This window comes from Sporosarcina sp. NCCP-2716 (assembly GCF_023707985.1).
In the GTDB taxonomy this organism is placed as follows: domain Bacteria; phylum Bacillota; class Bacilli; order Bacillales_A; family Planococcaceae; genus Sporosarcina.
Genome location: NZ_BRCF01000013.1, coordinates 1 through 52,777, shown reverse-complemented (window position 1 = coordinate 52,777; position 52,777 = coordinate 1). Strand labels below are relative to the sequence as shown.

Below are 52,777 nucleotides of genomic sequence, written 5' to 3'. Positions count from 1 at the left end.
CCACAACTTATTAACAATTGTGGATAACGAGTATTGTATGGAATTATATGCACAGCAAAATCCTTCTCATTGTATCAGGAAATCTCTTGCATCGCAAGGGATGGCTTAGGTTATTCACATGGCCCGCAAATGTGGATAGAAACGTTATCCACAAGGCGGGGTATGTGAAAAAGTTGTCGACAAACCATGAAACTTGAAAAATCCGGCTGGCGAAAAATGCACAGCAGGGTTTTTCAGGCTGCGGATGATGTGTGGATAACTATTTGTGCTTCCAAAAGCGGGGATAAGCCGGCGGATCCGACGTGATGAGAAACTTGGCTGAAAAACCGTTTGACAAGGAAGCAGATGACAGCTATACTTGTCAAGACTGTTATATGCAGGTGCAAGAGAGTCAGTAAAGCAGGAGGTGTCTTCTACTATGAAACGTACGTATCAACCAAATAAACGTAAACGCAGCAAAGTCCACGGCTTCCGTGCACGGATGAGCTCGAAAAACGGACGCAGAGTCCTTGCAGCCCGTCGCAGAAAAGGAAGAAAAGTTCTTTCAGCGTAAGCCACTGAACATTCAGTGGTTTTTTTTTATGTCCACGGCCGACTATATAGTATGGATATGGCGGATTAACGAGCAACCGTTGATCTCCGTTCCAGGCGGACGCTTTCCGGGGGGCTCGATCTCAGCCTCCTCGGTCGCTTCGCTCCCTCCGGGGTCTCAATTAGCTCGCTGATCCCGGGCCTCCAGGACGGAGGTCATGCAGCCTTTGCCGCAGGACGCGGCGTACTTAGGCTGCCCAGGAGTCGCCGCCTTGCACTCCGACCAACTAAGCGTATATATAAAACAACGCGGTCAATCCGCCATAACCAGAAAACCAACCACGCGATGAAGCAGGTGCCTGTAATGAAGAAAAAACAGCGGATCAAGAAGAATGAAGAATTTCAGAAGGTGTTCAAACACGGCAAGTCGTTCGCAAATCGCCAGTTCGTCGTCTACGTCATGCCCGCGGTAGGACGGGAAGAGTTCCGGATCGGCCTGTCCGTCGGCAAGAAGATCGGCAACGCGGTGACACGCAACCGCATCAAGCGCTACATCCGGCAGACATTCCTCGAATTGAAGGACGAACTGCGCCAGGATCGGGATTACGTCATCATCGCACGACACCCGGCAGCCGGCTTCGACTTCCATGAAACGAAGAAAAGTCTGCAGCACGTATTGCGGATTGCACGCGTCCTGAAGAAGAAGTAGAAGTGACCGAATCGTTCGTGATACACTGACACTAATCTGACGAGAAAACTGAAAAAGGGTTTGGGGGAACTACATTGAAGAAAAAAGCAGGGCTGCTGATCATGCTGACGGTCATGTCCGTCGTATTGGCCGGCTGCGGAGATTTCAAAGAGCCGATATCGGCGTCCAGTGAAGGGATTTGGAGCAAGTACATCGTCTGGCCGCTCGTATCGCTGATCGAGACATTCAAGGAACTGCTCGGTACATACGGGCTCGGAATCATCGCCGTGACAATCATCATCCGCCTCATTTTGCTGCCGCTGACATTGAAGCAGACGCAAAGTTCGAAGCAGATGCAGGAAATCCAGCCGAAACTGGCCGCATTGAAAGAGAAGTACAAATCGAAAGACGCCGTCACCCAGCAGAAATACCGCGAAGAGATGCAGGCGGTGATGACTGAAAATAAAGTGAACCCGGTGGCAGGCTGTCTGCCGGTCATCGTGCAGATGCCGATCCTGATCGGTTTCTATCACGCAATCAGCCGGATGAATGCGACACCTGAAATCCCGCTAGGCAATTTCCTCGTATTCGACTTGGCGGCACCGAGCATCGTGCTCGCCGTCACCGCCGGACTGATGCAGTTCGTCGTCCTGCGCACGGGTCCCGCGATGGATAACCCGCAGATGAAAGTGATGATGTACATCATGCCGATTTTCATCATCGTAATCGGAACGATCATGCCGGCAGCCCTCGCGCTGTACTGGGTTGTCGGGAACATCTTCTCGGTCATCCAGAACTTCTTCATCTATAAGCCATTCAAGAAGAAGGAAGTTGTTATAGAACAGACGAAACCGAAGGCAAAAGGGGGAACGAAGCGGAAATGAGTGAGATCAGACAGACCGGCAAGTCCGTGGACGATGCAATCGCTTCAGCACTGGAGAAATTGAACGCTGTACGGGAACAAGTCGATGTCCGAGTGATCACCCGGGGAAAGAAAGGATTCCTCGGCTTCGGCGCAGTGCCAGCCGAAGTCGCCGTGACCCGCCTGCCGGAGCCTGATGTACAGGAACCAGCAGAGGAACTTAATGAAGAACTGAATGAAGGACTGAAAAAAGAGCCGGCCGCTGAAACGCCAGAGATGCCGGAAGAAACAGCACCGGCACCAGCGGATGACGAAACACAGCCGGACATCCCGGCTGCCGTCCTGCAAGACGATCCTGCTGAAGAGCCGGCCGGTCCGGAACGTTCCGATGAAGAGATCGAGGCGGAAACGACAGCCTATCTGCAGGAAGTGGTACAGGATATGGGCGTCGATGACCTGTCGATCACATGCAATCTGGACGGCAAGGTCATGGATTTCCAGCTCGACAGCGAAAAGGCGGCGTTCCTGATCGGCAAACGGGGAGCGACGCTGAATGCGCTCCAGCAGCTCGCCCAGCTGATCGCGAACAAAGGAACCGGAACGTACAAAGTCGTGCGCCTGGACGTCGGGGACTACCGGAAACGCCGGGAAGAGTCGCTGGAGCTGCTGGCGGACCGCATGGCGGACAAAGCTGTGCGAAGCGGCCGAAAAGTCGAACTTGAACCGATGCCTTCAAATGAGCGGAAAGTGCTGCACAACGCCCTCGCTGACCGTCTCGATATCGAAACGTATTCCGAAGGCAAGGATCCGCGCCGCTATCTCGTCATCGAACCGATCAAATAACGAAAAACAAAACTGCCCGGCAGTGCCAATACAGGCGCTGCCGGGCAGTTTTTTGTGTTGAAAATCCCCGGAAATCAGCGGACATACGAGTGCCGCGGTCCACCCCGTGAAAAAAGTTTTCAAGTTATCCACAAAAACGGCAGATTCCATGCTAGGACTTGCGGCAGATTTGTGATAAAATTTATCGTTAGATAGTTGTGCCCGGAAACAGGTTATGCACATGTGGATAACGACAGGTCAGGAAGGTGAGTCAGCGTGCAGTTTGATACAATCGCGGCGATTTCGACGCCGATGGGAGAAGGGGCGATTGCAATCGTCCGGATTAGCGGGGACGAAGCCGTGCAGATCGCCGATCGGCTGTTCCGTTCGCCGTCTTCGAAAAAATTAGTGGATGCCGCTTCCCATACGATCCATTACGGTCATCTGGTGGATCCATCGACGGGGGAAACCGTCGAAGAAATCATGGTGTCTCTGATGAAAGCACCGAAAACGTTCACACGGGAAGACGTCGTGGAACTGAATTGCCACGGCGGCCTGGTGTCCGTCAACCGGGTCTTGCGGCTCGTGCTGCAATTCGGCGCACGACTCGCAGAACCTGGCGAATTCACGAAGCGTGCATTCTTGAATGGACGGATCGACTTATCACAGTCGGAAGCGGTCATGGACCTTATCCGTGCAAAAACGGACAAGGCGATGAATGTCGCCCTCAACCAGATGGACGGCAAGCTGTCGCGGCTGATCGGAAGCTTGCGCCAGGCATTGCTCGAAACGCTTGCGCAAGTGGAAGTGAATATCGATTATCCGGAATATGACGACGTCGAAGAGATGACAATCCCGCTCATGATCGACAAGGGTCAGTGGGTGAGGAGCGAAATCGACCGGCTCCTTTCGACATCTTCCCAAGGACGTATTTTGCGGGAAGGGCTTTCGACCGTCATCATCGGCCGTCCGAATGTAGGGAAATCCTCCTTGCTGAACAGCCTCGTCCAGGAAAATAAAGCGATTGTTACTGACATAGCAGGGACAACTCGTGATATTATTGAGGAGTATGTCAATGTCCGGGGTGTGCCGCTGAAACTGGTCGACACAGCCGGGATCCGAGAGACGGAAGATATCGTCGAACGGATCGGCGTGGAACGGTCACGCCAAGTGCTGAAAGACGCGGATCTCGTCATTCTGCTGCTGAACGGGGCCGAAGTCCTGACGCCGGAAGACGAACGGCTGCTGGAAACGGTCCGTCCGATGGATGCGATTGTCGTCGTCAACAAGACCGACCTTCCGCAGCAGCTCGACTTGCCGCACGTCCGGCAGCTGGCTGGCGAAAAGCGTGTTATCACCGCTTCCATCCTGCAGGACGAAGGGGTGGACGAACTGGAACAGACGATTGCCGAGCTGTTCTTCGGCGGCGGCGTGGAAGCGCAGGACCCGACATACGTCTCGAACGAACGGCACATCGCCTTATTGCACCAGGCCCGGGCGTCCATCGATGACGCGCTGGCGGCGGCGGAAGCGCGCGTGCCGATCGACATGATCCAGATCGACATCACCCGCACATGGGAATTGCTTGGCGAAATCGTCGGCGATACCGTGCAGGACAGTCTGATCAATCAGCTATTTTCACAGTTCTGCCTCGGGAAATAAACAATTTGACAGCAGGCACTTGACCTGCTGATTCATAGATAGGAAGGATGAACGAGCATGCCACAATTTGAAGCAGGCACGTTCGATTGCATAGTGATCGGTGCCGGCCATGCTGGCGCAGAAGCAGCCCATGCAGCTGCACAAATGGGGGCACGCACACTGGTGCTCACCATGAACCTCGACATGATCGCGTTCATGCCGTGCAACCCGTCCCTCGGCGGCCCTGCAAAAGGGATCGTCGTCCGGGAGATCGATGCACTTGGCGGCGTCATGGGGAAAGTGATCGACAAAACCCACATCCAGATGCGGATGCTGAATACAGGGAAGGGACCGGCTGTACGGGCGCTCCGTGCGCAGGCCGACAAAGTCCTCTACCAGCAGGAAATGAAACGGACGCTCGAAGATCAGGAAAACCTGTCCCTTCACCAGGGCGTCGTTGAAGAGCTCATCGTCGAAGATGGGGAAGTCAAAGGGGTCATCACCCAAATCGGAGCAGTGTACCGTGCGAAAACGGTCATCATCACGACCGGCACATTCCTTCGCGGCGAAGTCATCATCGGCGACCTTAAATATTCAAGCGGGCCGAACAACCAGATGCCGTCGATCGGCCTGGCGGACAGCCTGCGTGACCTCGGCTTCGACACCGTTCGTTTCAAGACCGGAACACCACCGCGGGTCAATAGTAAAACGGTCGATTTCAGCAAAACGGAAATCCAGCCGGGCGACGAAGAACCCCATGCCTTCAGTTTCGAAACGACGGAATTCATCACCGACCAGCTCCCTTGCTGGCTGACGTATACAACACCGCTCACCCATCAGCTTATCAATGACAACCTGCATCTTTCACCGATGTATTCTGGCGTCATCAAAGGGAAAGGGCCGAGCTACTGTCCGTCCATTGAGGATAAGATCGTCCGATTCGCCGACAAATCGCGCCACCAGATCTTCCTCGAGCCGGAAGGACGCAATACGCGGGAAATGTACGTGCAAGGCCTGTCAACGAGCCTGCCGGAGCATGTCCAGCGTAAAATGATCGAAAGCGTGCCGGGACTCGAAAAAGCGGAAATGCTGCGTGCCGGCTATGCGATCGAATACGATGCAATCGTGCCGACGCAGCTCTGGCCGACACTCGAAACGAAAAAGATCCGGAACTTGTACACCGCCGGGCAGATCAACGGGACGTCCGGTTACGAAGAAGCAGCTGCACAAGGCATCATGGCCGGCATCAACGCAGCCTGTAATGTCCTCCAAAAAGAGGAAGTTGTCCTTGGCCGTGCGGATGCGTATATCGGCGTCCTGATCGACGACCTCGTTACCAAAGGGACGAGCGAGCCTTACCGGCTGCTCACGTCCCGTGCTGAATACCGGCTGCTGCTGCGACACGACAATGCAGATCTCCGTCTGACAGAAACGGGCCATTCGCTCGGTCTGATTAGCGAAGAACGTTATGCTGCATTCCTGTTGAAGAAACAGCAGATCGAAGAAGAGATCGAACGGCTGCGGAGCATTTCCGTTAAACCGGAGGCAGCCGTACAAGGAATCATTGAAGCGGCAGGCGGTACACCGCTCCGCGAACCGATGAAAGCGGCAGACCTGCTGAAGCGTCCGGAGATGAAGTACTCCGAAATCAGCAGAGTCATACCGGCTGAAGTCCCGTGTTCGAAAGAAGTGGCCGAGCAAGTGGAGATTTCCATCAAGTACGAAGGCTACATTGAAAAAGCGATGCAGCAAGTCACTCGTATGAAAAAAATGGAGAACAAGCGGATTCCGGACGGCATCGATTACCACGCCATTTCAGGTCTTGCGAAAGAAGCAAGGGCCAACCTGAGTGAAGTGCGGCCGCTGTCCATCGCGCAGGCCTCCCGGATTTCCGGAGTCAACCCGGCGGATGTTTCCATTCTGCTTGTCTACATTGAACAGGGCAAAATCGCTAAAATATCCGGCTAACCCTCAGCTAATACGGATATCCAGTCCGTATTAGCTTTTTTGAAAGGTGGATTCCAGTGAACGAAGAACAATTCATTCAAGCGCTTCAAGAGAAGGGCATCCAGCTGTCCGACAAGCAGGTTTCCCAGTTCCGTACGTATTTTGACCTGCTCGTCGAATGGAACGAAAAGATGAACTTGACGGCGATCACCGACAAACCATCCGTCTATCTGAAACATTTTTACGACTCCATCTCTGCCGCTTTTTTCACCGATTTCACAAAAGAGGCGACAGTGTGCGACGTCGGCGCGGGAGCCGGTTTTCCGAGCATTCCGCTGAAAATCTGTTTCCCTGATCTCCGGGTGACGATCGTCGATTCGCTGAATAAGCGCATCACGTTCCTCCACGAGTTGGCTGACCAGCTCGGACTCGACAATGTGCAGTTCGTTCATGCCCGTGCAGAGGAATTCGGACAGAACCCGGCTTACCGGGAACAGTATGATATCGTCACTGCCCGAGCTGTCGCCAGACTCAGCGTACTCGCTGAACTATGCGTCCCTGCGCTGAAAGTGGGAGGCCGTTTCGTCGCCATGAAAGGGGCAGCGGCTGAGGATGAACTTGCCGATGCAAAAAAAGCACTTGAAACTCTCGGCGTTGTGTTAGAAGATAAACATACATTCTCGCTTCCTCTTGAGGCGAGTGAACGGACTGTATTCGTATTTACCAAACATAAGAAAACGCCTAAAAAGTATCCACGAAAACCCGGCACGCCAAACAAGACGCCAATCCAATAACCTGTTTCACGTGGAACATTGCAGGCCAATTTGAAGAAACAGCAGTTCTGAGGACTCTTTTTTTCGTATAGGCGGTCGGTCAGTACATGACAGGACTGTTGCCATTCGGTTCAAGCTTGCGAGCGGATGGCGGGTGATACTCATTCTCTCTGCAGCGATTGAGCGGAATGACAACAGAGGATAGTCTTAAGAAGGTGGTGTCTGGAATGAAAAATACCTTTTCACGGTTTTTCGGCAGTGGTGAAAAAGAACTCCCTCCCATAGAAGAAGCGGAGCCGATGGCGAACGAGTCGGTGGAGAAGATCCAGATCGAGCGGATTTCCCCGAACCGGTTTCAGCCGCGTACCATCTTCTCGGAAGAAAAGATAGAAGAGCTGGCACGTACAATCCATACCCATGGCATCATCCAGCCGATCGTCATCCGGCAGGCAGAGGAAGGGACGTACGAAATCATCGCGGGCGAACGCCGTTACCGGGCCATGAAGAAACTTGGCTGGACGGAAGTGCCGGCCATTGTCCGGAACCTCGATGACAAAGAGACAGCGTCAATTGCGTTGATTGAAAACCTGCAGCGGGAAGAATTGACGGCGATTGAAGAAGCATACGCGTATGAACAATTGCTGGAACTCCACGCGCTCACGCAGGAAGCGCTTGCACAGCGGCTCGGGAAAGGCCAGTCGACCATCGCCAACAAGATGCGTCTCCTCAAACTCCCCGAAGAGATCAAGCAGGCGATCCTGTCAAAGGAGCTGTCAGAGCGCCATGCGCGCGCACTGATCGCCCTGAAAGACCCAGAACTCCAGCAGCGGATCTTCCAGGAGACGTTGGAAAAGGGACTGAACGTCAAGCAGCTTGAAGCCCGGATCCAGGAAGTGCTGAAGCCGGCGGAAGACAAGAAGAAACAGGCTCCGAAGCGGAAATCGGTGAGCAAGGATGTCCGGATTGCCGTCAACACGATCCGCCAGTCGCTGACGATGGTGACGAAAAGCGGTATCGACTTGACGACGGAAGAAGAGGACTCGGAAGACTTCTACACATTCACCGTGAAGATTCCGAAGTCAAAATGATGAAATAGACGCCCAATGACTCTTGCACGGTTGCCTGCAGGAGTTTTTGTGCTGTTATTCGTACCAATTGGACGCAGGTTTTGGTAAACTGATAGGTAGAACAACGGTCAGTATGTATAGTTCCTTCACAAGCTGGAAAGAAAGCAGGTGCACGTTTGGGCAGAATCATTGCAATAGCCAACCAGAAAGGCGGCGTCGGTAAGACAACAACTTCCGTCAACCTCAGCGCCTGCCTTGCACATATCGGAAAGAAAGTACTGCTTATCGACACGGACCCGCAGGGCAATGCGACAAGCGGCGTTGGCATTAATAAAGGGGATGTTCAAAATTGCATCTACGACATCCTTATCGACGATGTCGCCGTAAAGGATGCGATCTTGCCGACCAAAGTACCGAATCTCGACTGCGTGCCGGCAACAATTTCGCTTGCGGGCGCTGAAATTGAGCTCGTTTCCACCATCTCGAGGGAAGTGCGCATGAAGCACGCCATCCAAGAAGTGAAAGAGGACTACGATTACATCATCATTGACTGTCCTCCATCGCTCGGACTGCTGACGATCAACGCACTCACAGCTTCAGACGCCATCATCATTCCAGTGCAGTGTGAGTATTATGCATTGGAAGGATTGAGTCAGCTGTTGAGCACGATCCGTCTTGTCCAGAAACACTTGAATGATCAGCTGGTCATCGACGGTGTCTTGCTGACGATGTTCGACGCACGGACTAATCTGGGCATCCAGGTCATCGACGAAGTGAAAAAGTATTTCCAGGACAAAGTATATAGAACGATCATTCCGCGGAATGTGCGATTGAGTGAAGCACCCAGTCACGGAGAACCGATCATCATCTATGATTCACGATCGCGGGGCGCGGAAGTTTACTTAGAGCTGGCAAAGGAAGTGGTCCACAATGGCTAAAGGTCTTGGTAAGGGCATAAACGCACTATTCCCGGGGGAGTCGCTTGCAAAGGCGGAAACCGTTGAACAAGTCAACTTGAAGAGTATCACGGTCAATCCGTATCAGCCGAGGAAACGGTTCGATGAGACGGCGATCGAGGAATTGAGCGCCTCCATCAAAGAACACGGCGTCCTCCAGCCGATCATCGTACGCAAAGTCGGTTCCGCGTATGAGATCGTCGTCGGCGAACGCCGTTACCGTGCAGCAAAACTGGCGGGACTGAAGGAAATCCCTGCGGTCGTCCGGCAGCTGACGGATACAGAATCGATGGAGCTCGCCATCTTGGAAAACCTGCAGCGGGAAGATCTGTCACCTATCGAAGAAGCGGAAGCGTATCAGAACCTGATGGACAGTCTCGGGTTGACGCAGGAACAGCTGGCATTCCGGTTAGGCAAGAGCCGGCCGCACATTGCGAACCATATCCGGCTGCTCGCGCTGCCGGAAAAAGTGCGGAAGTGCATTACGGACGGAAAACTTTCCATGGGGCACGGCCGGACACTGCTCGGTCTCCGCAAAAAAGAGCAGATCAGTATCATCGCTGAGAAGACGATGAAAGAAGGACTGAACGTCCGCCAGCTGGAAGCGCTTGTCCAGAAACTGAATGAAAATGTTTCACGTGAAACAACGAAGAAGAAAGAAAAGAAAGACGTCTTTCTGATTGAGCAGGAAACGACACTGAGAGAACATTTCGGTACGAATGTATCCATCAAGAAAACGAAAAACAGAGGGAAAATCGAAATCGAGTTTTTCTCTGAAGAAGATTTCGAGAGGATCATCGAATTACTGAATGACTGAACGTGTACCTATTTCGCGCTTGCGGAATAGGTTTTATTTTTTAGAATCGGGAAGTGGTTGTCTTGGTGTTATACGGTACACTTGTAAATGTAGCGCTTATTGTAGCAGGATCTCTGATCGGCAGGATTTTTAAAAACATTCCCGACCGTATGAAAGAGACAGTCATGTATGGAATTGCGTTAGCTGTCATGGCAATTGGAATCCAGATGACATTTGAAAGTACGCAGCTGCTTATCGTCATCATCAGCATTGTGATCGGTGCGGTCATCGGAGAATGGCTCGATGTCGATAAAATGATGGAAAGGGCAGGGAAATGGCTCGAGTCAAAAATGCCTGCCCGGGAAGACGGCCTCGGCATCTCCCAAGGATTCGTCACAGCGACGATGATCTTTGTCATCGGGTCCATGTCGATCATCGGAGCCATCGACAGCGGTCTTCGGAACGATCACTCCGTCCTGATGATGAAAGGGATCATCGATGGATTCACGGCGATCATCCTGAGCTCCACGTTAGGGATCGGCGTCATTTTCGCTGCGATCCCCGTGCTGCTGTACCAGGGGGTCATCACACTGTTCTCCACGCAGATCAGCCGGTTTGTGCCGGATGACCTGCTGCAGCTGTTCATCTCGGAAATGACAGCAACGGGGGGACTGATGATCCTGGCGATCGGTATGAACCTAGTCGGCCTGACGAAGATCCGCGTAGCGAATTTCATCCCGGCGATTGCCGTTGTGGGTGTAGTTGTCACGGTTGTGTACCTGTTTGGACTTTGAACGGCCGTGCGCAAGCTGCAGCGCACGGGAGACAGTCCGTCCCATTTCGTAAGATAGATGGAGACGCGTGCTTTGAAGCACCGAGTGTTCCATGAACCCGCCGATGTTGACGACGCCTTTGACAGACAGATCGCCGACGGACGGGAGGTCTTTTCCGACGGCTTTGCCGGGATGCAACGGACCGTTCTGAAGGAGAAGCTGCCCGACGGAATCGCTTTTGCCGAGACAGGCATCGATCGCTACGATGAACGCATCGGGATAGCGGCTGCTGATGATCTCCACGGTCTGTTCAAGATTCAGTGCGTGGAGCGGGTCTTCAAGCGTGCCGACGACCTGGAAGGGGAACAACCGGTTTTCGGACAGCTGCGAACCGATAAGCGGACCGAGCGCATCGCCTGTGGAACGGTCGGTGCCGATGCAGAGGAACAGCACCTCCTTGGTCGCAAAGGGGATATGCTCCAGGAACAGGGTGCTTAATTTCCAGACAGCACCTGTCTCTTTGTAGTGGATACGGGTGTTCAGTTCAACAGCTTCGAGTTTTTGCATAATCAGTCTCCTATCCAGCAATAGTAGTAGGAATGTGCGGTGTCCTGAAGTATACTCAAAGAAAAGCCGGATTATACGCCGGCGGAACAGCATGTATGCATGAGAACGGGAGGGGAAGAGTGTGGAGACCAAACAGTTCGGACTGAATGATATCGTCGAGATGAAGAAACAGCATCCGTGCGGAACTAACTCCTGGAAGATCATCCGCATGGGTGCCGACGTGCGCATCAAGTGCCAGGGGTGCGGGCACAGCATCATGATTCCGCGCAACGACTTCGCTAAGAAACTGAAGCGGGTCACCGAGCAGGCACCGAAGGAAGACTGAATGGACAGAACCGCCAGCTCTCCTTATAATGGAAGAGTTGCAAGTATAGAAGAACAGTATGATTTGATATAGATGAAAGGTTGGGAATAGTATGGCATTGACGGCTGGTATCGTCGGACTTCCGAACGTCGGGAAATCCACCTTATTCAACGCAATTACAAAAGCAGGAGCAGAAGCGGCAAACTACCCGTTCTGTACAATCGACCCGAACGTCGGCATCGTGGAAGTGCCCGATGAGCGGCTTCAGAAACTGACGGAACTCGTCATACCGAAGAAGACCGTACCGACTGCGTTCGAATTCACGGATATCGCCGGGATCGTCGAAGGGGCAAGCAAAGGAGAAGGGCTCGGCAACAAATTCCTCTCCCACATCCGGGAGACGGATGCGATCTGTCAGGTCGTCCGCTGTTTCGCAGATGAAAACATTACCCATGTCAGCGGGAAAGTGGACCCTCTTTCAGACATCGAAGTGATCAACCTGGAACTCGTCCTCGCCGACATGGAAAGTGTCGACAAACGGCTGCAGCGGGTGACAAAGATGGCGAAGCAGAAGGACAAGGATGCAATGGCGGAAGAACCGGTGCTGCTGAAACTGAAAGAAGCATTCGAAGCAGGGGAGTCCGCGCGTTCCGTCGACTTGACGCCGGAAGAAAAAGCGGTCGTCAAAGGCATGCACCTGCTGACCATCAAACCGATGCTCTACGTCGCGAACGTAGCGGAGGACGAAATTGCGGATGCGGACAACAACGAATACGTGCAGGCCGTCAAAGACTTCGCCGTGAAGGATAACGCGGAAGTCATCGTCGTCTGTGCGAAGATCGAGGAAGAGATGGCGGAGCTCGACGAAGACGAGAAGCAGATGTTCCTGGACGAGCTCGGTATCGCGGAGTCGGGTCTCGACCAGCTTATCCGCGCAGCATACCAGTTGCTCGGTCTGGCAACGTATTTCACGGCCGGTGTACAGGAAGTACGTGCGTGGACGTTCCGCAAAGGGATGAAAGCGCCGCAATGTGCGGGCGTCATCCATACGGACTTCGAACGGGGCTTCATCCGTGCGGAAACCGTCGCGTACGATGACCTCATGGCTGCGGGCTCCATGGCCGGTGCGAAGGAAGCCGGGAAGGTGCGGCTTGAAGGGAAGGAATATGTCGTGCAGGATGGCGACGTCATGCTGTTCCGTTTCAACGTATAAGAATGATGAAAGGCCGTGAGAATATATCTCACGGCCTTTTCCTATATGTCTGATGACGATGACTGCACGGGCTCATGCAGATAGAGCCTCGGTCGTTCGGGATCGTCCTTGACGAGCCACTCATCCGGATAACGGCGCAACTCCCGGTACATCGCGAAATCGCCGGCCGCTCCGCCGATCAGCAGCCCGCCGAGCCACAGCCAGACACCGTCGGACAAGTACAGGCCGATCAATGCAGGAACAACCCCCGTCGTCCAGAACGGCAGAAGCAGCGCCTTGCGGATCGCCCGGTTCGTCATCCACTCATCCGTCGTCGCATAGGCGATTCCGAGTTTCAAGTTGACGCCGACGATCATCTTGCGCCACGGCACCCCGGCAAACACCCGGAACCCAACCAGATGGAACAGCTCATGGACAACAATCAGGACGATATAACCGACGACGACAGCGAGAACTCTCCAGACCGACACGGAAAATGACAGCGGCTTCCCGAGAAACAACCCGATCAGCAAATCAGCCGCAAACAGCCCCGCAACCGACCAAACCGTCAGCCACATCCCCTGCTTCGCCACCTTCGGCAGATCCAAATCAACAATTGCAGAAGGCTCACTCGAAGGCTTCATACTACCACAACCTTTTTAATGCAACTATCCATCACCAACGCTTGTATTACGTACAGACCTATGATAATATATATTGATGTGAGTAAACAAATTTACTTACTCCTTGCCCGCTGTAAAGCAGCAGGGCCCAAGTCCATAAGGAGGTGACTACAGATGAGAAAGTATGAAATTATGTACATCATTCGCCCAGGTGTTGAAGACGAAGCGAAGAAAGCATTGATCGAACGTTTCGACGGAGTCTTGACTTCTAACGGTGCGGAGATCATCGAGTCGAAAGAGTGGGGCAAGCGCCGTCTTGCATACGAAATCGACGACTTGCGTGAAGGGTTCTACCAATTGGTAACACTCAACGCAGAAGGATCGGAAGCAATCAACGAATTCACACGTCTTGCGAACATCAACGAAGATATCATTCGTCACATGAACGTTCGTCTCGACGCATAATAGCGATAACTGTTTGAAAAAATGATGAGGGAGGTTGAATTCTGATGATTAACCGTGTCGTATTGGTCGGCCGATTGACAAAAGATCCTGAACTCAAATATACACAGAGCGGAATCGCGGTAACCCGCTTTACGCTGGCCGTCAACCGGCCATTCTCGAACCAGCAAGGGGATCGGGAAGCGGATTTCATCAACTGTGTGGCTTGGAGGAAACAGGCGGAGAATACTGCGAATTTCCTGCGCAAAGGAAGTCTTGCAGGAGTGGATGGACGAATCCAGACGAGCAATTTCGATGGACAGGACGGCAAGCGTGTGTTCATGACGGAAGTCGTGGCAGACAGCGTGCAGTTCCTCGAACCGAAAAATGCGAACACGGACCGTCCGGGCTCCCAGGGCGGGGCTCCATCGTATGGAAACCAGCAGTCCGACCGTCCGTATAATCAGAATCAGCAGCAGAATCAGCCATCTTATCAACCGAACCAGCAAAACTATACACGTACGGATGATGACCCATTCTCATCAGGCGGCGGTCCGATCGAAGTATCGGATGACGACTTGCCGTTCTGATCTGAACCATTCTTCAGCAGCCGTACGAAGAAGGAGGAGAAACGATTATGGCACCACGTCGTGGAGGAAAAAGACGTCGTAAGGTATGTTATTTCACGTCTAACAATATTACACACATCGACTATAAAGATGCAGACCTGCTCAAGAAGTTCATTTCGGAGCGAGGAAAAATCTTGCCGCGCCGCGTAACTGGCACAAGCGCGAAGTATCAGCGTAAACTGACTTCCGCTATCAAACGCGCACGGATTATGGCTTTGCTACCATTCGTAGCAGAAGACAAATAAGAACGAATTTCAAAAACCGCCTTGCCGTCCCGTCCAACCGGGGGCAGGGCGGTTTTTTTCCTTCTCTGCAAAATGGGGAACGGCTGTGTGGTTTTGGTTTCTCCACCCTAATCATGATACAATCAGAGGAGGATATCCCGCCGAAAACGCGGAAAGTATGTCCCAGATAGAAGACGTATGACGAACCGGAGGAATCCAACTTATGCAAGACAATGCAAGGAAACTGACCTACGGAGCGATGATGATCGCCTTGTTTGCGGTACTGTTTGCAGTCAGTCTCTACATCCCGCTTCTCGGAAGTGTGACTCTCTTCTTCATTCCGCTTCCGATATTACTTTACCGGCTCCGCTATGACCGGAAGGCAACGCTGCTCGTTGCAGCGGCAGCTCTCCTGATTTCAGCGATTACAGGAGGGGGCCTGCTGTCCATTCCGCCTGCATTGACTTTCGTGCTCATCGGCTTCGTGCTCGGTGAGACGGTCCGGACAGGGAAATCGAAATTCTACACAATGATGGCGGCTGCCACCGCCCTGCTGCTTTCACTGGTTGTTACATATGTAGGCGGTGTCCTGTTCTTCCAAGTGAATGCAATCGACTCGATGATGGATATGTTCCAGGATGCACAGCAGAAGATGACCGAATTCATGGCGGATAAGGGGACTCTCCCGAAAGATGCCCAGACGATCATCGAGGATACATTCCAGTATTACCGTTCGACCATTCCGGCAATGGTGATGCTCGCTTCCCTCTTCGGCGGTTATTTGTTCGTCGCAGCGAATTTCTATGTCGCCGGACGTGTCGGGGCTGACGTGAAGAAATTCCCGCCCTTCCGTGACATGAAGCTTCCGTTTTTGACCATCGTGGTTTACGCACTGGTGATCCTGCTGCCGTTCATCTTAGGCGGCGATACTTCGTCAACCGGGTATCTGGTCTATTTGAACGCCATCGTCATTTTACGGTTCGTTTTCCTGCTGCAGGGCCTTTCACTGATCTACTACTTCCTGCATGCACGCAAGCTGCCTCGGGCGATAACGGTCATTGCGACCTTATTCGCATTGATGCTTAACCCGATGACGATCCTGCTCGGCACCCTTGACACGGCCATTAACATCCGCGCTTGGATCGGACAGGACAAGGCGAATTAGGAGGAGGAGACCATGACATCATTTTTTAGAAAACGGGCGATCCGTTATCCACTGGCAGCTGTCTCACTCCTCGGCATCGTGGCGGCAGTGTTTCTTTTCATGCTCAACTTCTGGGTCGGCCTGATCTATGCGGTGCTGTTTTTCGCGCTGATCGGCTCGATGTGGAAAGTGGAAGAACAGACGTACGTCGATACCGAAAAGCATATTGAAACGATGTCGTACCGCATGAAGAAAGTGGGCGAAGAGGCCTTACTGGAACTGCCGATCGGCATCATCCTGCTGAACGAGAAGCAGTTCATCGAATGGGCGAACCCGTATGCGGCGCACATATTCGGTGAGGAGTCGCTCATCGGCGAAGAACTATTCGAGCTGTCGGAGCAGTTCCGGCCGCTGCTGAAAGACGAACTTCCCGATGATCTGCTGCTGACGGCAGGTGAACGGTCGTTCCGGCTCGAGTACAAAGCCGAGGACCGTCTGATCTACCTGTTCGACGTGACGAAGAAACGCCGGATCGAGTCGCTGTATTATGCGGACCGGACGGTGATCGGCATCCTGCTCGTCGACAATTACGACGAACTGGCACAGACGATGGACGACCAGACCCGGAGCCAGCTGAACTCGCTCGTCACCTCGCTCATCAACAGCTGGGGGGCGGACAACGGCATCTTCGTGAAACGGGTGGCGTCCGACCGGTTCATCGCTGTGTTCAATGAATCAATGCTCAACGAGCTGGAGAAGAACAAATTTGCGATTCTGGACGATGTCCGAGAAAAAACTGCGAAACAGAGCAACGGCCTGACGCTCAGTATCGGCGTAGGCGCCGGATCCCCGTCCCTAATCGAACTCGGGGAACTGGCCCAGTCGAGTTTGGACCTTGTCCTCGGGCGCGGCGGCGATCAGGTCGCCATCAAGCGTTCGGACGGCAAGCTGAAATTCTTCGGCGGGAAGACCAACCCTGTCGAAAAGCGGACACGGGTCCGTGCACGGGTCATTTCCCACGCGCTGCGTGACCTCATCCAGGGCAGTGACCGGATCTTTGTCATGGGGCACAAGATGCCGGACATGGATGCGATCGGTGCTGCAATCGGCGTCCGGAAGATGGCCCGCATGAACAATGTGGAAGGCTACGTCGTCGTGAACTTCGATGAACTGGACGCAAGCGTCAACCGGCTGATCCAGGAAATCGAACAGGATCCCGAACTGTACGAGCACTTCATCCACCCGGACGAGGCGATCTCCAAAATGACCGGCAGATCGCTCGTCGTCATCGTGGACACCCACAAGCCGAGCATGGTCATCGACGAACGGGTCATCGAGAAAGCGGAGAAGCTCGTCGTCATCGACCATCACAGGCGCGGGGAGGAGTTCGTCCAGAATACGATGCTCGTCTATATGGAGCCGTATGCATCGTCGACCGCGGAACTGGTGACGGAGCTGATCGAATACCAGCCGAAGAACGAGAAACTGACGATGCTGGAATCGACGGCGCTGCTTGCCGGTATCGTCGTCGATACGAAGAGTTTCACGCTCCGCACCGGCTCCCGAACATTCGAGGCGGCCTCCTACCTCCGGACGAACGGAGCGGATACCGTCCTCGTGCAGCGGCTGCTGAAAGAGAATATCGATACGTATATCGAACGGTCGAGACTGATCGAGACCGTCGAGATCATGGATGGCGGGGTGGCGGTCGCGAAGGGCAAGAACGGCCAGCCGTACAACTCGGTGCTCATCGCCCAGACCGCGGACATCCTGCTGACGATGCAAGGAGTATCCGCCTCGTTCGTCATCGCGCCGCGTTCCGACGGTAAGGTCGGAATCAGCGCCCGTTCACTCGGTGAACTGAACGTCCAGCGGGTGATGGAACAGCTCGGCGGCGGCGGTCACCTGACCAATGCCGCAACCCAGCTCGCCGTCGACTCCGTCGAAGAGGCGGAAGCCCGGTTGAAACAAGTGATTTTGGATGACCAAGAAAGGGGAGATTGATCGTGAAAGTGATTTTTCTGCAAGATGTAAAAGGCAAAGGGAAAAAAGGGGACGTCAAGGAAGTATCGATCGGATACGCGCAGAACTTCCTCCTGAAAAACAAAATGGCTGTCGAGGCGACGCCTGCTGAGCTCAGCAAACTCGAAGGCCAGAAGAACCGACAGGCGAAAGACGCTGCCGAGGAACTGGCGGAAGCGGAAAAGCTGAAAGAGACGATCGAACAGCTGACAGTCGAACTGAAAGCGAAATCCGGAGAGGACGGCCGCCTGTTCGGTTCGGTCACCTCGAAGCAGATCGCTTCCGCACTTGAAAAACAGCACGGCATCAAGATCGACAAACGCAAGATGGAACTGCCGGATGCCATCCGGGCGCTCGGCTATACGAACGTGCCGATGAAACTCTACCATGACGTGAATGCGGTATTGAAAGTCCATGTAACGGAAGAATGATGAGGAGATAGACGGATGGACCAAATGATGGATCGTATCCCGCCGCACAATAACGAAGCCGAGCAGTCAGTCATCGGCGCCATCTTCCTCGAGCCGCAGGCACTCATCACGGCGGCCGAGATCCTGATGGCCGAGGACTTCTACCGGACGGCGCATCAGCGGATCTTCACGACGATGCTGAGCCTGAGTGACAAGGGACAGGCGATCGATGTGGTGACGGTCACGGAAGAACTGTCTGCCAAGAAGGAACTGGAGGATGTCGGCGGGATTTCGTATTTGACGGAAATCGCGAATTCGGTCCCGACGGCAGCCAACATTGAACATTACGCCCGGATCGTCGAGGAGAAAGCACTGCTCCGCCGCCTGATCCGGGTGGCGACAACAATCGTGGAAGACGGCTACACCCGTGAAGACGAGGTGGAGGAACTGCTGTCGGAAGCGGAGAAGAAAATGATGGAAGTGGCCAACCGCAAAAACGCGGGCGACTTCCGGCACATAAAGGACGTACTGGTCGACACCTATGACAACATCGAGATCCTGCATACCCGCAAAGGTGATATCACCGGCGTGCCGACCGGCTTCCGCGATCTCGATAAGATCACAGCAGGCTTCCAGCGCAACGATCTGATCATCGTAGCGGCCCGTCCTTCCGTCGGGAAGACGGCGTTCGCCCTGAACGTTGCGCAGAACGTCGCAACAAAGACGGATGAGAATGTCGCGATCTTCAGTCTTGAGATGGGGGCTGAGCAGCTCGTCATGCGGATGCTTTGCGCGGAAGGCAACATCGACGCTTCCGTTCTCCGGACAGGGAACTTGGAGGCGGAGGACTGGCGCAAGCTGACGATGGCGATGGGCAGTCTGTCGAACGCCGGGATCTTCATCGATGACTCACCCGGTATCCGGATCAACGAAATCCGGTCGAAATGCCGGCGGCTGCAGCAGGAACACGGCCTCGGCATGATCATGATCGATTACTTGCAGCTCATCATGGGCAGCGGACGCTCCGGTGAGAACCGGCAGCAGGAAGTATCGGAAATCTCCCGGTCGCTGAAAGCATTGGCCCGTGAGCTGAAAGTGCCCGTCATCGCTCTGTCGCAGCTGTCCCGGGGTGTGGAACAGCGTCAGGATAAACGGCCGATGATGTCCGACCTTCGGGAATCGGGAAGTATCGAGCAGGATGCCGACATCGTCTCCTTCCTCTACCGGGAAGACTACTACGACAAAGAGACCGAGAACCAGAATATGATCGAAATCATCATCGCCAAGCAGCGGAACGGCCCGACCGGTACAGTGACCTTGGCATTTGCAAAAGAATATAACAAGTTTTTGAATATCGATTGGTCACAGCATGACTCATTTGGCGCCTAAACACGAATGTGAGAGAATAGCAGTTCTCTAACGTTCGTGTTTTTTCTTGACGTGTGATGCGGAACTTGGTACAATGAAAGCTGTTTGAATGAGGATGCAGACGCATCCAGCGGAGGTGCTTTAGAATGCCATCAGTAGTTGTTGTCGGAACACAGTGGGGAGACGAAGGGAAAGGGAAGATCACCGATTTCCTTTCAGAGAACGCAGAAGTCATCGCACGTTACCAGGGCGGAAATAACGCCGGTCACACGATCATCTTCGGCGGGGACACATATAAACTTCACCTTGTACCATCCGGCATTTTTTATAAAGAGAAGACATCTGTCATCGGGAACGGCATGGTTGTCGACCCGAAAGCGCTCGTCAGCGAATTGAAAGGCTTGCAGGACCGCGGCGTCAATACGGACAACCTGCGCATCTCGAACCGTGCGCACGTCATCCTGCCGTACCACTTGAAGCAGGACCTCGTGGAAGAAGAGAGCCGCGGGGAGAACAAGATCGGCACGACCGGTAAAGGGATCGGGCCTGCGTACATGGATAAGGCAGCACGCGTCGGCATCCGTATCGCCGATCTGCTCGACCACGAAGTGTTCGAAGCAAAATTGCGCATGAACCTGCAGGAAAAGAACCGCCTGTTCGAAAAGATGTACGATACGGAAGGCTTCAAACTCGAAGACATCCTGGAAGAGTACTACGGCTATGGCCAGGAACTTGCGAAGTACGTCACCGACACATCGAAAGTGCTGAATGACGCATTGGATCAGGCACGCCGTGTGCTGTTCGAAGGCGCACAGGGCGTCATGCTCGATATCGACCAGGGGACATACCCGTTCGTCACATCATCCAACCCGGTAGCGGGCGGCGTCACAATCGGTTCCGGTGTCGGCCCGACGAAGATCGACCACGTCGTAGGTGTCTGCAAAGCGTACACGTCACGCGTAGGCGACGGCCCATTCCCGACCGAACTGTTCGACGAAATCGGCGATCAAATCCGTACGGTCGGTAAAGAGTTCGGAACAACGACAGGCCGTCCGCGCCGCATCGGCTGGTTCGACTCCGTCGTCATCCGCCACGCTCGCCGCGTCAGCGGTTTGACGGATCTCTCGGTGAACTCGATCGACGTCCTGACCGGCCTCGATACAGTTAAGATCTGTACAGCGTACGAATACGAAGGGGAAACGATCACAGAGTACCCTGCGAACTTGAATATGCTCGCGAAGTGCACACCGATCTATGAAGAAATGCCGGGCTGGTCGGAAGACATCACCCAGTGCAAGTCGCTCGACGAACTGCCTGACAACGCCCGTCACTACTTAGAGCGCATTTCCCAGCTGACGGACGTGACGATCTCCATGTTCTCCGTCGGCCCAGACCGCACACAGACCAACGTCATCAAAAGCGTCTGGCGCGCATAATCAGAACTTGAAAAACCGCCTTTTGGCCAGCTGCTGCAGCAGGTCGGAAGGCGGTTTTTTCCTTGTCAGTAATTTCGACACGATCTGCGGAATATTTCCCGGGAAATAGTTCCCGGACATAGGATAAACCCTATTCTGAACAGTGTTCATGACCTGTACTAGAAAGGATTGGAACGTGCGAAAACCCTTGAAGAATGGTAGAGTGAAAGGATACCAAGTAAATGTGCCGACTCGGCCGGAAAGGGTAGAATAGATGCAAAACAAAACGATACTCGTCGTCGATGACGAGAAACCGATTGCGGATATATTGGAATTCAACCTGAAAAAAGAAGGGTTTACGGTCTTCACAGCTTATGACGGAGAAGAGGCACTGGAGAAGGTGGAGGAAGTGCAGCCGGACATCATGCTGCTCGACATCATGCTGCCGAAGCAGGACGGCATGGAAGTGTGCCGGGAAGTGCGGAAGAAGTATGATTTCCCGATCATCATGCTGACGGCGAAGGACTCGGAAATCGACAAAGTGCTCGGCCTTGAGCTAGGCGCCGATGACTATGTGACGAAGCCGTTCGGGACACGGGAACTGATCGCCCGCGTGAAAGCGAATTTGCGGCGCCATCAGAAGACAGCGGCTGACGAAGCGGAAGAAACGACAAACGATATCGCCGTCGGCAGCCTGGTCATCCAGCCGGACGCCTACCTGGCCCAGAAACGCGGCGAAACGATCGAACTGACGCACCGCGAATTCGAACTGCTCCATTACTTAGCCAACCACATCGGACAAGTCATGACGCGCGAGCACTTGCTGCAGACTGTCTGGGGCTACGACTATTTCGGCGATGTCCGGACAGTCGACGTCACCATCCGCAGACTGCGGGAGAAGATCGAAGACACGCCGAGCCATCCGACATGGATCGTGACGCGCCGGGGTGTCGGTTATTACTTGCGTGACCCAGAACAGGAGTGACCCATGAGAAAAGTAGGGTTCTTCAACTCCATACACGTCAAGTTCGTGCTGATCTACGTCATGCTCATCCTGCTGGCGCTGCAGATCATCGGTCTGAACTTTTCCAGGGGGCTTGAACAGACGCTGAAAAAGAACTTCACCACATCCATCGAGGACCGCATCAATCTCGTCGAGTTCAGTGTGCGTGAAGAGATGTTAAAAGAACGGCCTTCGGACGATCCGTCACTCGAGTCGAGTCTGCGGACCGTCCTTACTGGGTTCAGTTCGGCAGATATCAACGAAGTGCTCGTCATCGATTCGAAGTACCGGATCTTGGCGTCATCGGTACTGGATCACCAGAAGACACTTGTCGGGCGTAAATCGACGGAAGACATCGTCAAACGGGCGATCATTTCGGAGACACCCTCCCCGCAAGTGATCAAGTACAGCAAGAAGACGGACGGCCGGGTGCTCATCCGCGCATTCCCGATCATGAACGGCAGTGAAGTCATCGGTGCCCTCTACGTCGAGTCCAATATCGAGAAAGTGTTCACGCAGATCGATCAAATCAACCGCATCCTTGCGGGCAGCGCCGCCGTCTCCCTGACGATCACGATCATCATCGGCATCTTCATCGCCCAGACGTTCACACGGCCGATTTCGGACATGAGACGTCAGGCACAGGCGATGGCCAAAGGGAACTTCTCCCGGAAAGTCCGCGTGTACGGCAACGATGAGATGGGGCAGCTCGCAATCGCATTCAATCATCTGACAAACCAGCTGCTCGAGTCCCAGTCGACGACGGAAGCCGAACGGCGGAAGCTCGCCTCAGTACTTGAAAACATGACGGACGGCGTCATCTCAACGGATAGGAAAGGCCGCGTCAGCCTCATCAACGACTCCGCGCTCAACATGCTCGGCATGACGAGCGACCTTGTGCTCAACCGGCCGATCACCAATCTGCTCGGCATCGAGAAGGAGTATTCGTTCGAAGACCTGATCGAGATGCGGGAGTCCATCCCGCTCGACTTCAGCACGGAGACCGAACCGTCGATCCTGCGCGCGACATTCTCGGTCACGCAGCGGGAGACCGGTTTCGTCAACGGACTGATCATCGTGCTGCATGACAATACGGAGCAGGAGAAGATCGACATGGAACGCCGTGAATTCGTCTCGAACGTCTCCCACGAGCTTCGGACGCCGCTGACGACGATGCGGAGCTACCTGGAAGCGCTGGCGGATGGCGCGTGGAAGAACGAAGACATCGCGCCTGCCTTCCTGAACGTCACCCAGACGGAGACCGAGCGGATGATCCGACTCGTCAACGACCTGCTGAAGCTTTCCCGAATGGACAGCAATGAGTACGAGCTGAACACGGAATGGGTCGACTTCAGCACGTTCTTCAATTCCATCATCGACCGCTTCGAGTTTTCTAAATCCGAAGACGTCAGCTTCCGCCGGATCATCCCGCCGGAGGACCTGTTCGTCGAAATCGACACGGACAAACTGACGCAGGTCATCGACAACATCATTTCGAATGCACTGAAATACTCTCCGGACGGAGGCATCGTCCGCTTCCATGTCGCGGTGCTCGAGGATTCCATCCGTGTCAGCATCTCCGACGAAGGGCTCGGCATCCCGCCGTCGAACGTCAACCGCATATTCGACCGGTTCTACCGGGCGGACAAAGCACGATCCCGCGCGATGGGCGGAACAGGCCTCGGCCTCGCCATCGCCAAAGAGATGATCAACGCCCATGGCGGCAGAATCTGGGCGCACAGCGTCGAAGGGGAAGGGACAACGATTCTCTTCACCCTTCCGTACGAACAGCACGATGAGGGGGAATGGGATGTATGAGACATATCGAAACGATTAAATCCGTCGTCCTCTTCCTGCTCGTCATGCTCAGTATCACGTTCACGTTCTCCATTTGGACCTACGCACCAAAGTTCGAGACGATCGATCCGAATCAGGCCGTCGACGGCGCCGTCACCGACGTGACCTACAAGAAACCGGTTGCCGACATCGTGCTCCCTTACAAATGGGTGTTCAAGCAGGATGAAGGCGAGCTGTACGGCACGACCGATCCATTGGACATTAAACCGGTGCTGTCCGAAATGGCCCGCTGGAAAGTGTTCGATATGACCGCGGCAGACCAGCAGATGACACCAGACGAGCTGAACAGCCTGCTGACCCGCCAGAACCAATACACCCTCTACTACCCGGGGGAGGTGCCGATCGGCGCGTACAAAGACGTACTGGAAATCGAAGATAAAAACATCGCGCCAATGCTTTTCGACCGGATCATCGTCAACTGGAATCCGCAGGACAGCCTGCCGGAAGTCCATTTTGTCAGCACGGTCAGCAGAACGCATTACAAAGCGAAAGTGAAGATGGACGACACTCAGCAATTCCAGAAATCCGTCCTTACGAAAGGGCAGAAACTCGCCCGGTACAAGGAGATCCCGGTCAGCGGCGGCCGCATGCTGACAGTGGCGGACGAACCGGTTGAACTGACCCACTCGACCTACATCGTCGAGGAGATCAATCCGACCCTGTTCAAGGACGCCCTGTTCAATGATCCGAATGCGGTGCGCCGCAATCTCGTCGGGACGAACTCCGAGGAATACGGGGACGACCATGCGCTCATGAACGTCAATACGAAGACGAAAGTGCTGAAATTCGTCTATCCTCCGGAGAGCCTCGCAATGGCGGACCCATCGGAACTGATGACGACCGCCATCGAATTCGTCAACGACCATAGCGGGTGGACGGACGATTACCAGTATTCCTATATGAAACCCGCGAGCCGCACGATCCGTTTCCAGCTGCACGACAACGGACTGCCGGTGTTCAGTGACATCCCGAACGAAACGGAGATCACTGAAAAACTCGGAGACAGCCGGGTCTTCCAATACAGCCGTCCGTACTACACGCTCAATGCACCCATCAAGACCTACAGTAAGACACTGCCGCCTGCGACGGAAGTGGCCCGTGTGCTGCTGGAAACGGAGGGAATCGAACCCGCCTCCCTCGAGGAGATCAAACCCGGCTATCTATTGCTGCATGACACTGAAGCGGGCGTCATGAAACTCGAGCCGTACTGGTTCTATTCCGTAAAAGGAAGCTGGGAAGTCTTCAAAGAGGACCAGGCGAGGAAAGGAGGCGGCCTTCTTGGATTGGAGTAAAACGAAGACGATCTTCATCATCGTCTTTTCCATTCTGAACGTCTTCCTGTATTCGCTCTACCTGAACCGCAACGCCGATATCCAGAACGTGGAGGTGCTCGGGAAAGCGTCGATGGAAGACGTCCTGGAGCAAGAGGACATCACGTACAAGCTGCCGCCGTTCATCGACAAAGAAGCTTCGTTCGTCTCCGCGGACATCGTGGACTTCAACAAGGAATCCCTGAAGGACCTGAAAGGGCAGAAGACGTTCATCTCAGGCGATAACGTGCTCACCTCGACGCTTACCGACAAAGTGACGCTCGACGAAGTGAAGAAGGACGATTTCAAATCGTTCCTCTCCCAGTACGTCCTGAACGGCTCCGAATACGTCCTGTGGAAAGTGGACGACGAAGAACGGACAGCAGTCTTCTTCCAGCAGTTCAACGGCCGTCCGATCTACTACAGCCCGAGCGCCATGCTGACGCTGACGTGGAACGACAGCGGTGAAATCCGCCATTACGACCAGCGGATGCTGAAAGACTTCTCGAACTTCAACAAGAAGGATCTGCTGTCGCCGCTCGACATCATCGGCTCCCTCGCCTCCCGCGGCCTGCTGAAAGCGGGTTCGGAAGTGACGGACGTCAAAATGGGCTACTCGACGCTCGTCCGTCTGACCGAAACCCAAGTATTTGCACCGACGTGGGACGTTCAAGTAAAATTGAAGGATGGGGAGACGGAGCATCATTTCCTCAATGCCAATGAAGGAAAAGTCATCGAGTTCCAGCTCGACAGTGAAGTTCCGGAGAACGAAGAGGAACTGGAATAAGGAGCTTGGATAAGGAGTCCTAACAATGCGATTCAGTATACTTGCCAGTGGCAGCACTGGGAATTCAATTTATATCGAAAATGACACAGGCGCCTATTTGGTGGATGCCGGGTTCACAGCGAAACGGATCGAAGCCCAGCTCGCGAAGATCGGCCGCTCCATGAAAAACGTCAATGCCATTTTTGTCACTCATGAACACAGCGACCACATCAAAGGCGTCGGCGTCCTTGCGAGGAAACACGGGATCCCGGTCTATGCCAATGAAAAGACGTGGCAGGCGATGGACAACCTCGTCGGTGACGTCGCTCTTGATCAAAAGCACCACTTCGACATGGAGACGGTGAAATCGTTCGGTTCGCTGTCCGTCGAGTCGTTCGCCGTATCGCATGACGCAGTGGATCCGATGTTCTACGTGTTCCATGAAGCGGATCGGAAACTCGCGATCATCACGGACACCGGCTACGTCAGCGACCGCATGAAAGGCATCATCCGGAGCGCAGACTCGTTCGTCTTCGAATCGAACCACGACGTCGGTATGCTGCAGATGGGCCGCTACCCATGGAACGTCAAGCGCCGCATCCTGAGCGACGTCGGCCACGTCTCGAACGAGGACGCCGCCGTCGCCATGAGCGACGTCATCAGCCAGAAGGAAACGCAGATCTACCTGTCCCACCTGAGCCGCGACAACAACATGAAAGACCTCGCCCGCATGAGCGTGGAACAGACCCTGCAGACATGCGGCATCACCGTCGGCGAGTTCGTCCACCTGCACGACACGGACGCCGAGAACCCGACCGGCCTGATCACCGTATGACCGAAGCCTCCCCAGCGGATAACGCTGTGGGGGTTTTTTTTACGTGCTGCTGTCGAAGCGCTCGATTGTGGCGGCTAAGCGATCAATACGGGCGGCTAACCGATCAATACCATGCGCTAACCGCTCGATTTCGATGGCTAAGCGCTCAATTATGGCGATTAAGCGATCAATACAGGCGGCTAACCGATCAATACCACGGTTTAAGCGCTCGATTACGCCGCTTAACCGATCATTTCCGCGGCACTCTCCCGCTCGGCAGCCATCTCCCGCTCGCGCCAAGTCGCACTTGACCATTCAAAAACAAGATTAAATGGTGGGCTGCGCCTTTTCTGTGGGCCCGTGCGCTGTGTATGGGGTGTGGTGGAGCATGCATTCGAGGCTGCGCTCAAGCAGGCGGGGAAGTGATCAAGCGAAGGCGAGAAACGCTCAAGCAAGCGGAAAAGTGATCAAGCAGGAGGCCGAAAAGCTCAAGCAAACAGGAAAGTGATCAAGCGAGGTGGCGAAACGCTCAAACAAACAGCCAAACCGCTCAAGCAAACATCACAACCGCTCAAGCAACCCCAACTCCAAAGGAACGATCCGCCCCCACACATCGTCCAAATTACGGACTCCCCATTGCTACATGAAAAACAGCAATTTGGGGTAGAGTGTAAGGAGACAACTGAATCGAAAGGACGAGAGCCATGGATGACTACAATCGAGATCGTGAAGAAGAACGGCTGGAGCCCGGCGAACCGCTGCACAGCCGCCCGGAAGAGGAGTACCGGACACCCGCCACAGAAGAACCAATGTATTCCAGGCAGACCCCGCCCCCACAACCGCCGAAGCGCAGAGGCGGATTTTGGCCTGCACTCTTCGGCGCCATCCTCGGTGGCCTGCTCGTATGGCTGCTGATGTCCACCCTCAGCGGACCGAATGACGATACTGCTTCTACTGGCACAGGAACGGTGAACAATACACCCGGCAAGACTGAACAAGTCAGCGTCACTGTTGACAGCGACCTGACAAAAGTAGTGGAAAAATCGACAGACACCGTTGTAGGCATCACCAACCTGCAGCGCGGACAAGACTTCTGGTCCCAGTCGGACACGCCGCAGGCAATCGGCAGCGGCTCCGGCGTGCTGTATAAGAAGGAAAACGGCAAAGCGTACATCGTTACGAACCACCACGTCGTCGAAGATGCAGAAGCGCTGGAAGTGACACTTGACGACGGAACCAAAATGGAAGGCAAACTGGTCGGCAGCGACGTCTGGACAGACTTGGCCGTCGTGGAAGTCGACGGTAAAGACATTAAGTCCACGATCGAGTTTGGCGATTCCGACGCACTGAAACGCGGCGAAACGGTCATCGCGATCGGCAACCCGCTCGGACTCGGCTTCTCCGGCTCCGTCACAGTCGGCGTCGTCTCCGGGAAGGACCGCTCCATCCCGATCGACATTAACAAAGACGGCACCGTCGACTGGCAGGCGGACGTCCTGCAGACCGACGCGGCCATCAACCCCGGCAACTCCGGCGGCGCACTTATCAATATGGCAGGCCAGCTTATCGGCATCAACTCCATGAAAATCACGGAAGAGACCGTGGAAGGCATCGGACTCGCCATCCCGATCAACCTCGCACTGCCCGTCATCGAGCAGCTCGAACAGACAGGCGAAGTGAACCGTCCGACCATGGGTGTCTCGCTCGTCGACCTGCGCAACATTCCGGTGCAGCAGCAAAGCATCCTGAAACTGCCCAAAGACGTGAAAGACGGCGTCATCGTCACCGAAGTATTCCGCAACACGCCAGCGCAAACCGCAGGCGTCCAAAAGTATGATACAATTGTGGAAATGGACGGTAAACCGATCGCCGACATGGTATCGCTGCGCAAACACTTGTACAACGAAAAGAAAGTCGGCGACAATATGACCATGAAAGTGTATCGCGAGGGCAAACCTGTAACAATCGACATGGTATTGAAAGACGGAAACTCCTTCTAATACACATGTGCACAACAGCAGCCATTTAGTTATCCACAGCAGGCACGATAGCAGCGAAACCGCTATTGTGCCTGCTTTTTTCATCGACAATTTTAACTTTGTGGATAAAACAGAAAATTTGTGTATAACTCTGTGGGGAAATAAAAATGAAAAAGAGGTGAGAAAAATGAAGATTTACAGCTGCGAAACCCATATAAACCGGGCACTTGACGAATTCGTCGCAAAAGAGGAAACGTTTCCGAACATGGAACCTGTCAAAAATGATATCAAGTTATCCACAACGTGCGAATATTGTGAGCAGGTACCAATGTATGTTGTGACGAACGTACAATCGGACACAACATCTAGCTGACAATGTGGATATGTGCATAACTTTTGTGTATAACTTTTCAAAAAAGGTGGACAACGCTGTGAATATTACAATTGTAACAGTCGGAAAACTGAAAGAGAAATACTTGAAGATGGGCATCGAGGAATACACAAAGCGTCTCGGTGCCTACGCCAAAATCGACCTGATCGAGGTGGCGGACGAAAAAGCACCCGAGCAGCTGAGCGACGCCGACATGGAAATCGTCAAGAAAAAAGAGGGAGACCGCATCCTCGCCAAAATCTCTCCTGACGCCCATGTCATCGCCCTGGCTATCGAAGGCAAGCAAAAAACGTCCGAACAGCTCGCCGACACTCTCCAGAACCTCATGACGTATGGCAAAAGCAAAATCACTTTCGTCATCGGCGGTTCTCTTGGCCTGCATGCCGATGTGTACAAGCGTGCCGATGAACTGCTGTCGTTTTCGAAGATGACGTTTCCTCATCAGCTGATGAAGCTGATATTGTTGGAGCAGGTGTATCGAGGATTCCGGATCATGCGGGGGGAGCCGTACCATAAGTAATGGAGGGAAAGTGGATAGAAAACAGCACCAATCTACTAATACATCAAACGGAAGACGGACACACAAAAATCAATGTCAGAGTGCAAGACGAAACTGTTTGGATGACACAGAAAGCAATGGCCGAGCTCTTTCAAACAACACCATAAAATATAACTCTTCATATAAAAAGCATTTATGACGAGGGGGAGTTATTGGAAACTCCAACTTGTAAGGAATACTTACAAGTTCAAATTGAAGGGGCACGACAAGTTCAAAGGAAGACGAAACATTATAATCTTGAAATGATACTCGCGGTTGGTTACCGTGTACGATCCCATCGTGGAACACAGTTCCGTCAATGGGCGACGGCTATCTTTAAGGATTACTTTGCCCTTAAAGATAGCCATTTTTATATACTTCTGCCTCTTTAAAATAGTTTAGGATAAAACTTATCCAAGCTGGAGAAATAAAAATCCAAACAAATCCAAACTAATCTAGATCGGTACTCGTCTAATCAAGTGAAAGGGGGCAAAGACATGGACAGCTATTCGATTGATCGAACGGAGACACATACGAACGAAGTAATTATCGATCGGCTGATGACCGATTACGGACAGGAAATCTTACAGCTGGTTATGCAATATGTACATAATCTCTCACTGGCAGAAGATCTGACCCAGGAAATCTTCATGAAATGCTATAAGGCGCTGCCGACGTTTCAATATGATTCTTCCATGAAAACGTGGTTATGGCGGATAGCCATCAACCATTCGAAAGATTATTTTAAAAGCTGGTATGCACGGAATGTGGAGATCACAGGAGAATACGGATTTATTTTAGATGAGAGCCGGAATAGGGTGGAGCAGCAGGTTCTTCAACAGGAACAGGATGAGGAGTTGGCAAGGGCCGTTGGTACGCTGCCGGTGAAATATCGGGAAGTCATTTACTTCTGTTATTACGAGGACCGGACAATGAAGGAGATATCAGAGGTTTTACAAGTGAAAGAAAGTACTGTCAAGACGAGGCTGCGCCGGGCGAAGCAGTTATTACAAGAACGATTGGAGCGTGGATAGGATGGAAGATCGTTTACGACAATTGAAAAAATCCATGAATCGGACACTGTTCAAACACACTGAATTTACAGAAGCCCATCAAGAAAAAATTCACAGACAGCTACATGAGGAGCACATAACAGAAATCATCCTTTCCCTGCTGACTAACCCGAAGTCCGGTATGGAGCTGACTCATCTGCTTCATGCGCGCGGTATCCAAATGATCTTAGATAATGAGGGAATCGTGTATACGGTCTTACATGATGCCGAGCAGAGAGGATGGCTGGCTGCGATATGGCGCAATGATCGAAAGTACTATCAACTTACGAAGCTCGGTACGAAGGTATTCTTCCAAGAAACTACACAAGACAAACAACGTAACCGAGGTTTGCTGAGGGAGGCGAGGCCGGATGTCCAGTAAAGAATTTGTGCTGGCAGTCACGCGCCGCATACGCGCCAAAGAGGCACATCAGCAAGTTGCAGAAGAATTAACGAACCATCTGCAGGAATCCAAACAGACCTGGCTGCGTAAAGGATATTCGGAGGAGGAAGCGGAACAGAAAGCGGTGGCAGCTATGGGCTCGGCTTCCCAGCTGGGTAAGAATATGGACAAAATTCATCGGCCGGCCTGGGATTTCTGGCTGATCGGCATCATATCTTTGTTGCTGGCTGCAAGCTTCATTCCAATTCTTTCAACCGATTTCCAGCCGCAATTTGGCAGAGATCTGACAGGTTACTATATCCAGCACCGACTTCTCCATATTGTACTTGGTATTGGGCTGATTACAGTTCTTCTGTACTTTGATTATCGAAAATTGCAACGGTTCAGTCTGTTCTTGTATGTAAGTTCTATTCTTCTTCTGCTTTTTCTGCTGTTTGCACCAAACACCTTTATCAATGGGCAGGCAATATTTCAGTTCGGTCCGCTTCGCCTGCATACTTGGATGGCCCTCCCGTTTCTTGTTGTTTCGCTAGCCGGTTTCCTGTCAGAGCGGACATACAACAGATGGCTGCTAGCCGGATTCATCATCCTGCCGATCGTCTTGTTCACGTTGCTGTCCAACTTATCAGCTCTGATGCTCTATACGGCAGCCGCTGCGGTTTTATTCGGATATAGTTATTTGCCGAGGAAAGTCAAAACAAGTGTATTTGCTGTAGTGGGGGGAATTGGACTTAGTATGGCAGCCTTCAGTGTATATGCTTATCACCGCTTGTTGATGCCTTATCAGACAGAGCGCATTGCTGCTTTTCTGAAACCTGAAAGTTACAGCGACTCATCAGGGTATATGATACTTTTGCTGAAAGATGCGATGGCCGAGGCGGGGCTGTTCGGAGCAAAGATGCCTTTGTATATTCCTGAAGCGCACACAGACTATGCATTGGTACAGCTCATCCATTCCTATGGGTACGCTGCTGGTATCCTGGTCATTGGACTTCTGTTAGCTGTCACGATCCGGATCGGCTGGATGGCCCGCAACTTGCCGCGGTCTTACGGTAAGTTACTCATCTTGGCCTCCGTAACCATATACAGCATACAGAGCGTATACTCCATTCTCATGATATTCGGTCTTCTGCCGTTGACCGGTATGTCGCTGCCGTTCATTAGTTACGGACTGCTTCCTATGCTCATCCATGCCTTTTTACTAGGTATGGTGCTGAGTGTGTATCGGAGAAAGCTATATGTGACAAAACCGATGACCTTGACTTGATTAAGAGACAAACATTTTAAGAGGACGATCAGTTTTCAAGAAAGTAGGAATTTCCATGACCCAATCCATCTGCATCCTCGGCGGCGGCATCAGCGGGCTGACGGCTGGGGCGTTTTTGGCGCAGCACGGGTGCCGGGTGACGGTGCTGGAGAAGGCGGTGACGGTCGGGGGTTCGGCGGGTTCGTATGCGCGGCGGGACAGGCGATTTCCGGCGGGGGCAACGATTGCGTTCGGGCTGGAGGAGGACGGGCTGCTGACGGGGCTGTTCGGCCGGCTCGGGAACAAGGTGCCGGCTGAGCTGCTGGAGCACCCGATGGATATCGTGCTGCCGGACCGGACGGTGTCGATCTGCCGCGACCGGCTGCGGTGGCAGGCGGAACTGGCGCGGGCGTTTCCGGAGCGGGGGGCGGAGGTGCTGGCGTTCTGGAAGGAGCTGTCGCGGATCGGCGAGACGGTGTTCAGCGTCACTTCAACGGGTGTGTCACTGCCGGTGCGGCGGCTGTATGATCTTGGGTATCTGCCGGCATACGGGGTGAAACATCCGCTGCGTCTGCTGCCGCTCGCCCGTCGTGCGCTGTGGACGGTCGGGGATCTGCTGAAAGCCCATGGACTCGAAACGTATCAACCGTTCCGCCGGTTCCTGGATGCGCAGCTGATGGATGCTGCGCAGACGGACTGCCGGCACGCGGCGCTGCTGCCGTCGAGCCTCGCGCTCGATATTTATAGGCGGGGGAGTTATTTTGTCCACGGCGGCATCGGGCAGCTGAGCGAGCTGCTGGCCGCACGGATCCGCGAGCTTGGCGGTGAGGTGCTGACGGCAACGCCCGTCACATCGCTGAACCGGGAGAATTCGAGCTGGCGGGTGGTGACCCGGAAGCGCAGCGACCTGTATGACGCGGTCGTCAACAGTACGGGCGTGTCGTTCGGTATCGGGACGAGCCATGCGGAGGACGGTGAGTTTTCGTGGGGCGCGTTCCGGATCGATGCTGTTCTGGATGAAGCCTTCCGCCATGACCACTTGGACAGCCGTCCGCTGCCGTTCGCGCTGCAGATCATGCCGGAGGCTGGGCATCCGGTGTACGAAGCAGGCGGGCATGGGCCGGTGTATGTCACATTCCTGCCGTCCGTTGACGCAGACAATGAACCGGTCGCCGGTGAAGTGATGATGACCTGTTCCATCCATACGGAGACGGACGGATGGGAGCGGCGGCCGAAAGAAGCGTATCAGGCGAAGAAGCAGGCACTCACGGACGCGATGCTCGATGCGATCGAGGACGTGCTGCCGATCCGCCGGTATGTACAGCGGACGGACGCGGGGACGCCGGCGACGTACGAACGGTACATCGGCAAGACGGCGGTCGGCGGGTTTCCGCTGACGGTGCGCAATGCGATCCTCCGTCCGAAAAGCGTAAGTTCTTCATTGCCGGATTTCTATCTGGCGGGGGAGCAGTCCTTCCCCGGGCCGGGCACGCTGTCGTCCGCACTGAGCGGTTATCACACGGCACGCGCGATCCTCGGCGGCCGGATAGGACCCTCCTTTTCAGGGTATAGATGAATTCAACGCGCTGTCCGTCGAAACTTACCGGACGGCGGCACGGGTTCATCTACTCTGAAAAGGAGGTTTTTTCATGTCTTCTTCGCGGGAACATACACATCTCGACGTGAACGGAATCACGCTCCACGTCGTCCAGCAAGGACCGGCGGACGGCGGGCTCGTCATCCTGCTGCATGGATTTCCGGAGTACTGGTATGGCTGGCGGAAGCAGATGGATGCGCTGGCGGAGCAGGGATACCGGGTGTGGGCGCCCGACCAGAGGGGCTATAACCGGAGCGACAAACCGGAAGCCGTGTCCGCGTACCGGGTGGACCGGCTCGCGGCGGACATTGCCGGGCTGATCCGGGTGTCCGGGCGGGACAAGGCGATCGTCGTCGGGCATGACTGGGGCGGCATTGTCGCGTGGAATGTGGGACGCCGGTATCCGGAATTGGTCGACCGGCTCGTCATCCTGAATGCGCCGCACGAGGCAGCGATGGGGCGGTATACGGTCAAGCATCCGCTGCAGCTCTTCCGCAGTTCATACGCCGGCTTCTTCCAGCTGCGCGGGGTTCCGGAACAAGCACTCGGCGCTGGCGGCTATAAGCCGTTGTGGCGAATGCTGAAGGGCAGCAGCCGGCCAGGGACCTTTACGGAAGAAGACTTGGTACATTATGAGGAAGCCTGGTCGCAGCCGGAAGCCCTAAGGTCGATGATCAACTGGTACCGGGCGAACGTCAGGACGCTGTTCGCACCGGAGCCACCGTATCGTGTGCCCGTTCCGGTGCTCGTCATCTGGGGCGCCCGCGATCCGTTTCTCGGCCGGGAGCTTGCACTTAGGAGCCTTGCATTCTGTGATGCCGGGCGGGTCGTCTATTTTGAGAATGCGACGCACTGGGTACACCTCGAGGAGGCGCAGCGGGTGAACGCGCTGCTGATCGATTTCTTCATGGACAGTCAGTTCCTTGCCGGGCAGCTGGCGAGTTGGGAATGACAGAATTACGCTGCGGGTTCGAAGGAACCGCAGTAAAACCCGGCAGCCTCATATCGGCTGCCGGGTTTGTTTACGGTTGGTTACCCGTTTCCTTAATAAGCCGTCCAGCCGCCATCGACACCGATGACTTGTCCGTTGACGAAGCTGGCGGCATCTGAGCCGAGGAAGACGGCGAGCTCCGCAATTTCTTCCGGCTGGCCGATGCGCGGGTTGAGGGCCATACCAAGAGACTGGCGGCCGGCCCCGAATTCGCTGATGCTTTTCATAGAGGCGCTGATGTTGGTTGCAACAGCTCCGGGCGCGATGCCGTTCGTCCGGATGTTGCTGCCGGCATACATGAACGCCGTGTTTTTCGTCAGGCCGACGACCGCATGCTTGGATGCAGTGTACGCAGCGCCAGCCCGTCCGCCGTAGAGGCCGCCCGCTGAAATATTGTTGACGATGACGCCATGCCCCTGTTCGAGGAATTGGTTGACCGCGATCCGCATCGTGCGCATGACGGCTGTCGTGTTGACCGAGAAGACCCGCTCCCACTGTTCATCCGTCACTTCACCGACCGGCTCCATGCCATCCATGATGCCAGCATTGTTGACGAGGATGTCCAGTTTGCCGAAGTGTTCCGCAACTGCGTCGAACATTGCCTGCACGTCCGTTTCCGATGTCACGTCCGTCTTGACCGCCACGGCTTCACCGCCGGCTGCCCGGATCGCTTCCGCCACTGCATCGGCTCCATCCAGATTCATGTCCGAGACAATCACCCGTGCCCCTTCTGCCGCATACCGCTCCGCAATCGCTTTCCCCATGCCTGACGCCGCACCTGTCACAATCGCCGCTTTCCCTTCCAATCTCATCTGTTCCGCCTCCTTCATTTACTATACAACTGTTCAATAAAATTATAAGATGGTCCAAGAACTGTTGCAATCGTCAAAAAACAGGAAACCGTTCAGTAGTGAACAAAAAACCGGCAACTGTGCAGGAGGGATTGAATTCATTGAAAACCGATATGCGCATCGTCAAGACAAAAGAAGCGCTGCACGAGGCGCTGCTCACTTTGCTGGATGAAAAAAGCCTGGAGACGATCTCCATCACGGAACTGTGCAGGACGGCCCGCGTAAACCGGGGGACTTTCTATTTGCATTACGGCCGCGTGGAGGATGTCTTCGAGGAATACTTCCGGGAAATCACAGCGGACCTTGCCGTCTCCTATCAGGAGCCGTACCGGCATGTCGCCGTCCTGAAAACGAGTGAGCTCGATCCGGACACGATCCGGATCTTCCATCACGTCAAAAAGTACGAACGGTTCTACCGGATCGTCTTCTCGAAAAATGTGCCGCTCCAATATTATTATCTGCTGTTCGAAGAAGTGAAGGGACTGCTGCTGACGGATCCGGAAGCGGAAGTGCGCGTCGGCATCGATGCTGGTCTGTTCAGCGCATACCAGGCGAACGCCATCATCGGCATGCTGCTGCATTGGTGCCAGCACGACTTCAGCTACACCGTCGATGAGCTGAACCGCCAGCTCGTCCGTATTGTCAGTGCCGGTACGACAGGGCAATGACGGTGTTCACCACAACAACTATCAAAACGCGGCCGGCACTCCCCGCTATACTGGAAAACAGGAGGGATACCGGATGAAAGACGTAATACAAGAGATGATCGACTGGATCGAAGGGCGGCTGACCGAACGCTTTTCGCTGGACGGGCTGGCAACGTACATCGGGTACTCGCCGTATTACTGCTCGTTCAAGTTCCATCAGGCGACGGGCATGAGCCTGCGGCGCTACGTCCTGCAGAGACGACTGTACAGGTCGATGAAGGACCTGGCGGAGCAGCGCCCGATCCTCGACGTGGCGTTCGACTATCAGTATTCGTCCCAGGAGGCATACAGCCGGGCATTCAAAGGGGTGTTCGGCATCAGCCCGAAAGCGTTCCAGCTCGGCCAACCGCCGGTCCAGTCCTTCCCGAAACTCTCCGTCACTTCAGATAAGGGGATGATTGCGATGAACCGAGCGAGAGAACTGGAAATGGCCCGCCTGCAGGCCGATTCCGGGGAGTTGTTTGAAAGGGACGTCTTGAACGTCCTGAACGGGCAGATGATGTACGAGGATTTTGCAGAAAAGAAGCTGATGGGCGATTCACAATATGTGCCCTTCAACGAAGCAATGTGCGTTCACGAGACGGCGGCACCGGTGTTCGGCGATGAGTTTATCGGTATCCGGTCGGCCGGCCACGGGGAGACGCGGGAAGCGTATCACACCCATGTCGTTGTGCCGCTGCAGCCGATGCTCGACGGGGGTTTCCGCAGTGTCGTCCTCTGGTTCGGCGAGGATATGTTCTGCCAGATGAATGCGCTCACGGTGCTCGCGTATTTGGAGCAGTCCGGCTTCACGGGGCGCGTGTTCCTGAACAGTTTCCGGGAAGACGAGTTCAAGGTGGACCAGACGGAGCTCACACTCGGCTGCTATGAAGATGTGTACCGGAGCGTCCTCATCGAGCACAAGCAGCCCTCCTGCAGCCTCCTGCCCGTCCTGCATCAGGCGGTCGGCTGGTACTTGGCGATGCAGGAAGCCGACAATCCGGTGACCCGCAATATCCGTAGCAACCCGCAGCTGCAGGGGGACGACTTATTGCAGCACCTGTTCCGCACATTCCCGATGATCGGATATGGCGATACGCAGTATATAGAGCTGATCGAGCAGGTCAGATGAAAGAAGACGGACATCCGAACAGGGACATCATCCATACGTGGACCGATGCCCTTTTTTGGCATGGGAACGAGCAGGATATAGATTGACAGAAAATAATGTGTTGCCAGTAATATAATGGTAGAATGGAAAAAACGCATGATGCCTAAGACGCCCAGCTTATCGATATTCCGCAAGAACGCATAGTTGGAAAAAACCGCACATGAACGGACGGATCCAATCAGAAGGAAAACATAAGGAATTACGGATGTGGTTTTATTTGTCGTTTCCAACGATCCTGACAGGGGTCCCCCTTATCTATTTCGGCAAACAACCGTATCAGTACATTTCGCTCTTTATGTTTTTCACTGTGTTTTATACATGGCGTTATTTTTACAGAAAAAAGCAGAAGGCTATCGAAGAAGATAAGCGTAAGTTGTGAGTGGATTGTTGTGTTTAGGGCTCGTTTGGTAAATGAATAGTATGCTGTTAAAGTGATAATTCAAGAGAAAATATTCAGTGAAAAATACAAAATATATACCTTAAAACTATTGGGGGAATATCAAATGGAAACATATCAAGCTACGATAGAGGATTTAGATGGGATATCAAACTTATTCAACTCATATCGCATGTTCTATGAAAAACCGTCAGATTTGGAGGGAGCAAAGAAATACATAAAAGAACGGTTGGAAAATGAAGAATCAGTAATATTTGTTGTTAAGAATGATCAGAAGTATGTGGGTTTCGCACAACTGTATCCTATTTTTTCGTCAATCTCTATGAAAAAATCATGGATATTGAATGATATGTTTGTTGATCAAGAAGCTCGAAAACTGGGGATAGGGCAAATGCTCTTACAGATGGCGAAGGACTACGCTGTCAGTACAGGCGCAAAAAGTATCGTTTTGGAGACCGCTCCAGATAACTACGCTGCTCAAAAATTATATGAGAAAAACGGATACGAACGAGACACACAATTTTTCCATTATGAACTAGGTTTGGTTTAAAGGTATGTAATTACAACTTCCGTCATCGGGTGGAATTTTGGAACAAAGATTCGTGTTCATTCATCAAACGGGCTATTTAGTTTAATTTCAATTTGTAGGAAAGGTGAAGTAAATGACAACTGAAATTAGAGCAATACAACCAACAGATTATACAGACTTAGTTGAGCTGATGAGTGAATTAGGATATCCAACAACACTTGAAGAATTAACGAAGCGATTGGATTTACTGCATAAGCATGTAGATTATGAAGCATTAGTGGTTGTTAAGAACAATCAAGTTATAGGTTTTGCAGGGGTGTGTAAGGCACTTGCTTTTGAATTTACTGGTTTATATGTCCGTATTACTGCGTTTGTTGTAAGCACCAAACAACGTAAGCAAGGGATTGGCACAAAGCTTTTAAAAGCTTGTGAAGAATGGGCGATTCAACAAGGTGCAGTAGTTATAACTTTAAACAGTGGTAATCGAGAAGAGCGTCAAGCGGCACATGCTTTTTATAAAAGTAATGGCTATGTAGGTAAAAGTACGGGGTTCTCAAAAAAAATAACTTGAGATTAGAGGTATCAGCAAAAGGGCACACTTCTTGAATAAGGATATGCGCCTCGTATTTTCATTTTGGGCCATATTGTCTAGTTATCGAGAAGTTCTAAATTTTGCTGACAGGGTCCTGTGTGGTGATTTTCACAGGAGAAACCTCTGTAAATGTAAATCGTCACAGCATTATAATTCGGATAAGTAGGTGATGAAAAATGAGTTCTAGAAACAAATGGATTACAATTGCACTCGATGTGCTAATAACGCTTTATATTATCAATGAATTTTTTAGACATTTTATTTTTAATTTTCCAATTTGGCTTTTCGTAAATATCCCTTTGTTTCTGATTATGTTTGTAGGAGGAGTATTTTTATTAATACTTTTGGGTATTGGTTTCTTCAAAAGAAAAGAAAAAGGAAAAAATTTCATCCCTTTGATAATGAGCTTACTGTTGTTCTTCTTGTTATTAGCTAATCCCTTGTCTCCGTTATTCCAAAAATCTGAATTCAATTATAATCTTGATGAAAGAGTAGAGGTGGCTAATTTAATTTCGGATGGGAAAATACAATCTTCGAATACAGGAGGAAACCTTTTTCATATTCCTGCAAACTATAAAAGTTCAACATTATCAGACGCAAACGAAGTAATGAAAGTTAATGAAAAGCTTGTTTTCTTCACTAACAGAGGGATCCTTGATAACTTTTCTGGTTATGTTTTTTCTCCGAATGGAGTCGAACCAAACGATGAAGACCTTGCAGCAAATATAGTGAAAATGAAAAAAATGAAAAAGAACTGGTATTACGTTTCCTGTACTTAATGCAAAACTTGTATAAAGTTATTCTAGATAAAGGCACGATAATAGCACAACGCTGTAGCGCAATCGTGGCATTGAATTGGGTAAGGTAGAAGGAGAGTTTGAATGACAGTAGCGGTAACTTACGGAAAGCGCAAAATCACTTTTAAGTCTTACCTGCAGTTTGTCGGGTTAGGATTGACTGCAGGCATAATAACTAGACTATCAGACTTTTTCCCGAATGATGACATATGGAGTTTCAGTTCAATTGCTACTTTATTTGGCTTTTGGATGCTAACCGTCACATTAATTATATACTTTAGTATATCGAATAAAGATGCTGCTATTAACGTTTTATTGTACCTATTAAGTATGAATTTCAGTTATTACTTCTTGTTATATGTACTCGGTTTTTTAATTCCCAGATTCTACAACAATGGAGAATTTCAATGGGATATTTTTATGCTGTATAATGTTTTTGCTTTAGTTTGCAGTGCTATTAGTTATGTTCTTTACTACTGGAACAAAGATAATAAACTGAGCAGCGTTTTATATGCATTACCAGTAAGCGGTTTAGCTGCAGAAACAATTGGTGTGGGTATCTATTTATATTACAATCATACCTTTTTGTTTCAGTTTGTTTTTGATTTCTTTAGTTTGATAATAATAGGTTTGTGGTTCTATCGAAAATCAAATAATAAACTGGTTTATTCAGCAACCACTATTGCAATAACTTTAACAGGTTATTTTCTTGTTTACCGTCCTTTTATCTAAGCTACTCGGGATTGTTGTGGAAGTTAAATACGTCACAATCGGTCGCTATAACTGCATAACGATGTTCCAGAAAAGGCCCATTTAGGTTACTAAGGGGGATGTGTGAAGTGAATAGAAAATATAGTAAGTACTCCATCATTCTGATCTTCGTTGGCATTTTCATTGCATCTATGGCTTTTCCTCCGATTAATATTGATTTGCTGGGTTGGTGGGGAATATTCGTTGGCTTTGGTATCTATTCAACAGGGATAGTAATTAGTATCATTGCTTTCTTAAAGAAAGAAGAAGGATTATTAAAGTATATCTCCTTACTTTCCATTTCATTGGGTGCTATCTTTCTTGCATTTCTCTATGCAATAGTTGGTAGAATTTAACAAAAATATTTTGAGAGGATAGTTTTTTTAAAGGGCGCGATTGCGTTATAAATGATTGAGCCTACACTGTGAACAGATCAAATCATAAAAAAACGAAACCAAAAAAATAGTTTAAAGCTTATTGGAGGTAGAAATATGAAAGTAGAGATTGAAGTTAGAGCGTTTGGTGAAGAAGACGTTGCGGGAACAGTAAATGCTTACAAAAGTAGCGAGTTTATCCGTGTTCATGAACTTTCAGAAGATAAAACATTAAGAGATATCCAATCGTTAATGGCCAAGCTATTTAAAGAGGTGGAAAGTGGATATGCGACACCAGAGCAGTGCTTAGGTAAAATAACGATTCGTATGAAAAAGGAAAACGAAGAAATAGAGTTTTTGGGTTAAATACTCTTTTACTGTAGCTTTTTATTTAGTCATCGGGGGCAATAATAATAAAACGATTTGCGTTCGTTATGCAATCGGGTAACACGAAAGAGGATTGATTTAATTGAAAAAAGTCTTACAAGTTCTGTGGTTCATCCTAAGTCTTATACCCGCAGCATTCTTATTTCATTTTTGGGAATATGGACGGCATCTAACAGGGACTCGTTTGTTGTGGGCTTCGGTTCTATTTGTTTTGGTTGTTGGCTTTTTATCGGGTCTCATAAGAATTCAATATGTTGTGTTGGTGAATGTTGTAGCAGCGATAGTATCGGTAGCTTTGGCTTCAAATTATATCGTTGACGATAATGATTGGTTCAATCCGATCGGGCGAAATCTTGCTATCATATTCACCGCTATTGTATTTCTGATAGGTCAATTATTCGTGAGAACTGCTTCTAAAAAGGTTTTTTACAGAAGGTAATCGGGAGATTTGACAGAACGAGTTTGTGGAAAATCGAGTTGCATCCGTTATGCCAGATTGTAGAATATACATGTAACTGGTTGTTTATGGCACACTAGAAATGTAGGAAACGGCAGCTAATTTATGTATAAAAAAAGGCCACTTGCCAACATATCAGATCTGTTGATCTGGTTTGTGTCTGTTCCGCCGACGGGGTCGGTTTCACAGACGATAATTCGTTGACATTTTGCTGTTCAGTTTTCAAGGTTCATGTTGTTCAGTTGTTGTTTTCAGCAACTCTTACAGTATATCATCCTGTAATCACGCTGTCAACACTTTAAATGAAGTTTCTTTTTCCTGCGAACAGGAATCCGTTTCTCTTTCTGTAAGAGCAACGTGATCTATCTTACCACGTAAATCCGGTCCTTGCAAGTTAAATTGTAAACTCGTTTGCTTGCTTGGTTGCCTGCCTCGAAAGTGCAGATGGAAAACTGCCTTCTCCCATTAAGAAAAGCATCTACGAAAAGGAAACCGGACACTCCCGTTCCCTTTCCTAGATGCTTCGATTCACTAATCAATCACCAGCATTCAGCTGATGATCTTTTCAATCGCAATCGACCGGTGTGCTGCGAGGTCGACTTCTTCACCTGTGCTTTTCAAGCGGATGGACGGACGGAAGGGTCTTCCTGGGTTGGTGAGCACCACTTCGCCGACGTCTCCGTTTGTCAGGATGACCTGGTCCCCTCTCGCTGGTGTTCCGATGATTTCATATAAGGCATCCAGCACAGCCGGGTCGAACTTGCCGTAATCTTCCTCTTTCAGCATTTCCGCCACTTTGTATGGCGATTCCTTCGAACGGTACACCCGCTCACATGTCATGGCGTGGAAGACATCCGCCACCGCCAGCACTTGTGCGTACTGGGAGATCTTCTCGCCCTGGTCGCCTCTCGGGTAGCCGCTTCCGTCAAGCCGTTCGTGGTGCTGCAGGACGGCAAGCTTCATCTCCTGCCTGAGCAGCGGCGAGTCCTGCATCATCTGATAGCTGAATACCGGATGCTTTTTCACTTCGGCAAACTCGGTCTTTGTCAGGAATGCAGCTTTCTCCAGAAGGGGCGGATGGATCTTGGCCATGCCGCAGTCCGCCAATGTGCCGGCGAGACCGAGCTGCAGAGTGATCCCTTTCGGCAGTCCGAGCTGGCTGGCAAGTGCTGCTGTCAGCACACCGGCCGACACTGCGTGATGATAGAGGTACTCTTTCCGGTTCGAGTACTCATTCAAAACGACGAGCATCTTCCTGTGCTCCATATAAGTCTCGAGCAGCGGCAAGATGAGCAGCCGCACTTTGGCGATGTCCAATTTCACCCCGGACCGCCAGGATGTGAACTCCCTTTTATAGTCATTGACTGCTTTGTTGTACAGAATATGGAGATCTGCTGTTCTGCTGATCTTGTTTTCAAGGAGCTGGTCCAGATCCGTGTCAGTCATACTTCCGGCAGGTGTATCCCGCTGGTCGTGCTGGACCCGGTTCACGATCCGCTCCTCGACTTTCACTCGTTTGACACCGAACAGGTCGAGCACTTCGAGATGGTCCATGTCCAGCATCGTCCCTTTGCGTGCGATCGGGGAGGCAGTATTGGCAAAGACGTCTTCCGCCAGTATAGCACCGGGCCTCAAATCACCCAGGTTTCTATAGTTTTCCATTCAGTTCACCGCATTTCCTTTCGGGTTGGGCAATCTCTTACTATTGTCCTATGTTTCCATCATACATTATTCCATGGATGAAAAAAATACCGGCCTGGAATTTTTTCCAGACCGGTACTTGCTTTATTCGTCCTTGTCCTCCGGTATATCCGGCGTTTCTGCCAGACTGTCCTCGGATGTCAGATGGTTTTCAATTTCCTGCAATACTGGCTCTTCGCTTTCTGCCAATGCTTCTTCGTCCTGGATCTCTTCCAGTTCTTCCTTCTCGACTTTGGCCACGGTCGCCACGAATTCCTCATCGCCGAGGCGGATGAGACGGACGCCTTGCGTGCTCCGGCCGATGATGGAAATATCGTGGACATCCATGCGGATCAAAATCCCGTGCAGGGTGATCAGCATGAGATCCTCGCTGCCATTGACTGTCTTCATGGCCACCATTTTGCCGTTGCGTTCAGTAATGTGCAAGGTTTTCAAGCCGAACCCGCCGCGCGACTGGAGACGGTATTCGGAAACCGGTGTCCGCTTCCCGAACCCGTTCTCCGTGACGACGAGGATCTCATCATCTTCCCTGACGATATCCATCCCGATGACATGATCACCGTTGCGCAGACGGATCCCCATGACACCGCTGGCTGTCCGGCTCAGCGGGCGGATCGTATCCTCGTGGAACTGGATCAGCATACCGTCCCGTGTGCCGATGGCGATAGTCGCATTGCCGTCCGTCAATTTCACATTCATCAGTTCGTCTTCTTCACGCAACCGCAATGCGATCAGACCGTTCGAGCGGATATTCGCGAACGCCATGATGGATGTCCGCTTCACAAGACCTTCCCGTGTCGTGAAGAACAAGTACTGGTTCTCCTCGAACTTCCGTACAGGGATCATCGTCGTCACTTTCTCGTCTTTTTCGACGTCCAGCAAGTTGACGATCGGCAGGCCTTTCGCCGTTCTGCTGAATTCCGGAACTTCATAGCCTTTTTTCCGGAAGACGCGGCCTTTGCTCGTGAAGAACAGGATCGTATCATGTGTCGACGTATTGAGCAGGTGCTCGACGAAGTCATCATCATTCGTTCCCATCCCCTGGATGCCCCGGCCGCCGCGGCGCTGGCTGCGGTATGTGCTTGCCGGAAGCCGTTTGACATATCCTTGGTGTGTCAATGTCAGGACGGAATTCTCTTCAGGGATCAAGTCCTCGTCCTCCAGCATGTCAATGCCGCCAACTGTAATGTCCGTGCGGCGCTTATCGCCGAAACGCTGTTTCACTTCTTCGAGCTCTTCCTTGATGATCTCTACGAGTTTGTGCTCGTCTGCGAGGATCGCCCGCAATTCGTTGATCAGCGTGACGAGCTGCTGGTACTCTTCCTCGATCTTGTCGCGTTCGAGGCCTGTCAGCCGCTGCAGACGCATGTCCAGGATGGCCTGGGCCTGCCTGTCGGACAGGCTGAACCGCTCCATGAGGCCGCTTTTCGCTTCATCCGTCGTCTTCGATGCGCGGATGAGGGCGATGATTTCGTCGATATGGTCAAGCGCGATCCGCAGTCCTTCCAGGATGTGGGCACGGTCTTCCGCCTTTTTCAGATCAAACTGCGTCCGGCGGCGGATGACCACTTTCTGATGCTCGAGATAATGATACAGAATCTCTTTCAGCGACAGGACCTTCGGCTGTCCGTCCACCAGCGCCAGCATGTTGATGCCGAAGCTGGACTGCAGGGCGGTCTGTTTGTACAGGTTATTGAGCACGACATTCGCATTGGCGTCCCGGCGGACTTCAATGACGATGCGCATGCCTGTCCGGTCGGATTCGTCCGCCAGGTGGGTGATGCCGTCGATCTTCTTTTCGCGGACGAGATCCGCGATCTTCTCGATCAGACGGGCCTTGTTCACCTGGTATGGAAGTTCGTGGACAAGGATGGTCTCCTTGCCGCTTGACGCCTGTTCGATTTCAACCTTCCCCCGGACGAGCAAGGAACCGCGTCCTGTTTCGTAGGCACGGCGGATACCGCTCCGTCCGAGGATGATCCCCCCGGTCGGGAAGTCAGGACCCGGAATGATCTCCATCAATTCCTCAGTCGTGACAGCGGGGTTATCCGCAAGCGCAAGTACACCGTCGATCGTTTCCCCGAGGTGGTGCGGCGGAATGTTCGTCGCCATACCAACCGCGATACCGGATGTCCCGTTGACGAGCAGGTTAGGGAACCGGCTCGGCAGCACGACCGGCTCTTTTTCCTGGCCGTCATAGTTGTCCTGGTAGTCGATCGTGTCTTTGTTTATGTCCCGCAGCAGTTCCATGGCGATCCTGGACATCCGGGACTCGGTATACCGCATAGCAGCGGCGGAGTCACCGTCGACAGATCCGAAGTTTCCGTGACCGTCCACGAGCATATACCGGTAGTTGAAGTCCTGTGCCATCCGGACCATCGTATCGTAGACCGCACTGTCGCCGTGAGGGTGATACTTACCGATGACGTCGCCGACGATACGCGCGGATTTCTTATGCGGTTTGTCCGCTGTGTTCCCGAGATCCTGCATTGCATACAAAATACGGCGGTGGACCGGTTTCAGTCCGTCCCGCACGTCGGGCAGCGCCCGGGAGACGATGACACTCATTGCATAGTCGAGGAATGAGGTCTCCATCTCTTTGCTGATATTGATTTCCTGCACACCGCGTTTTGGCAGATCTGCCATGTTGTCATACTCCTTTCAGCCTGTCCCTCTTGCCGCCTGGCGGTAAGGGAACGGCTCTCCATAACCGTCCGGGTGCCTGTCGGTCAGGCATCCAGATTCTTGACGTAAATCGCATTGTCCTCGATGAACTTCCGTCGCGGTGCAACCTCATCGCCCATCAGGCGGTTGAAGATGGCATCCGCTTCGATCGCATTCTCCAAGTGGACTTGGAGCAATGTACGCTGATCCGGGTTCATCGTCGTTTCCCAAAGCTGTGTCGCATCCATCTCACCGAGACCTTTGTAGCGCGTGATGATCGGTTTCGGGCTGGCCGGCAGACGCTGCATGATCGCCTGCAGCTCTTCTTCGTCGAAGCAGTATTCTTCGTGCTTGCCCTGCTTCACCCGGTAGAGCGGCGGCTGAGCGATGTATACGTATCCTGCTTCGATGAGCGGACGCATGAAACGGAAGAAGAAAGTCAGGAGGAGTGTCCGGATATGGGCTCCGTCGACGTCTGCATCCGTCATGATGACGATTTTATGGTATCGTGCCTTTTCAAGGTTGAATTCCTCGCCGATCCCTGTGCCGAGTGCTGTGATCATCATCCGGATCTCCTCGTTGCTCAGGATCCGGTCAAGACGTGCTTTCTCGACGTTCAGGATCTTCCCGCGCAGCGGCAGGATCGCCTGGAAATGACGGTCCCGTCCGCCTTTCGCGGAACCTCCCGCGGAATCTCCCTCTACGATGTACAGTTCACTGATCGCAGGGTTCCGGGATGAGCAGTCGGAAAGTTTGCCTGGCAGACTCGATACTTCGAGCGCTGACTTGCGGCGGGTGAATTCCCGGGCATTTTTCGCAGCAAGCCGTGCGCGTGCCGCCATCAGGCTCTTGTCGATGACTTTGCGGGCCACTTGCGGATTCTCGAGCATGAACCGCTGGAATCCTTCCGAGAAGAGCGAGTTCACGATCGTACTCACTTCCGAGTTGCCGAGTTTCGTTTTCGTCTGCCCTTCGAATTGCGGGTCCGGGTGTTTAACCGAGACGATGGCCGTCAATCCTTCACGTACATCATCCCCTGTCAAGTTCGGATCCGCTTCCCGCAGCAGGCCGTTCTTGCGGGCATAGTCGTTGATGACCCGGGTGAGGGCGGTCTTGAAGCCGGATTCGTGCGTCCCGCCTTCGTATGTGTTGATGTTGTTGGCGAAGGACAGCAGGTTCTCCGCATAGCCGCTGTTATACTGCATGGCGATCTCTATGGAAATCCCGTCCCGTTCCCCGTCGATGAAGATCGGTTCGTCGAAGATCGGCTCTTTGTTTTCGTTCAGGTGTGCGACGTAGGACTTGATGCCGCCTTCGTAGTAATACGTATCCGTGTGCGGTTCTTCGCCGCGCTCATCGGTGATCGTTATCCGGAGGCCGCGGTTCAGGTAGGCGAGCTCCTGGAGCCGGTGGGCCAGAACTCCATACTCGTATTCCGTCGTTTCCGTGAAAATCTCGGGATCGGCCTTGAAGCGGGTCGATGTCCCGGTTTCTACGGACTCACCGATCTCCGTCAGTTCCTGGACGACTTTCCCGCGGCTGAATTTGATAGAGTACAGTTTCCCGTTGCGTCGCACGAATGCTTCCGTCTCGACGGACAGCGCATTGACGACGGAAGCTCCGACGCCGTGCAGCCCGCCTGATACTTTGTATCCCCCGCCGCCGAATTTCCCGCCGGCGTGCAGGACGGTCATGATGACTTCAACTGCCGGACGGCCGGTCGACTCCTGGATGTCGACCGGGATGCCGCGTCCGTTGTCATCCACGCGGATCCAGTTGTCTTTTTCGATCGTCACTTCGATATGATCGCAGTACCCTGCAAGTGCTTCGTCGATACTGTTGTCGACGATCTCCCAGACCAAGTGGTGCAGTCCTTTCCCGCTTGTCGTCCCGATGTACATACCAGGCCGTTTGCGGACGGCTTCAAGCCCCTCGAGCACTTGGATCTGATTGGCATCATATGCTTGTTGCAGTTCTTTTTCTTCCATGGCCAAACTGTTCACCTTTCCTTTCCGAACACGCCGGCTTTCCGGTCTTGTTTTCCGGTATCTATTCTTGCTCCGCAGGTCGGCTGTCTTCCCGTTTCGTCACGGTCCCGGCTGCCACTTCATAGACAGCGGCCTGACGGATCGTTTCGTGTTCGATCCCTGCGATGGTAGTAGTGGTCACGAATGTCTGTACTTGCCCTTGGATGGTATTGAGGAGATGGGACTGGCGGTAGTCGTCCAATTCACTCAGCACGTCGTCGAGCAGCAATATAGGTGCTTCCCCGACTTCCTGGCGTACGAGTTCGATCTCAGCAAGTTTCAGGGACAGGGCGGTTGTCCGCTGCTGCCCCTGAGACCCGTATGTCTGGATGTCGTAGCCGTTCACCGTGAACGCCAGATCATCCCTGTGCGGACCGGCGAGCGTCAGCCCCCGTTCCAGTTCCCGCATCCTCACTTCCGCGAGTTTGGCGAGCAGGATTTCTTTCATCTCACTGTCGGTCTGTTCTGCCGACAGCTCTTTCAGCGTCTGATACGAGACTTCCAGCGTTTCAAGACCGCGTGAGATGCCGTGATGGATCGGCCCTGCCCATTTCTGCAGGAGATCCAGGAAGTAATACCGTTTCTTTATGATTTGGACCGCTTTGTCGACGAACTGTTCGGTATAGACGTCAAACATGACATCGTTCAGCTGACGGCTGCCGCGGTTGGCTTTTAATATTGCATTCCGCTGTTTCAGGAGTTTCTGATACTGCAGCAAGTCATGCAGATAGACCGGCGATATCTGTCCGATCTCCATGTCAAGGAAACGGCGCCTCACTTGCGGGCTCCCTTTGACGAGATTGAGATCCTCAGGTGCGAACATGACGACGTTCACCTGCCCGATATACAAACTCAGCCGGTTCTGCTCGATATGATTAACCCGGGCTTTTTTCCCTTTTTTTGAAATGATCAGCTCAATTGGGAGATGCCCGTACTTGCGTTCGATATCCCCTTCTATTTTACCATACTCTTGGCCCCAGCGGATAAGTTCACGATCGTTCGACGTCCGGTGGGATTTCGCCATGGCAAGCACGTAGATCGCTTCCATGACGTTCGTCTTGCCTTGCGCATTTTCGCCAATGAATACGTTAATATGCGGAGAAAAAGATAAATCGAGAGAGGCGTAATTCCTGTAGTTCGTTAACGCGAGGCGGTCAATATACATCTCGGTTTCCATCCGGAGCGGCAGCAAGCTTGAATTTGCCTGCACCCGGCACCATCACGATATCCCCGTCATACAGCTTCCGCCCTCTGCGCTGTTCTCCCTCCCCTTTGACGTACACGATGTTTTCACTTAAAAACCATTTTGCCATGCCGCCGGAACTGATGGCATTGACCATCTTCAACAGCTGGCCGAGTGTAATGTATTCCGTATCGAACTGTAATTCTTCCATCTGCATGCCATCCTCCATAAAAGTTAGTTGGTCCCTCTATTTTACCGGACTTTCCCCTATAAGTAAAAAGGATAGCCGTAATAAGGCCATCCTTTTCTCCTCAGTATGTGCGGACAGGCAGAATGAGCTGCAAAATCGACTCATTGTCTGTCGCTTTCAAGATGAACGGGCGCATGGTGCCGGTGAAATGGACCTCAATGTTCTGTCCGTCAATGGCTTTCAATGCATCCATCATGTATTTCGCGCTGAACGAGATCTTCAGTTCCTCGCCGGTCACTTCCTGTGCTTCGATCAGTTCCTCGACTTTCCCGACTTCCGGGGAGTTCGAGGAGATCTCGAGCGTATTGCCGCCTTCCGCTGAGAAACGGACGATGTTGTTGCGGTCTTCACGCGCTAGCAGCGATGCCCGGTCGATCGCCTGCAGCAGGTGCTTGCCGTTCACCGTCACCGAAGTCTTGTATTCGGATGGGATCAGACGGGACGTATCCGGATAGTTCCCTTCCAGCAGTCGCGAATAGAACAGGACGTTCCGTGTTTTGAACAGCACTTGCTGATCCGCGAAGATAATTTCGGCAGGGTCTTGCGTATCCGGCAGAATCTTATTGAGTTCCTGCAGGCTCTTCCCGGGGATGACGATGCTGAACGGCTCGTCTGGAACGTGTTCCGGTGTGATCTTGCGGCTCGCAAGACGGTGGCTGTCCGTGGCGACACAGACGAGCTCCCCGTCTTTCAGCTCCCAATGGACACCGGTCAGGATCGGGCGGGTCTCATGCTGGGACACCGCGAATACCGTCTCCCGGATGATCGACTTGATGAGATCCGAAGGCATGGACATACGGTGTTCGTCCGAGACTTCCGGCAGCACTGGATACTCATATGGATCTGAGCCGATGAGATGGAATTCCGACTTGCCGGAGCGGATATGCGTATGCATGCCCTCCGTCACTTCGATCACGACGTCATTTGTAGGCAGTTTCCGGATGATTTCGCTGAAGAACTTCGCCTGCAGCACGATCATTCCGCTTTCGACCACCTGGATGATCTGCTCGCCGTCTTGTTCCACCGGAATCGATGCACAGATTGTAATATCCGAATCGCTCCCGGTCATCGTCAATCCTTTGTCATTCACTTCGATCTTGATGCCTGTCAGGATCGGGATCGTCACTTTCTGACTGATCGCCTTCATCACATCGCTGAGTCCTTCGAGCAGCTTGTCTCTCATAATCTCAAATTTCATGGATACCCCTCGCTTATATAGAGAATTAATTGTTTTAAAGATCGTAGTAATAGTAGTAGGGCCTGTGCACATGTGGATAAGACCGCTGAACGGAGCTGGCGCAACGTTTTCCACATGTGCACAAACTGTGTGCGGATGTGCATCGGTTATCCACGTTTATCCACAGTCCTGTCAGCTCCGTCCGAGTGCTGCCCGGATATCCTCGATGTCCTGCTGCAGCGATTTGTCGTCTTTCATCATCTTCGAAATCTTCTCGTGGGCATGGATGACGGTTGAGTGATCGCGCCCGCCGAATTCGGACCCGATCTTCGGCAGGGATGCATCTGTCAGCTCGCGCGACAGGTACATCGCGACCTGGCGGGGGAATGCGATGGCACGTGTCCGTTTTTTTGCTGAAAAGTCTTCCAGCCGCACGCTGAAGTGCTCCCCGACCGTCTTCTGGATGTCAACGATCGTGACAGTGCGCGGACGCGCATTCGGGATGATATCCTTCAGCGCTTCCGCCGCAAGGTCAGGCGTGATATCCATATTGACGAGTGACGAATAGGCCACAACGCGGATCAGGGCGCCTTCAAGCTCCCGGATGTTCGTGTAGATCTGGTTGGCGATGTATAGCATCACTTCGTTCGGGATATCAATAAGACCATCCGCTTTCGCCTTCTTGCGCAGGATCGCAATCCGTGTTTCAAGATCAGGCGGCGCGATATCGGTGATCAGCCCCCATTCGAAACGGGAGCGCAGCCGGTCCTCGAGCGTCGGGATCTCTTTCGGCGGACGGTCACTTGAGATGACGATCTGTTTCGATTCCTCATGCAGCGTATTGAACGTATGGAAGAACTCTTCCTGCGTCTGTTCTTTTCCCGCAAGGAACTGAATATCATCTATCAGCAGGACATCTACGCTGCGGTACTGGTCGCGGAACTCCCCGGCCTTGTTGTCGCGGATCGAGTTGATGAATTCATTGGTGAATTTCTCGCTCGACAAATAGACAACCTTAAGAGAAGGGTTCTGTTCCAGGACATAATGGCCGATCGCATGCATCAGGTGGGTCTTCCCGAGACCGACACCTCCATAGATGAACAGTGGGTTATACGACTTCGCAGGCGCCTCCGCAACCGCGAGTGACGCAGCATGCGCAAACCGGTTCCCCGAGCCGATGACGAACGTGTCGAACGTATATTTCGGATTCAGCATGGCCGCTGTCGTTGCAACCGGTGATTTCTCCGTCTTCTTGACGACCGGTTTCGGCACCGCGAAATCCTTTTCCGCCATGTCTTCAGGCACGACAAATTGAATGAGCCGGTCTTCTCCTGTCAGCTCGGACAAAATTCCCGTTATTAAGTGTACATAATGGCTCTCCAGCCATTCTTTCGAAAACGAATTCGGGACAGCGATCGTGACGTTTTCCGCCCCGTACGATAAAAGTTTTGTCGATTTCAGCCACGTTTCGAAACTGGGCCGGGAGATTTTTTCTTCCACTTTCGACAGCACTTCCTGCCAAAGGTTTTCTAAATGCTCCACTAGTGAACCTCCTTCTTGCCGAACTAAACCCGGAAGTATGTATTATACACAGATTCCATGCTTGTGGGTAACTATTGTTCAAAGTTGTTGAAAAAATTAT

General features: G+C 52.5%; 53 protein-coding genes. 43 read left to right on the top strand and 10 right to left on the bottom strand.

Annotated elements, in window-relative coordinates:
* Positions 1-418 precede the first annotated feature (418 nt).
* From rpmH to NFU03_RS15270, 11 genes are all read left to right on the top strand, one after another.
* Complete coding sequence (rpmH, locus tag NFU03_RS15320) at positions 419-553, top strand: 50S ribosomal protein L34 (RefSeq protein WP_251639995.1); 135 nt, start codon at positions 419-421, stop codon at positions 551-553.
* Positions 554-895: 342 nt separating this feature from the next.
* The gene (rnpA, locus tag NFU03_RS15315; RefSeq protein ID WP_251639994.1) at positions 896-1,240 is read left to right on the top strand and encodes a ribonuclease P protein component; all 345 of its coding nucleotides are present in this window, start codon (positions 896-898) and stop codon (positions 1,238-1,240) included.
* A gap of 74 nt (positions 1,241-1,314) precedes the next feature.
* A complete protein-coding gene (gene yidC, locus NFU03_RS15310) occupies positions 1,315-2,103 on the top strand; it encodes a membrane protein insertase YidC (protein ID WP_251639993.1) in 789 nt (262 codons plus the stop codon).
* The gene (jag, locus tag NFU03_RS15305) at positions 2,100-2,924 is read left to right on the top strand and encodes an RNA-binding cell elongation regulator Jag/EloR (RefSeq protein ID WP_251639992.1); all 825 of its coding nucleotides are present in this window, start codon (positions 2,100-2,102) and stop codon (positions 2,922-2,924) included. The genes yidC and jag overlap by 4 nt, the downstream gene beginning before the upstream one ends.
* 255 nt (positions 2,925-3,179) lie before the next feature.
* The gene (mnmE, locus tag NFU03_RS15300; RefSeq protein WP_251639991.1) at positions 3,180-4,565 is read left to right on the top strand and encodes a tRNA uridine-5-carboxymethylaminomethyl(34) synthesis GTPase MnmE; all 1,386 of its coding nucleotides are present in this window, start codon (positions 3,180-3,182) and stop codon (positions 4,563-4,565) included.
* 57 nt (positions 4,566-4,622) lie between these two features.
* Positions 4,623-6,512, top strand: a complete 1,890-nt coding sequence (gene mnmG / locus NFU03_RS15295) for a tRNA uridine-5-carboxymethylaminomethyl(34) synthesis enzyme MnmG (RefSeq protein WP_251639990.1) — start codon at positions 4,623-4,625, stop codon at positions 6,510-6,512.
* A gap of 56 nt (positions 6,513-6,568) precedes the next feature.
* Positions 6,569-7,285, top strand: a complete 717-nt coding sequence (gene rsmG / locus NFU03_RS15290; protein ID WP_251639989.1) for a 16S rRNA (guanine(527)-N(7))-methyltransferase RsmG — start codon at positions 6,569-6,571, stop codon at positions 7,283-7,285.
* 206 nt (positions 7,286-7,491) lie between these two features.
* Positions 7,492-8,352 (top strand): nucleoid occlusion protein, encoded by an 861-nt coding sequence (noc, locus tag NFU03_RS15285; protein ID WP_251639988.1) that lies wholly within the window; start codon positions 7,492-7,494, stop codon positions 8,350-8,352.
* Between the two features lie 155 nt (positions 8,353-8,507).
* On the top strand, positions 8,508-9,269 hold the full coding sequence (locus NFU03_RS15280; protein ID WP_251639987.1) for a ParA family protein: 762 nt from the start codon (positions 8,508-8,510) through the stop codon (positions 9,267-9,269).
* Positions 9,262-10,104 (top strand): ParB/RepB/Spo0J family partition protein, encoded by an 843-nt coding sequence (locus tag NFU03_RS15275; protein WP_251639986.1) that lies wholly within the window; start codon positions 9,262-9,264, stop codon positions 10,102-10,104. Before NFU03_RS15280 ends, NFU03_RS15275 begins: the two co-directional genes overlap by 8 nt.
* 62 nt (positions 10,105-10,166) lie before the next feature.
* Positions 10,167-10,877, top strand: a complete 711-nt coding sequence (locus NFU03_RS15270) for a DUF554 domain-containing protein (RefSeq protein ID WP_251639985.1) — start codon at positions 10,167-10,169, stop codon at positions 10,875-10,877.
* On the opposite strand, the gene yyaC is transcribed toward NFU03_RS15270, so the two are convergent.
* Positions 10,782-11,423, bottom strand: coding sequence for a spore protease YyaC (gene yyaC, locus NFU03_RS15265; RefSeq protein ID WP_251639984.1), 642 nt, complete (start codon positions 11,421-11,423; stop codon positions 10,782-10,784). The genes NFU03_RS15270 and yyaC overlap by 96 nt on opposite strands.
* A 121-nt stretch (positions 11,424-11,544) precedes the next feature.
* Between yyaC and NFU03_RS15260 the strand changes: the two genes are divergently transcribed.
* Positions 11,545-11,748, top strand: a complete 204-nt coding sequence (locus NFU03_RS15260) for a DUF951 domain-containing protein (protein ID WP_251639983.1) — start codon at positions 11,545-11,547, stop codon at positions 11,746-11,748.
* Between the two features lie 91 nt (positions 11,749-11,839).
* Complete coding sequence (gene ychF, locus NFU03_RS15255; RefSeq protein WP_251639982.1) at positions 11,840-12,940, top strand: redox-regulated ATPase YchF; 1,101 nt, start codon at positions 11,840-11,842, stop codon at positions 12,938-12,940.
* A 41-nt stretch (positions 12,941-12,981) separates the two neighbouring features.
* Here ychF and NFU03_RS15250 read toward each other — a convergent pair whose 3' ends face one another.
* Entirely contained in the window at positions 12,982-13,563 is a 582-nt protein-coding gene (locus NFU03_RS15250; protein ID WP_251639981.1) for a DUF3267 domain-containing protein, read from the bottom strand.
* Positions 13,564-13,716: 153 nt separating this feature from the next.
* Here NFU03_RS15250 and rpsF point away from each other — a divergent pair, with 153 nt between their 5' ends.
* The 22 genes from rpsF to NFU03_RS15140 all read left to right on the top strand — a co-directional run bounded on the left by rpsF (position 13,717) and on the right by NFU03_RS15140 (position 35,103).
* A complete protein-coding gene (gene rpsF, locus NFU03_RS15245; protein ID WP_251639980.1) occupies positions 13,717-14,007 on the top strand; it encodes a 30S ribosomal protein S6 in 291 nt (96 codons plus the stop codon).
* Between the two features lie 44 nt (positions 14,008-14,051).
* A complete protein-coding gene (gene ssb, locus NFU03_RS15240) occupies positions 14,052-14,573 on the top strand; it encodes a single-stranded DNA-binding protein (RefSeq protein WP_251639979.1) in 522 nt (173 codons plus the stop codon).
* A 44-nt stretch (positions 14,574-14,617) separates the two neighbouring features.
* A complete protein-coding gene (gene rpsR, locus NFU03_RS15235; protein ID WP_251639997.1) occupies positions 14,618-14,857 on the top strand; it encodes a 30S ribosomal protein S18 in 240 nt (79 codons plus the stop codon).
* Positions 14,858-15,059: 202 nt separating this feature from the next.
* Positions 15,060-16,001, top strand: a complete 942-nt coding sequence (locus tag NFU03_RS15230; RefSeq protein ID WP_251639978.1) for a YybS family protein — start codon at positions 15,060-15,062, stop codon at positions 15,999-16,001.
* A gap of 12 nt (positions 16,002-16,013) precedes the next feature.
* Positions 16,014-17,984, top strand: a complete 1,971-nt coding sequence (locus NFU03_RS15225) for a DHH family phosphoesterase (protein ID WP_251639977.1) — start codon at positions 16,014-16,016, stop codon at positions 17,982-17,984.
* Positions 17,985-17,986: 2 nt separating this feature from the next.
* Positions 17,987-18,433, top strand: a complete 447-nt coding sequence (rplI, locus tag NFU03_RS15220; protein WP_251639976.1) for a 50S ribosomal protein L9 — start codon at positions 17,987-17,989, stop codon at positions 18,431-18,433.
* A 15-nt stretch (positions 18,434-18,448) separates the two neighbouring features.
* A complete protein-coding gene (dnaB, locus tag NFU03_RS15215) occupies positions 18,449-19,801 on the top strand; it encodes a replicative DNA helicase (RefSeq protein WP_251639975.1) in 1,353 nt (450 codons plus the stop codon).
* A gap of 125 nt (positions 19,802-19,926) precedes the next feature.
* A complete protein-coding gene (locus NFU03_RS15210; RefSeq protein WP_251639974.1) occupies positions 19,927-21,216 on the top strand; it encodes an adenylosuccinate synthase in 1,290 nt (429 codons plus the stop codon).
* A gap of 253 nt (positions 21,217-21,469) precedes the next feature.
* Positions 21,470-22,180 (top strand): response regulator YycF, encoded by a 711-nt coding sequence (gene yycF, locus NFU03_RS15205; protein WP_251639973.1) that lies wholly within the window; start codon positions 21,470-21,472, stop codon positions 22,178-22,180.
* A 3-nt stretch (positions 22,181-22,183) separates the two neighbouring features.
* Entirely contained in the window at positions 22,184-24,016 is a 1,833-nt protein-coding gene (gene walK / locus NFU03_RS15200; protein ID WP_251639972.1) for a cell wall metabolism sensor histidine kinase WalK, read from the top strand.
* A complete protein-coding gene (locus tag NFU03_RS15195) occupies positions 24,013-25,347 on the top strand; it encodes a YycH family regulatory protein (RefSeq protein WP_251639971.1) in 1,335 nt (444 codons plus the stop codon). Before walK ends, NFU03_RS15195 begins: the two co-directional genes overlap by 4 nt.
* Complete coding sequence (locus tag NFU03_RS15190; RefSeq protein ID WP_251639970.1) at positions 25,334-26,152, top strand: two-component system regulatory protein YycI; 819 nt, start codon at positions 25,334-25,336, stop codon at positions 26,150-26,152. The genes NFU03_RS15195 and NFU03_RS15190 overlap by 14 nt, the downstream gene beginning before the upstream one ends.
* Positions 26,153-26,177: 25 nt before the next feature.
* Positions 26,178-26,966, top strand: a complete 789-nt coding sequence (locus NFU03_RS15185) for an MBL fold metallo-hydrolase (RefSeq protein ID WP_251639969.1) — start codon at positions 26,178-26,180, stop codon at positions 26,964-26,966.
* Positions 26,967-27,649: 683 nt separating this feature from the next.
* Entirely contained in the window at positions 27,650-28,945 is a 1,296-nt protein-coding gene (locus NFU03_RS15180) for a S1C family serine protease (protein WP_251639968.1), read from the top strand.
* 166 nt (positions 28,946-29,111) lie between these two features.
* Positions 29,112-29,297 carry a CxxH/CxxC protein gene (locus tag NFU03_RS15175; protein WP_251639967.1) on the top strand — a complete coding sequence of 62 codons (186 nt, stop codon included), beginning with the start codon at positions 29,112-29,114 and terminating at the stop codon, positions 29,295-29,297.
* A 58-nt stretch (positions 29,298-29,355) separates the two neighbouring features.
* Positions 29,356-29,835 carry a 23S rRNA (pseudouridine(1915)-N(3))-methyltransferase RlmH gene (rlmH, locus tag NFU03_RS15170; protein WP_251639966.1) on the top strand — a complete coding sequence of 160 codons (480 nt, stop codon included), beginning with the start codon at positions 29,356-29,358 and terminating at the stop codon, positions 29,833-29,835.
* Between the two features lie 191 nt (positions 29,836-30,026).
* Positions 30,027-30,245 carry a RhuM family protein gene (gene rhuM, locus NFU03_RS15165; RefSeq protein WP_251639965.1) on the top strand — a complete coding sequence of 73 codons (219 nt, stop codon included), beginning with the start codon at positions 30,027-30,029 and terminating at the stop codon, positions 30,243-30,245.
* A 105-nt stretch (positions 30,246-30,350) separates the two neighbouring features.
* Positions 30,351-30,887 carry a sigma-70 family RNA polymerase sigma factor gene (locus NFU03_RS15160; protein WP_251639964.1) on the top strand — a complete coding sequence of 179 codons (537 nt, stop codon included), beginning with the start codon at positions 30,351-30,353 and terminating at the stop codon, positions 30,885-30,887.
* A 1-nt stretch (position 30,888) separates the two neighbouring features.
* A complete protein-coding gene (locus NFU03_RS15155) occupies positions 30,889-31,287 on the top strand; it encodes a helix-turn-helix transcriptional regulator (protein WP_251639963.1) in 399 nt (132 codons plus the stop codon).
* Positions 31,277-32,575, top strand: a complete 1,299-nt coding sequence (locus tag NFU03_RS15150; RefSeq protein ID WP_251639962.1) for an FtsW/RodA/SpoVE family cell cycle protein — start codon at positions 31,277-31,279, stop codon at positions 32,573-32,575. The genes NFU03_RS15155 and NFU03_RS15150 overlap by 11 nt, the downstream gene beginning before the upstream one ends.
* Before the next feature lie 55 nt (positions 32,576-32,630).
* Positions 32,631-34,130, top strand: coding sequence for a phytoene desaturase family protein (locus NFU03_RS15145; protein ID WP_251639961.1), 1,500 nt, complete (start codon positions 32,631-32,633; stop codon positions 34,128-34,130).
* Positions 34,131-34,203: 73 nt separating this feature from the next.
* Positions 34,204-35,103 carry an alpha/beta fold hydrolase gene (locus NFU03_RS15140; RefSeq protein WP_251639960.1) on the top strand — a complete coding sequence of 300 codons (900 nt, stop codon included), beginning with the start codon at positions 34,204-34,206 and terminating at the stop codon, positions 35,101-35,103.
* A 92-nt stretch (positions 35,104-35,195) separates the two neighbouring features.
* On the opposite strand, the gene NFU03_RS15135 is transcribed toward NFU03_RS15140, so the two are convergent.
* Positions 35,196-35,954, bottom strand: coding sequence for an SDR family oxidoreductase (locus tag NFU03_RS15135; RefSeq protein ID WP_251639959.1), 759 nt, complete (start codon positions 35,952-35,954; stop codon positions 35,196-35,198).
* A gap of 152 nt (positions 35,955-36,106) precedes the next feature.
* Here NFU03_RS15135 and NFU03_RS15130 point away from each other — a divergent pair, with 152 nt between their 5' ends.
* The 8 genes from NFU03_RS15130 to NFU03_RS15095 all read left to right on the top strand — a co-directional run bounded on the left by NFU03_RS15130 (position 36,107) and on the right by NFU03_RS15095 (position 41,655).
* Positions 36,107-36,661, top strand: coding sequence for a TetR/AcrR family transcriptional regulator (locus tag NFU03_RS15130; protein WP_251639996.1), 555 nt, complete (start codon positions 36,107-36,109; stop codon positions 36,659-36,661).
* 73 nt (positions 36,662-36,734) lie between these two features.
* On the top strand, positions 36,735-37,811 hold the full coding sequence (locus NFU03_RS15125; protein ID WP_251639958.1) for a helix-turn-helix transcriptional regulator: 1,077 nt from the start codon (positions 36,735-36,737) through the stop codon (positions 37,809-37,811).
* A gap of 542 nt (positions 37,812-38,353) precedes the next feature.
* Positions 38,354-38,797 carry a GNAT family N-acetyltransferase gene (locus tag NFU03_RS15120; protein ID WP_251639957.1) on the top strand — a complete coding sequence of 148 codons (444 nt, stop codon included), beginning with the start codon at positions 38,354-38,356 and terminating at the stop codon, positions 38,795-38,797.
* 112 nt (positions 38,798-38,909) lie between these two features.
* On the top strand, positions 38,910-39,347 hold the full coding sequence (locus NFU03_RS15115; protein WP_251639956.1) for a GNAT family N-acetyltransferase: 438 nt from the start codon (positions 38,910-38,912) through the stop codon (positions 39,345-39,347).
* A 197-nt stretch (positions 39,348-39,544) separates the two neighbouring features.
* Complete coding sequence (locus NFU03_RS15110; RefSeq protein ID WP_251639955.1) at positions 39,545-40,147, top strand: hypothetical protein; 603 nt, start codon at positions 39,545-39,547, stop codon at positions 40,145-40,147.
* 102 nt (positions 40,148-40,249) lie between these two features.
* A complete protein-coding gene (locus NFU03_RS15105; RefSeq protein ID WP_251639954.1) occupies positions 40,250-40,897 on the top strand; it encodes a hypothetical protein in 648 nt (215 codons plus the stop codon).
* A gap of 107 nt (positions 40,898-41,004) precedes the next feature.
* The gene (locus NFU03_RS15100) at positions 41,005-41,271 is read left to right on the top strand and encodes a hypothetical protein (protein ID WP_251639953.1); all 267 of its coding nucleotides are present in this window, start codon (positions 41,005-41,007) and stop codon (positions 41,269-41,271) included.
* 135 nt (positions 41,272-41,406) lie between these two features.
* Positions 41,407-41,655 (top strand): hypothetical protein, encoded by a 249-nt coding sequence (locus tag NFU03_RS15095; RefSeq protein WP_251639952.1) that lies wholly within the window; start codon positions 41,407-41,409, stop codon positions 41,653-41,655.
* 1,027 nt (positions 41,656-42,682) lie between these two features.
* On the opposite strand, the gene NFU03_RS15090 is transcribed toward NFU03_RS15095, so the two are convergent.
* The 7 genes from NFU03_RS15090 to dnaA all read right to left on the bottom strand — a co-directional run bounded on the left by NFU03_RS15090 (position 42,683) and on the right by dnaA (position 52,677).
* Positions 42,683-43,795 carry an HD-GYP domain-containing protein gene (locus NFU03_RS15090; RefSeq protein WP_251639951.1) on the bottom strand — a complete coding sequence of 371 codons (1,113 nt, stop codon included), beginning with the start codon at positions 43,793-43,795 and terminating at the stop codon, positions 42,683-42,685.
* Positions 43,796-43,918: 123 nt separating this feature from the next.
* Positions 43,919-46,480 carry a DNA gyrase subunit A gene (gene gyrA, locus NFU03_RS15085; protein WP_251639950.1) on the bottom strand — a complete coding sequence of 854 codons (2,562 nt, stop codon included), beginning with the start codon at positions 46,478-46,480 and terminating at the stop codon, positions 43,919-43,921.
* 83 nt (positions 46,481-46,563) lie between these two features.
* On the bottom strand, positions 46,564-48,486 hold the full coding sequence (gene gyrB / locus NFU03_RS15080; RefSeq protein ID WP_251639949.1) for a DNA topoisomerase (ATP-hydrolyzing) subunit B: 1,923 nt from the start codon (positions 48,484-48,486) through the stop codon (positions 46,564-46,566).
* A 61-nt stretch (positions 48,487-48,547) separates the two neighbouring features.
* The gene (recF, locus tag NFU03_RS15075; protein ID WP_251639948.1) at positions 48,548-49,690 is read right to left on the bottom strand and encodes a DNA replication/repair protein RecF; all 1,143 of its coding nucleotides are present in this window, start codon (positions 49,688-49,690) and stop codon (positions 48,548-48,550) included.
* The gene (gene yaaA, locus NFU03_RS15070) at positions 49,680-49,919 is read right to left on the bottom strand and encodes a S4 domain-containing protein YaaA (protein WP_251639947.1); all 240 of its coding nucleotides are present in this window, start codon (positions 49,917-49,919) and stop codon (positions 49,680-49,682) included. Before yaaA ends, recF begins: the two co-directional genes overlap by 11 nt.
* 100 nt (positions 49,920-50,019) lie before the next feature.
* Complete coding sequence (dnaN, locus tag NFU03_RS15065) at positions 50,020-51,156, bottom strand: DNA polymerase III subunit beta (protein WP_251639946.1); 1,137 nt, start codon at positions 51,154-51,156, stop codon at positions 50,020-50,022.
* A 171-nt stretch (positions 51,157-51,327) separates the two neighbouring features.
* Positions 51,328-52,677 carry a chromosomal replication initiator protein DnaA gene (gene dnaA, locus NFU03_RS15060; protein ID WP_251639945.1) on the bottom strand — a complete coding sequence of 450 codons (1,350 nt, stop codon included), beginning with the start codon at positions 52,675-52,677 and terminating at the stop codon, positions 51,328-51,330.
* Positions 52,678-52,777: the final 100 nt, after the last annotated feature.

What these genes read in the sequence shown, in the direction of transcription:
- rpmH (WP_251639995.1), top strand. Translation starts at nt 419, where the DNA reads ATGAAACGTACGTATCAACCAAATAAACGTAAACGCAGCAAAGTCCAC.
- rnpA (WP_251639994.1), top strand. Translation starts at nt 896, where the DNA reads ATGAAGAAAAAACAGCGGATCAAGAAGAATGAAGAATTTCAGAAGGTG.
- jag (WP_251639992.1), top strand. Translation starts at nt 2,100, where the DNA reads ATGAGTGAGATCAGACAGACCGGCAAGTCCGTGGACGATGCAATCGCT.
- mnmG (WP_251639990.1), top strand. Translation starts at nt 4,623, where the DNA reads ATGCCACAATTTGAAGCAGGCACGTTCGATTGCATAGTGATCGGTGCC.
- noc (WP_251639988.1), top strand. Translation starts at nt 7,492, where the DNA reads ATGAAAAATACCTTTTCACGGTTTTTCGGCAGTGGTGAAAAAGAACTC.
- NFU03_RS15275 (WP_251639986.1), top strand. Translation starts at nt 9,262, where the DNA reads ATGGCTAAAGGTCTTGGTAAGGGCATAAACGCACTATTCCCGGGGGAG.
- yyaC (WP_251639984.1), bottom strand. Translation starts at nt 11,423, where the DNA reads ATGCAAAAACTCGAAGCTGTTGAACTGAACACCCGTATCCACTACAAA.
- ychF (WP_251639982.1), top strand. Translation starts at nt 11,840, where the DNA reads ATGGCATTGACGGCTGGTATCGTCGGACTTCCGAACGTCGGGAAATCC.
- NFU03_RS15250 (WP_251639981.1), bottom strand. Translation starts at nt 13,563, where the DNA reads ATGAAGCCTTCGAGTGAGCCTTCTGCAATTGTTGATTTGGATCTGCCG.
- rpsF (WP_251639980.1), top strand. Translation starts at nt 13,717, where the DNA reads ATGAGAAAGTATGAAATTATGTACATCATTCGCCCAGGTGTTGAAGAC.
- ssb (WP_251639979.1), top strand. Translation starts at nt 14,052, where the DNA reads ATGATTAACCGTGTCGTATTGGTCGGCCGATTGACAAAAGATCCTGAA.
- NFU03_RS15230 (WP_251639978.1), top strand. Translation starts at nt 15,060, where the DNA reads ATGCAAGACAATGCAAGGAAACTGACCTACGGAGCGATGATGATCGCC.
- NFU03_RS15225 (WP_251639977.1), top strand. Translation starts at nt 16,014, where the DNA reads ATGACATCATTTTTTAGAAAACGGGCGATCCGTTATCCACTGGCAGCT.
- dnaB (WP_251639975.1), top strand. Translation starts at nt 18,449, where the DNA reads ATGGACCAAATGATGGATCGTATCCCGCCGCACAATAACGAAGCCGAG.
- NFU03_RS15210 (WP_251639974.1), top strand. Translation starts at nt 19,927, where the DNA reads ATGCCATCAGTAGTTGTTGTCGGAACACAGTGGGGAGACGAAGGGAAA.
- yycF (WP_251639973.1), top strand. Translation starts at nt 21,470, where the DNA reads ATGCAAAACAAAACGATACTCGTCGTCGATGACGAGAAACCGATTGCG.
- walK (WP_251639972.1), top strand. Translation starts at nt 22,184, where the DNA reads ATGAGAAAAGTAGGGTTCTTCAACTCCATACACGTCAAGTTCGTGCTG.
- NFU03_RS15195 (WP_251639971.1), top strand. Translation starts at nt 24,013, where the DNA reads ATGAGACATATCGAAACGATTAAATCCGTCGTCCTCTTCCTGCTCGTC.
- NFU03_RS15185 (WP_251639969.1), top strand. Translation starts at nt 26,178, where the DNA reads ATGCGATTCAGTATACTTGCCAGTGGCAGCACTGGGAATTCAATTTAT.
- NFU03_RS15180 (WP_251639968.1), top strand. Translation starts at nt 27,650, where the DNA reads ATGGATGACTACAATCGAGATCGTGAAGAAGAACGGCTGGAGCCCGGC.
- NFU03_RS15175 (WP_251639967.1), top strand. Translation starts at nt 29,112, where the DNA reads ATGAAGATTTACAGCTGCGAAACCCATATAAACCGGGCACTTGACGAA.
- NFU03_RS15160 (WP_251639964.1), top strand. Translation starts at nt 30,351, where the DNA reads ATGGACAGCTATTCGATTGATCGAACGGAGACACATACGAACGAAGTA.
- NFU03_RS15155 (WP_251639963.1), top strand. Translation starts at nt 30,889, where the DNA reads ATGGAAGATCGTTTACGACAATTGAAAAAATCCATGAATCGGACACTG.
- NFU03_RS15150 (WP_251639962.1), top strand. Translation starts at nt 31,277, where the DNA reads ATGTCCAGTAAAGAATTTGTGCTGGCAGTCACGCGCCGCATACGCGCC.
- NFU03_RS15145 (WP_251639961.1), top strand. Translation starts at nt 32,631, where the DNA reads ATGACCCAATCCATCTGCATCCTCGGCGGCGGCATCAGCGGGCTGACG.
- NFU03_RS15140 (WP_251639960.1), top strand. Translation starts at nt 34,204, where the DNA reads ATGTCTTCTTCGCGGGAACATACACATCTCGACGTGAACGGAATCACG.
- NFU03_RS15135 (WP_251639959.1), bottom strand. Translation starts at nt 35,954, where the DNA reads ATGAGATTGGAAGGGAAAGCGGCGATTGTGACAGGTGCGGCGTCAGGC.
- NFU03_RS15130 (WP_251639996.1), top strand. Translation starts at nt 36,107, where the DNA reads ATGCGCATCGTCAAGACAAAAGAAGCGCTGCACGAGGCGCTGCTCACT.
- NFU03_RS15125 (WP_251639958.1), top strand. Translation starts at nt 36,735, where the DNA reads ATGAAAGACGTAATACAAGAGATGATCGACTGGATCGAAGGGCGGCTG.
- NFU03_RS15120 (WP_251639957.1), top strand. Translation starts at nt 38,354, where the DNA reads ATGGAAACATATCAAGCTACGATAGAGGATTTAGATGGGATATCAAAC.
- NFU03_RS15115 (WP_251639956.1), top strand. Translation starts at nt 38,910, where the DNA reads ATGACAACTGAAATTAGAGCAATACAACCAACAGATTATACAGACTTA.
- NFU03_RS15110 (WP_251639955.1), top strand. Translation starts at nt 39,545, where the DNA reads ATGAGTTCTAGAAACAAATGGATTACAATTGCACTCGATGTGCTAATA.
- NFU03_RS15105 (WP_251639954.1), top strand. Translation starts at nt 40,250, where the DNA reads ATGACAGTAGCGGTAACTTACGGAAAGCGCAAAATCACTTTTAAGTCT.
- NFU03_RS15095 (WP_251639952.1), top strand. Translation starts at nt 41,407, where the DNA reads ATGAAAGTAGAGATTGAAGTTAGAGCGTTTGGTGAAGAAGACGTTGCG.
- NFU03_RS15090 (WP_251639951.1), bottom strand. Translation starts at nt 43,795, where the DNA reads ATGGAAAACTATAGAAACCTGGGTGATTTGAGGCCCGGTGCTATACTG.
- gyrA (WP_251639950.1), bottom strand. Translation starts at nt 46,480, where the DNA reads ATGGCAGATCTGCCAAAACGCGGTGTGCAGGAAATCAATATCAGCAAA.
- gyrB (WP_251639949.1), bottom strand. Translation starts at nt 48,486, where the DNA reads ATGGAAGAAAAAGAACTGCAACAAGCATATGATGCCAATCAGATCCAA.
- recF (WP_251639948.1), bottom strand. Translation starts at nt 49,690, where the DNA reads ATGTATATTGACCGCCTCGCGTTAACGAACTACAGGAATTACGCCTCT.
- yaaA (WP_251639947.1), bottom strand. Translation starts at nt 49,919, where the DNA reads ATGGAAGAATTACAGTTCGATACGGAATACATTACACTCGGCCAGCTG.
- dnaN (WP_251639946.1), bottom strand. Translation starts at nt 51,156, where the DNA reads ATGAAATTTGAGATTATGAGAGACAAGCTGCTCGAAGGACTCAGCGAT.